Source organism: Segatella baroniae B14 (assembly GCF_022024235.1).
GTDB lineage: Bacteria > Bacteroidota > Bacteroidia > Bacteroidales > Bacteroidaceae > Prevotella > Prevotella bryantii.
This window is the reverse complement of the sequence record NZ_CP091799.1, coordinates 1,742,672-1,800,342: the sequence shown is the minus strand read 5'-3', so window position 1 is coordinate 1,800,342 and position 57,671 is coordinate 1,742,672. Positions and strand designations below refer to the sequence as shown.

Below are 57,671 nucleotides of genomic sequence, written 5' to 3'. Positions count from 1 at the left end.
TGCACCTATGGAATCATTGATTTTGTGATAAGAAAAAGAATTGTGTCTTCTGAATCGGTCTAATTGTGTCTGGATGAGTGGCGCTTCGTTCAGATTCTTACCTTCTTCTTCATCCTCGTCTACCCACAATTCTGGAAACATTTCAGCAATTTTGTTAGGCATAAGTCCACTAAAAATCGCATTTCTTGCATATTGTGTAGCAGTAGGAAGAATGCTCATATATACATCTTCTTCAATGTCGTACAGATCACCTATTTCTTTAGCAAGCATTTTCCATTGATCGAAACGAAAATTGTCTATTACAATGAAAAATACTTTTTCATTATTATCTAATAATGGGAATAATTTTTTCTTGAAAATCTCTGGACTTATTATAGGCCGTTCGGCTTCTTTATCCTTCATGGTCTTGGGGTTAACCCAGTATAGATAGTTTTTGGATATGTATTTAGCAAATCCGATATTGGCTTCTTCTTTTTGCATTTTCAGCATATCGGTCATTTCGCTATCTGTACTACTGAGTTCGAGTTCCCATTTCACAAGAGTTTTATATAGGTTAATCCAGTCTTGTGCAGTTCTGCATTCGCTGATCTGCATCATGATATTCTGGTAGTTTTGCTGATATTCGCTCTGTGTTACTTCAGTAACGATTTCCTTTCGGTGGATATTTTTTTTCAGACTGAGCAAAATTTGACTAGGATTGACAGGCTTAATCAGATAATCTGCTATTTTAGATCCGATTGCCTGATCCATGATGTGTTCTTCCTCGCTTTTAGTGACCATAACAATAGGGGTCGTAGGTTGAATATCCTTTATCTTTTGGAGCGTTTCTAGTCCACTGATACCAGGCATCATCTCATCCAGCATTATAAGATCATAGTTCTGCTGTTTGCATAGGTCAATTGCGTCGCTGCCGTTACTTGCTGTTACAACTTCGTATCCTTTCTTCTCAAGGAATATAATATGTGCCTTTAGAAGTTCGATTTCGTCGTCTACCCACAATAATAATCCATTGCTCATAATTAAAATCCTTCTAAATCATAATATTCATCTTCCAAATCGAAGGTTTGCTTTTGAGGTTGGCGTTTGTCCTTCGTCTTGGAACTGTTGCTTTTTGTATTACTAAATCCATCATTGAAATATATGCCTGTATTTGTCTTTTTGGAAATAGATTCCTTTTTGACCGAAGACTTTTGGGATGGTATATTTTTGCTAACTTTGCTATTGCCATTGACAATTGTCTTCTTTGTTGTTTCTTTTTCAATGACTGTTTTGGTAGGAATGGTAACTCCTAAAGTCTTTGGTGATGCAGGTACAGGAGTTGCTGTTTTTTCTTCTTTAATTTCTACAACAGTTGTATGAGAAGAAGGAGAAGAAGTATTTTTTTCTTTTTCCTGAATAATAGTACCTTCTAGTTTAGGTTCTATATCCAAACCATTGTCAATGAAAATACCGTCATTAAGCATATTATTCATTTCTTCTTGTGTCGGTGTTGTACTGCTATTTTCTTTGTCAGTGATAATTTCTTCTGGCTCAGTCAATAGGCGGAATGTACGTATCTTAAGTGTTGCAAAATGCTTCTTGTAGAATTTATCATAATCACTATAAGACAAATATTTCCCAATTATCTCAAGGTTTGTATTGCTAATGATTAACGTGTTAGCATTTTTTTCAATACTCCTGACAATATTTTCCTGATCTGCTAATTGTCGAGCATATTGCATTGCTTCGTCATAATTCCTAAATCCTTGGATGCGCATGCGATGTATGCCGTCAACATCGTCGATGGCTATATCGAAATTGCGGACAAGGAAATTGGTGAAATTGAACTTCGCAACTTCAAATAATAATTTGTTTTCATGTAGTGAATCTGGATTATACATGATGATGAAATTAAACTCCGTATTTCGTTCAGCCGTAAATTTTTGATTTTTAATAGTATTACTATCATTAAGAATATCTGCACGCTGATTCCATACCACATTCAAATCAAATTTGGCTCCATGTAGTTTTCTTCCGTCGTTAACTCCATTCAAAATCATACCAGCCATTTCTGCCAGTCTGCTGTTAGCGAATTTATCGACGATAGTTTTCATATCAGAAATACAACCTTTGGTATCACCACTATTGAGTTTGCTCATACCACCGATAAATAGAAATTTATCTCTATTAGCACCAGTAGGGAAGCGATATTCAGAAATACTTGTATTGGCTTTAACTTCTTGATATCGATCTGCTTTAAATGCTTCGTATGTAGCAGCGTATAGAGAGTCTTCTATTTGTTCACCAAATTTTGCATTTTCTATATAATATGGGTCAGTAAGGAGAGTCGTCCATTGACTTTGTGGATAGTCATCTTTTAATTTTTCGATATAAGTATTAGCTCTATTAGCTTGTCCTTCACGTGAATATAACAAAAATAAATGATAATAAACATCATCGAGGTGTTCATAATCTGAATAATTGTCAGTAATACGTCTAAGTGCTTTTTCGCTAAGTGTAAGATTGTCTAATTTATCTTTAAAGATTATGCCACAGTGGTATAATGCATCTTGAAGAATCTTATTACTTGCTGTAATTTGTTCTTCTGTAAATGGAATATCTTTGAGATAATATTCGCGCTTATGTGGATTGTTCTGTGCGCTATCGCTTATATTTTCCAGCGAATCAAGTCTATTCTGTTCTGCAAAAAGAGAATCTCTCTGTTCATCAGATAATTGTTCCTGATTCTCTTCACCCATAGCAACAACGGTTTTATTGGAGCGTTGCCAGTTATCCACGTTTTCCCGTTTGCCCCATGATCTTTCAAAGGAAACTTTTCCCTGTGATACCGTTAAAGGATTGTAGAAATACCAAATTCCGTTTTGTTGGGTGTTAGATAATTGTTGAGGCTGCTGTTTATTTGTATTTGCTGTATGAAAGCCATTCTTGCTGTTATTAATTGTAATTTGTGCTTCTGCTTCTTTATTTTTTTGTTCTTTTTCTTTTTTCTTGTAATTAGCTATTAATTTATCAATAATAGCATATCTTTCTTTATCGCTCATACGAGCTAAACGCTGTAGAGAGTCTTGTAATTCCACAGCGTCACTATAAGGAACCAATTCTTCAAGAATCTTGTCGCGATCTTCAAGAGTCTTATAATCTTTTCGGTCTTTATCGAGAAGACCTATAGCAGTACTATAACATCGATGTGCATCTCCGTATTTTTCCTTATCCCAGTATAAATTGCCAAGATGTAGCAGTAATACACCTTTTTCTACACCATTACGAGTTGCTTTTTCATATCCTTCTTCGTAGGCTTTTATAGCTTGCATAGTGTCTTTTTGTGTTAAATAGATATTTCCAATGGCATAGTATACTTGGTCAAGATATTCTTTATTGTTATCAGATGCAGCCATACGTCTGAGTCTTGAAATCATTTTCTTGGCTTGCCCTCCAGCCATAACTTCAGTCATAGCAATGCGTGCATTGAATGCCAGTTCGTATGGTGGATTGAGTCTTTGTACATGCTTAAATGCAGTATAAGCTTCTTGATAATGACCTAAAGAAGCCTCAATTTGTCCAAGTAAAAACCATTCACGAGCTTTTTGCTTGCGTCTCATTTCGTGCTTGATAACCTTTTTCAGAAAAGGTATTGCTTTATCGAAATTATGGGTATGTAAATAGTAATCGGCATACGTGTAGTCCCATTCTTTTTGTGCGCGCCAATGGATGGAGTCTCTTTCTATATTTTTCATGACATCTTCTGCATCATACAAAAATCCCTGTTGTATGAAGCATTTGGCCAACCAGGCACGTGCCTTTCCATAAATGGCAGGTTGTGTCTCGTATAATCGACTCATATAGGAAAAGGTTGATACAGCTTCGTCAAACTGTCCGGAATGAAACTGAGACCGTCCCATTAATAACCACGCTTTCCAAAGAAATGGGTTAAATTCTTTGCGATTAAGCCACTCTATATCTTTTGCTGTTTTTCGTCTGCTTTTATCCCAAATTGGTTTACGTTTTATACTATGTTGTTGGATAGCTTTTTCACATTTTTCAATAGCTCTATCAAAGTTAGACTTGCCAATAGCTATACTGTTCTTGTTTCCAACAGTATACAGTGGAATTATTTCAGTATAGTTGTCTCGATTGCCGTTTTCTTTTTCAAGGGAAGCGTCAATATAGGCTAGCGAACCATTGTAATAGGTGTTGTATTTGGCATTAAGAGAATGCCACCATCTATTTTTAGCTGTATTCTTTTGGGTAGAACAGCTCACAATGGCTACAAGAATAGACATTATTAATAGTAGTTTAATATGTGAAATCCTAATTTTCAAATTCTAATGCTTTTATGATATTTTTGATGAATTAATCTTTCGATTTTCATCATGATGTACATGATGATGCTTACAAAGATTATGGACGCTCCAGAAGGAACATTTAACTGGTAACTGATGCCAAGTCCCATAAGGCAGTCTATCCATCCGATAATGATGCTGAGTAGAATCATCTTTTTATAAGAGTATGTATAAAGATTTGCTGTCATCTGTGGTATAGTCAGCAGACTTATAGCTAAAACGATACCCACCATTCGTAGTGTTGACACAATGGTCATCGCGATGAGAGCCATCATGAGATATTCGATGAAAGTTACAGGTAGGTGTTGTGAACGAGCAAAAGTACGATCGAATGCAATACTTTGTATAGGTCTTAAAAAGAAAGTAAAAAGTAAGGTTACCACAGCTGCCAATATACCTAGAAGTATGAGGTCGCAACTTTCTATCGTTAATATGTTGCCAAATAGAAACGATGAAAGATCAGGCATAAATCCTGGAGTAAGAAAGCAGCATATAATTCCGATACTCATGCCAAGTGTCCAAAAAAGAGCAATTGCAGAATCTTCTCGTACACCTCCTTTTCGGGAAATCCACTGAACACCAAAGGCGCTCATGATAGAGAAAAACATGGCACTCCAAATCGGACTGATTCCCAAAATGACACCAATGCCTATTCCACCAAAAGAGGCATGAGTAATACCACCACTAATGAATACCAATCTGCGGGTAACGATATAGGTACCAATGAATCCGCAGAGTATGCTGGCTAGTAGAGAACCGATTAGAGCATTCTGGAAAAATGTATATTCAAATATACTCATGTTTTTTGTCGTTTTTATCGTTTGTAGAGTTTGCCTCTTCTATAAGTGCAATTAACTCATCTTTCAGAGGATTTGGAAAATTAATCTCTCGTAATATCAAACTTCTGTTCCACGCTTTTACTTCTTCTGGTCTCATGGTGTACATAATGTCTGAAAATAGCTCGACTTCTTCATTTGTATAGCTATCAGATGCTTTATGTTTGAACTGATCAAGTTCTTCGTCATCGAAATATTCTATTTCTTTGGTCGCAGCTTCCATGACGCATTCTTGTTCGCATTTAGGGTCAGAACCACTGCAGGTAGCGCAGTTGGCTGTTGAGGGAGCTATAGTAATTTGACTTTCTCCTTTCCTGTTTGATATATAGCCGAACAAGGCTGCAATAATACCTAGAAAAGCTAGTGAACCGATTAATACCCACATTGTGTTAATTTTGTTTGATTAAAAAATTTGCCTGTCGTAGATCATCCCAAAAGTGTGGGTATGATTTGCTGACTACTTGTGGATTATTCATCAACAGATCCTTATGAACAAAGCAAGTTGGTGCAAAAGCCATAGCCATACGATGGTCTTCATAAGTATCTATCGGTGCCATGGACGCTTCACATCTATCGCCATTCCAAATTAAAGTATCATCGTGCTCATCATGCAGTATAAAACCAAGTTTTCTTAGTTCTATTTTGAGAGCTTCTATACGATCGGTTTCTTTAATTTTCAGACTTGCTAATCCTGTAAAATGGAATTTTATACCCAATTCGCAGCAAGTTACAACTACGGTCTGTGCTAAATCTGGACATTTTGTAAAATCGTATGTAAACGACTCTAAATGGTATGGAGTTTTGGTTAGTGTAACTGTTGTTGTTGCATCAGTACCTGATTCTTCAAAAACAGTGCGTACTCCTAACTTAGCAAAGATATCCTGAATTACAGAATCGCCTTGGAGTGAATTCCTGAACAGCCCGGTAAGATGTATTTTAGCCTGGTCATCTTTGCAAAGAGCCATAATTTCGTACCAATATGAACTGCCACTCCAGTCATTTTCAACAAGATACGCTTTGTTAATATATGGTTTTGGTGATACTTTGATAATATTCTCGCTTTCCCATTGTGCTTCTGCTCCAAAATATGCCATAATTTTAAGTGTCATGTTTATATAAGGTCGAGACACAATTTCACCAGAAAGTTCAAGTTCCAATCCTTGTTTAAGAATTGGTCCAATCATCAATAGAGCTGAAATATATTGAGAACTTATATTTCCTGGAATTTGCAAATGTCCTCCGGTAAGTTGTTTCCCTGTGATGTGAAGTGGTGGAAATCCATCTTCTTTTATATACGAAATATTGGCGCCAAGTGACTTTAATGCATCAACAAGTATTTTGATAGGACGATGTTGCATTCTTTCGGTTCCTGTAATAGTATGTGAACCAAGAGTAGATGACAGAAAAGCTGTCATGAAACGCATGGCAGTTCCGGCTGCTTTGATATCGATAATGTCAGGGCTATTTTTTAAAGCAGCTATGATGACCTCCGTATCATCACAGTCTGAAAGATTTTTGGGGAGAATCCCGCCGTGTGATAGTGCGTATATGATGAGTGCACGATTGCTAATACTTTTACTGGCTGGCAATTCTATAGTTGCATCTATTTGTAGGGGTGCATTTATTGTGTATGATTTCATCGAAGTTCAATTATTTTGTTATCTTGCTACATGAATAGGCAGATCGAATATCTCGTTGTTGGTAGCTCTTGTTACTGATACTGCGTTAGAATTCTTTTTCGGGCCAGGAATTAGTGGGCTATAGTATAATACATTTCTAATTCGATCTCTTTGTTCCTGAGTAAAGAGATCGCTGTGGCTAAAAGAATAATCCATGAGATTGTGTGATTGGAACGTAGAGTCTTGGTTGGTTCTATTCACTAATTCATAAAAATTATCAATAGTCAACCCTTCAATATTCAAGTTTTGTTTGTTATATTCGTTCATTTCCAATACTCTTTCTGTCAGTTGGGCTGTGTATGTTACACGATTGTATGAAGGTGTGTCTTTACAATAATCTGTATCTTCTTCCTTGTCTACAAGTTTATCATCTCCATCATCTGCAAATACATGATGTAATCCTAGATAATGTCCTAATTCATGTGCAAGAGTTACACTTATGTCAACTGTACTAGAGTTGATGTTCCAATTTGGGTTACGCTTATTCTGTGTATACCTCCAAGAGTCAGAGGACTTTTGGGCATATTTACTATTGATGGATGAGCAATAGGCAAATTTTATATTGTCTTTTGTCACTTGGCCATCTTTAACAGATAATCCTTCCAGTTTGTGTTCTGTTGTTGTATATGGCAAATGAGAGATACCTAAAGTCGTGGTAGACTTGGTTGTATCTGTCTTGAAAGGGTAGACCATAATATTGATATAGTCGTTAGGTTCCCAGATTAGGGATTTATATTTACCCGTCGAATTTTTCATGAACTCTGACGGTGAAATAGAATCGCTATTCCAGTGAATATATTCTATACCTGCATTTTTTAGCAGTTCTCCTTGTTCATTATGGGTAGCCATGACAAAGTCAATGCCAAGGTCCACACTTTGGGGATTATATATATTACCTTTGTACAAATCGTTTACATTCTTCAGAATTGTAGTAAAGCGTTCTGGAGGTAAGCTGTCTTTTTCTGCTTCATTCGTATATAGAATATGAAATATTATAGGTAGCTGATATCGATAGCTGTCTGTAATATTATTAGCAGATATGGTATCCTGATCTTGATGACTTTGTCCATCTTTGTTTCCAGTTGTATTATCTGAATCTATGGTATAAATACTATCATCAAGCTCTTCTGTAGTATTTTTTGAGCACGAAGAACAAATTATAAGCAGTGTAATGATGGAGAGAAAAAAATGATATTTCATACCTCTTTATTATTATATAATGCAAAAATACAATTTTTTTTGGTTAAAGGAGCAAAGAAACTACTGAAAATTCATTAACTCCACATCTTGTAGTCATAAAGAAATTTAACAAAAAAAATAACTTATACTGGCTTTTGTTCTTTTTTGATATGTGGATGTAATATTGATGCATAGAATACTGTTAAAATGATAATCGTCGAACAGTTGCTGACCAATTAATTAAAAATGCACTGGAATCAGATACTAAAGTACAAATATTCTTTTAAATCAGCATTTACATACTTTTTGATCATTTTTTACATCCTGTTGATTAAGCTTTCAGCCCCAAAATGCTAGATTTTGTTGGCCAGTGGAATGCGAATTTTGTATTTACTCGTAAAATTTCAGCTATTTACAGAAAGATTTTAGTAAGTTTTTGGTTGGAAAATATATTGTAGAAACTACGGGGAATTAATCAATGTTAATCTGAGAGGCCTAATTATTTTCATTTTGATACATTTGATGGTTTTATAGTTATAAGTTTGAATAAAAATGAGAGTAAAATGTTATAGTTTTGTGTTAGGTATAAAAAGTTTACAAAAAGATGGCTTTAAACTGTAAGTAATTATTTCTACCTTTTAAAATGATTTGTTCGATATTTAGATAGAATTTTGTCTAAAATGATTTTGAGACACTGTTTTTAGCTATATATGTAACTTTGAAATTTACAAATAGTAACTATTTACCCCTAAAAATAGATATTTTAAATTAAAAGTACATTTAAAAATAACAGCTTAGATATGGTTGAAAAAAATGTATAAAATAGTGTTAAAGAAATAACGAAATTTGAGAAATATACACTATATTTGCAATAGAAATAAAAACAATATCTGATTAAGAACCTAAAAACTATATGATTATGAAACGTGTATTATTACTTTCAGTTTTGGCAATGCTCACTATAGCAAGTTTTGCTCGTAAGCATGTTGAAAATGCAACAGTAGTTGCAGATACAATATATTATGCAGAGAATATGATTAATGTTGCTCACGCAGATCAAGCTAGTTATTATAGATTGCTGATGACAACAGGTAAAGGTCTTAAAAAGCAGGATGTATTCCAGGATTTCTATATGAATGGTAATCTTCGTGCAGAAGGTGGATATAGCTTTATAGATTTAGCTAATGACAAGAATACCGTATTCAATGGTGAAGTTACCACATATTATAAGAATGGTAAAGAGAAATGGCACGGTATGTATGTAAATGGTCAGCGTCATGGATACTTTACATTACAGCTTCGTGATGGTGGTGTTGCTGTTGTACGATTTGTTAATGGAAAGTCTGCTTATGATTATTTCACTATCACTAGAAGTGATGGTACTGTCGAGAAACATTCAATGGACGAGATAAAATCTCTCTTATAAATACGATAAATTTTGTTCATAACCACTAGAGATTCAATAATAAAGGTGTGCCATTAGGCACACCTTTTCCTGTTTTATAAGTGTAGTTGATTTAAAGTTCAATTGTAAGTTCTACGGGACAGTGATCGCTGCCCATGATATCTGTGTGTATTTTAGCATCTAAAACTTTTTCTTTAATCCTATCAGAAACAAGGAAATAGTCAATGCGCCATCCAGCATTTTTCTCTCTAGCACGAAATCTGTACGACCACCATGAGTATGTTATTTGCTCTGGATATTTGAATCTGAAGGTATCTGTGAAGCCATTTGAAAGGAGTTGTGTCATCTTTTCTCTTTCTTCATCAGTGAATCCTGCACTCTTGTGATTGGTTTTAGGATTCTTGATATCGATTTCTTGATGGGCCACATTCATATCACCACAGACGATTATTGGTTTCCTCTTATCAAGTTTATGAAGATAAGTTTGAAAGTCCTTTTCCCAAATCATTCTGTAGTTGAGGCGTTTTAACTCATTTTGTGAGTTTGGTGTGTAAACCGTTACTAGAAAGAAGTTATCATATTCTAAAGTGATAACTCTGCCTTCATGATTATGATCGTCTATGTCAATGCCATAAGTTACGTTTAGCGGTTTCGTCTTTGCGTAAATTGCAGTTCCGGAATATCCTTTTTTATCTGCATAATTCCAAAAAGATTCATAGCCGTCAAACTGCAAATCTAATTGCCCTTCTTGCATCTTTGTTTCTTGGATACAGAAAAAATCGGCATCAAAGGATTTAAAAGTTTCTTTAAATCCTTTAGTTACACAGGCTCTTAATCCGTTAACATTCCACGATATTAATTTCATACTATTGGCTTGGATTCTTAGATTCTCTTAGACTCTCCACGAAGAAGATTCATAAATTCTTCTCGGGTTTTTGCTTGTTCAAAAGCACCACTGAATGCACTTGTTGTAGTAATAGAATTTTGTTTTTCAACGCCTCGCATCTGCATGCACATATGTTTGGCTTCTATTACAACCATAACACCTTGTGGGTGAAGGGTATTCTGGATACAGTCTTTAATTTGTTGGGTTAGGCGTTCTTGAACTTGTAGACGATGACTGAAGATATCAACGACTCTTGCTACTTTGCTTAATCCTGTGATGTATTTGTTAGGAATGTAAGCTACGTGTACCTTGCCATAGAATGGGAGGATATGGTGTTCACACATTGAGAAGAAATCAATATCTTTTACGATAACCATCTGATTATACTTTTCTTCTTCAAAGAGTGCATCTGTTAGAACTTTATGAGGATCTTGCGTATATCCTCTAGTTAGTATCTGCATTGCTTTAGCAACACGCATCGGAGTTTTTGCTAATCCTTCTCTATCTGGATTTTCACCTAAAAGCTTTAATACTTCTTTATAGTGATTTGCGAGTTCGTCTAATCCCTCGCGAAATTCTGTTTCTGGATTCATTGTTATTGTTTACTTTATTTATTGATTCGAATCTTTAGTATTGAACTGTGATTTTACCTTTTACGATACTTGCTGAGCTGTAGCCTAATTTTTTGATAGCTTTAAGCATTCGATTTGCTTCCGCAAAACTTTTGTAATTGCCAACTCGGCAAATCCATCTTGGAGAGTAAAAGTGCACGTATACCGGTTGATCCGGAAAATTCATTTTGATATTACTTCCTATTTGTTCGGCTTTTTGCCTGTCATTTCTTGTATTTCCTCCAGCGAAAGCCTGTACACGGTATCCCGTTATTTTATGGCTTCTAGCCATAATTTTCTTTCTCATATCAACAGTCGGGATAGAAAAATCATCATCTAGCGAGTCGGCTTTCTTGTTGTTATTCTGATGATTCTCTTTGTTGATAATGGTTTGGGGCGTTTCTTTATTCTCTTTTATAGGGTTGACCGATTCCTGGGATTGATGTTCCTTAGTAGAATGTTGTGGTTCTACAATCTGTTTCTTTTTTTCTGTGTTTGATATCTTATCAGACACAGTCTTTGAACTTGTTTGCAGTAGTGTTTTTTGATTGTTGTTGCCATTCACTAAGTCGTTTATCTCTTGGCTTTGAGTAACCGTAACTGTTCCTTGACCTTGGGTCTTCTTTTGAAGATGGTCCATGAATGTCTGAGCTGAAATAGAAACAGCTGATGTCATGGCTATAAACAATATGATTACGAATTTTTTCATACTTTGTGAATGTTTTATGAGCAAATAAATGACCTTCAGGCTAACCAGTAGAGATAGCCTGAAGGTATATGGGTATTATTTCCAAGCGTCGATGATACCCTTGAAGTCAGCGCATTTCAAAGAAGCACCACCAATCAAACCACCATCGATATCTGGTTTAGCGAACAACTCTGGTGCATTGCTAGCTTTGCATGAGCCACCATAGAGTATAGAAGTGTTCTCTGCAGCTTCCTTGCCATAAACCTCAGCTACGCAGCTGCGGATGTATGCGTGAATCTCTTCTGCTTGCTCTGCAGTAGCGGTTTTACCTGTACCGATAGCCCAAATTGGTTCGTAAGCGATTACGATGTTCTTCCACTGTTCTGCTGTGAGGTGGAATACGCTACCTGCGAGTTCAGCCTTGCAAACAGCTTCCTGCTCGTTTGCCTCACGTTGTGCAAGACTCTCACCGATGCAGAAGATAACCTTCAAGCCATTAGCCAAAGCGAGGTCTACTTTCTCCTTCAAAATTTCTGGAGTTTCATTGTAGTATTCACGGCGCTCTGAGTGCCCAAGGATAACGTATTCTGCACCGGTACTTTTTACCATAGCAGCACTAACCTCACCTGTGAATGCACCCTTTTCTTTGTTAGCACAGTTTTCAGCACTTACAGCTACAACGCTATCTTTCAACAACTCGCTTACAGAAGCAAGGTGAATGAATGGAGTTCCGATGATTACCTCACAGTTTGGCTTTTCTGCAGCCAAAGCTTCTTTAAGTTCAGTAGCAAGAGCTACACCTTCCTGCAGGTTCATGTTCATTTTCCAGTTACCTGCTACGATTTTCTTTCTCATTTTTTTTGTTTTAAAAGTTGATATATCTTGTTAGAATTCTCTTTCTGTTTTATCCATTTTGACCAAGCCCATAGCCTGTCTGCTAATGTCAAAAGAAATAATGGTAAAATAAACCATATTATAATCGTTAGTATCTTTGTAGGAATGTTATCTTTTTTTAGTTTTCCAATATCAGAATGTGACAGAGGCTTGCTGAGTTGCTCCTTATTTGGTAAATCGTTGTGACTCCATTTTTTTATGATCGTTCCATTTTTTATCAGCATGAGTCCAGGATTACTTCTAATCATTGTTTTTAGTGTAGTTTCATCTGCTGTGTAGAAAGGATATTCTGCACCTGTAATATTTCTCCATTTTTCAATGGCCAAACTATCACTAGCAGTAAGTCCGATAAATGCAATGTTGTGATCTTGAGCATATTCATAGATTAACTCGATATCTCCAAAATTAGAATCACTAGCTTGTTCTACATGTGGTGAGATGAGTATAAAAGTATATCCTTTGTTATGAAGTATTTGCGTAGAGATATCTTCTCCTGTTTTATGATCTTGTATAAAAAAATCATGAATAGGGGGAATATATCCTTCTTCTGTTTGTGTGGTCTTACTATCAACAAAAGTCCACGTAGAGTCTGGGTAATGATCTAGGGTAAACTCTTTTTGGATTCCATTCTTTTCCATAATGAATATAGTCTCAAATTGTGGCTGCTTAGCACCAGCAGGTATTTGCATGCCTTCTATTATATTAGCGCCAACATGATAAGGCCTAAAATCAATTATTGGTAATTTGTATAGACAATAAGAACTTGATATGAAGATGAAAAGAATGGTGTAGTTGATGACAATCCATTGATTTGATTTGGAAATGAATCTGATCATCTGCCTTGGCCATTTATAAACAATGATGGCACAGACTAATAATATGATATTTTTTAGTAGTGTTTGTCCGTTGGTGAGTTTGATAGCATCTCCAAAGCAACCACAATCTTTTATTGGATTAGCCCATACCAACCATATGGTTAATAATGTCATGATGACCATAAATGCCAAACAGACGCGTGAAATAAGTTTGCGGCGAATGGCAAAGAGAAGAAATACACCGATGCAAAACTCAAGGTTAGATATAGCAACCGAAGCTAGCAAAGTAATCCAATCGGGAATAGTACCCTGTAAATTGATGGCAGCCAAATAGTCGTCAATCTTATATTGGGTTCCTATAGGATCAATAGCTTTTACGTATCCTGAGAAAATAAAGGTAATGGCTATGATTATTCTACATAGAAAAACAATAGAGGTCAGAACTCTATCCTTTGCAGATGGGCTTGACTTTATTTTATTGTTTGTATTTTCTATAGCCATTTATCTATTTTTATTATATTTTACTTTAGTTTTATTGCGCCAAAAACAGCATAGTTGATAATGTCCATGTAGTTAGCGTCAATACCTTCTGAGACAAGAGTTGCTCCTTGTATATTTTCAATCTCTTTAACTCGTTCGATTTTGGTTAAAATAAAGTCGGTGTAGCTTGTTGTGCGCATAGAGCGCCAAGCTTCGTTATAATCATGATTTTTTTTCAGCATTAGTTCCAACGCTTCTTGAGCATGTTTGTCATAAAGAGCTATAGCCTGCTTTGGTGTCATGTCAATTTGGTCGGCAAATCCATTTTCGAGTTGAATGAGTCCAACGATTCCATAGTTGATAAGGGCTATAAATTCTGGGCGAATGCCTTCGCCGACAAGCGATTCTCGCTGAATTTCTAGTGATCTTATACGCTTGGCCTTAATGAAAAGTTGGTCGGTCAGTGAAGATGGTCTGAGAATTCTCCAAGAAGCACCGTAGTCATGTAATTTCTTTTCGAAAAGAGTGCGGCATTCTTGCATGATTTCTCTAAATTGTTGTTCTGTATTTGATATTTCAGACATAATCTTTTTATATAATTTGCTGCAAAGATACATATAATAAATGAGAAATGAAAATGAAAAATGAAAAATGAAAATTTCCATTTTTCATTTATAATCATTAACTTTGCAAATTCAAATAAAAAATATGAGAAATCTTTCAAATGCCGATTTGGCAAAAATACTCGATAAAGACATTTTCCACAAGATATCATATGCTGCAGATAGCTTGCAACTTGAGTGTTATGTTGTTGGAGGTTATGTACGTGATTTGTTTCTAGAGCGCCCTTCCAATGATATAGATGTGGTAGTTGTTGGTAGTGGTATAGCTGTAGCGGAGAAGCTACGTCAAGAATTAGGTAAAAAAGCGCATATTTCAGTTTTTAAAAATTTCGGTACAGCCCAAGTGAAGTACAAGGGTATGGAAGTGGAATTTGTTGGAGCTAGAAAAGAAAGCTATAGTCATGATTCTCGTAAACCTATTGTTGAAAATGGAACTTTAGATGATGATCAGAATCGTCGCGACTTTACAATTAATGCTTTAGCTGTATGTTTGAACAAAGAGCGTTTTGGCGAGTTGGTAGATCCTTTTGATGGGCTTCTTGATATGGAGGATGGTATTATCGCTACACCATTAGATCCTGATGTCACTTTTTCTGATGATCCGCTTCGAATGATGCGTTGTATTCGTTTTGCAACTCAATTAAATTTTCAAATAGAAGATGTTACTTATGAAGCTCTATCTAGAAATGCAGATCGATTGAAAATTATAAGTGCAGAACGTATCGCAGATGAGTTGAACAAAATTATGCTTTCTCCACATCCTAGTGTGGGGCTTTATTATTTGCATGAAACAGGTCTTCTTAAATTGATTATTCCTGAGCTGGATATCATGGATGTCGTAGAAATACGTAATGGAAGAGGGCATAAAAATAATTTTGACCATACACTTGAAGTGTTGGAAAATGTTTGTAAAGCTCAACTCGCTAAAAATGAAGTAGAACCGAAAATTGTATCTATTAATACGAAACTTTGGTTGAGATGGGCTGCTTTGTTCCATGATATAGGAAAACCAAAAAGTAAGCGTTGGGATAATGTTGCAGGATGGACATTTCATAATCATAACTTTTTGGGTGCGAAGATGATACCTTCAATTTTCCGTCGTATGAAATTGCCTATGGGAGCAGAAATGAAATACGTTCAGAAAATGGTCGAGCTACATATGCGTCCGATTGTTATTGCTGATGAAGAAGTTACTGATAGTGCAGTACGGCGTCTTCTCAATGATGCTGGCGATGATATTGATGATCTCATGATGTTGTGTGAAGCTGATATAACAAGTAAAAATGCAATTAGAAAGCAGCATTTTTTAGATAATTTCCGTGTTGTGAGAGAAAAATTAGCAGAGTTGAAGGAGAAAGATTATAAGCGACTTTTGCAGCCGGTAATTGATGGTAATGAAATCATGGAAATGTTCCATTTAGTACCATCTCGTGAGGTTGGTACTCTTAAACAGACCTTAAAAGATGCTGTTCTTGACAATAAAGTAGCAAATGAAAGAGAACCTCTTCTACTGTTACTTCGGGATAAAGCAAAACAGATGGGATTACTCTAATTCCATCTGTTACACGAATAGTTCGGTTGATTTTTTAAAATATTCTCGTCAAACAATTTGATTCTTGGTAGCAATAAAGTGCTTTTAACGTTATCCATACGTTAAAATATGTGTTCTTTTTTTCTTTTTTGTGTTAAAGGATGTGTATTTCGTTTTTAACATATTGATAATTATAGTAACTTTGCTGTGAAAAAACTAATAGAGACATCTTAGTTTTCTATTTAGGATAAAATTTTTATTTTAGTAGTTAATATTAAAACTATAAATAGGTATGAAAATTAAAAGTTATTTATTCCTTGCAGCTGTTGTTGCTGTATTGTCATCTTGTGGTGGGCAAAGTCAGCAGTTGCCGGCAGATAATTCGTTTGCGGTACGCACTGCAGGCGTATCTAATGCTGATTTACAGACGACATATCCTGCTACAATCAAAGGTATTCAGGATGTTGAAGTTCGTCCAAAAGTATCTGGTTTCATAACTAAAGTTTATGTTCATGAGGGACAACGTGTTTCTGCGGGCCAAATATTATTTGAAATAGACAATGAAACATATCAGGCATCTGTACGTCAAGCGCAAGCTGCTGTAAATACCGCACGCTCACAGATGAATACTGCTAAGTTGACCTATGAAAACAATAAAAAATTGTTCGAAAAGAATGTAATTGGTCAGTATGAGCTTTCTACAGCTCAGAATTCTTACATGACAGCAAAGGCTAGTGTTGCTCAGGCTGAGGCATCTTTGGCTTCTGCTAAGGAAATGTTGGATTTCTGTTATGTTAAGAGCCCTGCATCTGGTGTTGTAGGTAGTTTACCTTATAAGGTCGGTGCTTTGGTTAGTTCTTCAAGCCAAGAAGCATTAACAACGATATCTGACGTAAGTACAGTTGAGGTTTTCTTCTCTATGTCAGAAAGTGAGATACTCAATCTTACAAAGACGGCAGGAAATGTACAAGGTGCAATATCTTCTTTTCCATCAGTAAAACTTCAGTTGGCTGACGGTACCGTGTATAATCAGCCAGGTAAAGTTGTTAAGATGAGCGGTGTTATTGATGCTACTACAGGTTCTATTTCTTTGATAGCTCATTTTGCTAATCCAAATCGTTTATTGAAGAGTGGTGGTGCTGGTAAGATTATTATTCCTAATATCAAGGGCAGTCAAAATCAGATTATCATTCCTCAAGAAGCTACAGTAGAAGTTCAGGATAAATTCTTTGTCTATGTGGTAACTAAGGATAGCAAAGTGAAATATACAGAGATTACTGTAAATCCTCAGAATGATGGTAAGAATTATATTGTTACCAGTGGCTTGCATGTGGGTGATCGTTTCGTAAGCAAGGGTATTACGAAATTGAATGATGGTATGGCTATTAAGCCTATTACGGAAGCTCAGTATCAGAAACAACTTGATGAGGCTGCAGAGTTAGCCAAAAAACAAGGAACTGCTAAGGGCTTTATTGAAGCTATGACAAAATAATTAAGGTATTAGAACAAAATTATGACATTTACAAACTTCATAAAACGACCGGTACTATCGACGGTGATTTCTATCTTCTTCGTCTTATTGGGTACCATCGGATTGATATCTCTGCCTATAGAGCAATATCCTGATATCGCTCCTCCAACCATTGTTGTTCAGACTACCTATACAGGTGCGGATGCTAAAACCGTAATGAACTCTGTTATTACTCCTTTGGAAGAGAGTATTAATGGTGTGGAGCACATGACTTATATGACGTCTACAGCTACCAATGCTGGTTCTGCAATGATTACTGTTTACTTTGAACAGGGTTCAGATCCAAATATGGCTGCTGTCAATGTTCAAAACCGTGTATCTCAGGCACAGGCCTTACTGCCTTCCGAAGTTACTCAGGTAGGTGTTACCGTCTCTAAACGTCAGAGTTCTAACGTTATTATGTATTCTTTGACAACAGAAGACGGTCGCTATGATGGTAAGTTTCTTACCAACTACAATAATATTAATATTGTACCACTGATTAAACGTATCTCTGGTGTAGGTGATGTGCAGACTCCTTCTACGCAGAATTATTCAATGCGTATTTGGCTGAAGCCTGATAAAATGAAGGAATATGGTCTGATACCTTCAGATATTACTGCAGCTTTAGCTGAACAGAATATTGAAGCTGCTCCTGGTTCTTTTGGTGAACAGAGTGATATGGCTTACGAGTACACTCTTCGTTACAAGGGCCGTTTATCAACAGTACCAGAGTATGAGAATATAATCTTGAATAGTAAGACTACAGGTGAGACTCTTTATTTGAAAGATGTAGCAAAAATAGAACTTGGTGGTCTTCAATATAATGTATTCTTGAAGAATAATGGACAGCCAGCTGTGCTTGGTATGGTTCAGCAGATTGCTGGTTCCAATGCTACACAGATTGCTAATGATGTAAAAGCAGCTTTGGCAGATGCTCAGAAATCTATGCCTCCTGGCATGGAAGTTACTTTTGAGCAGGATGTTACTGAATTCTTGTTTGCTTCTATCGAAGAGGTTGTTATGACCTTGTTCATTACTTTGGGCTTGGTATTCTTGGTAGTATATATTTTCTTGCAGGATTTCCGTAGTACTTTGATTCCAATGATTGCCGTTCCTGTGGCATTGATGGGTACATTCTTGTTCTTGTGGATATTTGGTTTCTCTATCAACTTATTGGTGTTGTCTGCTATGTTGCTTGCTATTGCCATTGTTGTGGATGATGCTATCGTTGTTGTTGAGGCTGTTCATGCTAAACTTGATCAGGGATATCAGAGTGCGTTGACTGCATCTATCGATGCAATGAATGAAATTAGCGGTGCTATTATCTCTATTACATTGGTAATGTCTGCTGTGTTTGTCCCTGTATCATTTATTAGTGGTACTAGTGGTACATTCTATCGTGAGTTTGGTGTTACCATGGCTATTTCTATCGTAATCTCTGCTATCAATGCATTGACTTTGTCTCCTGCACTTTGTGCGATATTGCTGAAGCCGCATGCCAATGATAAAGAGCATGGTAAAACAAGTTTTTTGGATCGTTTCCATGCTGGTTTCAACCGTTCTTTTGAGAATCTGACAAATAAGTATAAGAAGGGTGTTGAACGTGTTATTAATCATAGTTTAATAACTGTTGTTTCTGTTGTTGTCGGTATTGTGGCTTTGGTCGTTTTGATGAGAACTACTCGTACAGGTCTTGTTCCTGATGAAGATACAGGTACATTGTTCGTGATGGTTTCTGCAGCTCCAGGAACTAGTCAGGAGCGTACGCAGGAAATTGCCGACCAGATTGATAAGATGTTTGCTAATAACCCTGCTATTCAACGTCGTGAACAGATTGTAGGTTATAACTTTATTGCAGGACAGGGATCCGATCAGGCAACCTTTATTTTGAAATTGAAACCTTTTGAAGAACGTTCTAACGGTTTCTTTGATAAGATTAAGGCTATAGTTTCGGGTGACCCTATGCGTGCTGTAGTTAACCCATTGGAAAATACTAGTGTATTGGGTATGATCTACAAGCAGGCTGCTATGATTAAAGATGCACAGATCTTGGCATTTGGTCCACCTATGATTCCTGGTTTCTCTATGAGTAATGGTGTTACGATGACTTTGCAGGATAAGACTGGTGGTGATTTGAATAAATTCTTTAATATCACTAAATCTTATTTAGCAGAATTGAATAAGCGTCCAGAGATAAAGACTGCTATGACAACTTACAACGCCAACTATCCACAGTATATGGTTGATGTAGATGTTGCAAAATGTAAGCAGGCTGGAACTTCTCCTTCTGCAGTGCTCTCTACTATGCAAGGTTATTATGGTGGTCTTTATGCATCTAACTTTAATGCCTATGGTAAACTCTTCCGTGTAATGATTCAGGGTGATGTTGAGTCACGTATGCGACCAGATGGCTTGAGTAATATTTATGTAAGAACTGCTAGTGGTATGTCGCCAGTAAGCGAGTTTGCTACTTTGCGTCGTGTTTATGGTCCTTCTAATATTTCACGATTTAACTTGTTTACTTCTATCAACTTGAATATTACACCACAAGATGGTTATTCTACAGGTCAGGCTCTTCAGGCTTGTGAGGAGGTGGCTGCAGATAATCTTCCTACTGGTTATGGCTATGAATATTCAGGCTTGACCCGTTCAGAGGCTGAAAGTTCTAATACTACAGGCTTGATTTTTGCTCTCTGTTTGCTCTTTGTATATTTGATCTTGAGTGCTCAGTATGAGAGTTATATTTTGCCATTGTCAGTTATTCTCTCTATTCCATTTGGTTTGGCTGGTGCGTTTGCGTTTACTCAGATTTTCCAGCATACGAACGATATTTACATGCAGATATCTTTGATTATGTTGATCGGTTTGTTGGCAAAGAATGCAATTTTGATTGTACAGTTTGCTTTGGAACGTCGTAGAACCGGTATGGCTATCAAGTATTCTGCAATTCTTGGTGCTGCAGCTCGTCTCCGTCCAATTTTGATGACCTCATTGGCTATGATCGTTGGTTTGTTGCCTTTGATGTTCGCTTCTGGTGTAGGTAAGTATGGTAACCAGACTTTGGGAGCTGCTGCTGTTGGTGGTATGTTGATTGGTACCGCAGTCCAACTATTTGTAGTACCTTCATTGTTTGCTATCTTCCAGTGGTTGCAGGAAAAACTTACTCCATTGAAATTTGATGATGAGGAAAATCCTGACGCTGAAGCTGAGTTGGCTCAGTATGCGCATTGTAAGAAGCTCGAAACTTACGTTAATCAATTTGATCAAGATGAAAATAAATAATATAGTAGTTATAGGTCTTGCTGCGCTCACTCTGAGTAGCTGCAAGACTCTGTATGGCAAATATGAACGTCCTGATGTTAACACGAAAGGATTAGTACGCGATACTGCATCTATTGCTGATACGTTAGCCGTTGCTGATACGACGAGTTTTGCCAATTTGCCTTGGCGTAGTGTGTTTACTGATCCTCATTTGCAAGAATTGATAGAGAAGGGACTCAAAAATAATCCAGATCTCTTAAATGCTGCATTAAATGTAGATATGGCTCAAGCTCAACTAAAAGCAGCTAAGTTGTCTTTTTTGCCTTCTTTTACTTTTACTCCTAATGGAACACTGGCAGGAGTGCAGGATGTGTCAGGTATAACCAAAACTTATACTTTGCCTATTAATGCTAGCTGGAATGTTGATTTGTGGGGCAAACTTTTGTCTTCTAAGCGAGCTGCACAGGTAGCGCTTCTGCAGAGTAAAGATTATCAAGTATCTGTACAAACTAATTTGATTGCCAACATTGCTAATATGTATTATACACTCCTGATGTTGGATAAGCAAGTTGAGATTGTAAACGATATGGAAAAGTTGACAAAGGATACTTGGGAAATATATAAATTACAGAAGGATGCCATATTAGGAATTCGTTCTACAGCTGTTCAAAGTGCTGAGGCTAACTATTATTCTGTTTTGACACAGAAAGAGGATTTATTGCGCCAGATTCGTACTACCGAGAATTCATTATCGTTAGTATTGGGAGAGTCTGGACATGCTATAGCTCGAGGTGATATAGATCAGCAGAATCTGCCAACCTCATTCTCTACTGGAGTGGGTATTCAATTGTTGAATAACCGTGCGGATGTTCATGCTGCAGAAATGAATTTGGCATCTTGCTTCTATGCGATAGAGACAGCTCGTGCCAGTTTCTATCCTGCATTAACGATTTCTGCCACAGGTGCTTTTTCCAATAGCTTGGGTAATGCTATTGTTAATCCGGGTAAGCTGCTTTGGAATGCTATAGCATCTTTAGCTCAACCGATTTTCCAGAATGGTAAGCTTACAGCCGCACTTCGTGTATCTGAAGCTCAGTATAAACAGGCTTATAATACGTGGCAAAATTCTGTTTTGAGTGCAGGCAATGAAGTTAGCAATGCTCTTGTTCTTTATAATACTTCTGCCAAAAAGAGTAAGCTTGAAGAGAAGCAGATTGCTGCTTTGAAGAAAAATGTAGAGGATACTAGAGAATTGATGGCAAGTGCTGGTAGTAATTATCTTCAGGTTATTACAGCTGAGTCTTCACTCCTTAATGCACAGTTATCAAAGATTAGTGATGACTTCAGTAAAATGCAAGCTATTGTTAACTTATATTATGCTCTTGGTGGTGGTGCCAAGTAATAATCCTTAAAGAAATAACTATGGCAAATGAAATAAGTGAGAAGGCTTATGTTTCTCCAAAAGCCAAAATTGGGAATAATTGTAAGATATTTCCATTCGCCTATATTGAGGACGATGTAGAAATAGGAGATAATTGTATTATTTTCCCATTTGTGAGTATCTTGAATGGTACAAAAATGGGTAGCGGTAATAAAATTCATCAGGGAGCAGTTCTTGGTGCTCTTCCTCAAGATTTTGATTTTTGTGGTGAGAAAACGGAGTTGGTAGTTGGTAATAATAATATTATTCGTGAAAATGTTGTTATTAATCGTGCTACCCATGCTGGTGGTCAGACTGTAATTGGTGATGATAACTTCTTAATGGAGGGAGCCCATATTTCTCATGATACTAAAATTGGTAACAAGTGCGTTTTGGGCTATGGTACCAAGATTGCTGGATCTTGTGAAATTCACGATGGTGTTATCTTTTCTTCTTCTGTTATCGAAAATGCTAATACTCGTGTTGGTAAATTAGCAATGATTCAAGCTGGTACAACTTTCTCTAAAGATGTTCCTCCTTATGTTGTTGTTGGTGGAAAACCGGTTACTTATGGTGGACCTAATAATACGATGATGACCGTAGCAGATGTATCACCAAAGGTTCAGAAACATATTGCTAATGCTTACCGTCTAGTTTTTCATGGACAGAACAGTGTATTCGATTCTGTTCTTCAGATCGAATCACAGATACCTGATAGCTCTGAAATTCGATATATTGTAGAATTTATTAAAGGCACAAAAGCTGGTATTGTCTCTAAAAAGTAAGACATACCATAGCAATTTACTCTATATAACAATAAAAAGGATTTATCATAATGATAAATCCTTTTTATTGTTATATAGAGTGATACATATTTAATAGGAAGCAGTGCAAGTTATACCAAGTTTTTCTACCATTAGTTTTATATGGTCTAACTCTTCATGTGTGGCTTTAATAAGGTCTTTATCAGGAGTTTCTCGGTCTATGGTATATACCATTACTTCTTTTGGTTTAATCTCTTGTATTGCTTTCAGCCAAGGCTTGGTATATTTTTCCCCGGTATTATCCATATTCTTGTTGCCACTTTTGCCTTTTAGAAACATGGTCTGTATGATGACATGTCCATTGAAAGCTTTTAGATTTTCAATAATCGTATTGACATCGTATGGTTTTCCTGTTGGTCTATCTAATGCATTGATGTATTCAGGATCGATAGTGTCCAACTTTAATATATTATTATCAACTTGTAGAAGTGCCTGGTGTACTTTAGGATTGTTAATAAAAGTACTGTTGCTTAAAACGCTAACTTTGGCTTGAGGACAATAGTCATTTCTTAGTTTGATGGTGTCATTTATGATTTCTGCAAATTGTGGATGTCCAGTTGGCTCTCCGTTCCCCGCGAAAGTTAATACGTCAGGATGAACCCCTGTAGTATGCATTTCTTTTAGTTTTTGTTCCAAAGCATCAGCTACCTGCTCACGGGTAGGGCGTTTGTGATGTGGAATATGATCTTTGTTGAATCCGCATTCACAATAAATACAGTCGAAAGTGCAGACTTTTCCATCGTCTGGCATGAGGTTAATGCCTAATGAAATGCCTAATCTGCGGCTATGAATAGGACCAAATATAGGAGATGGATATAATACCGTGCTCATTATATACAGAATTTAAAATCTAATAATATCGTTTAGTCAGCAAAGGTACAAATTTCTACTAAAAGATAGAGTTGCTTTTTTTATTTTCGCGTTAATACAAGTTAAAGCCTCGTTTAATCATTTATTTTTTTGTTACTTTGCAACAAATTTGGTGTGCTGTACCAATATCAGAATAAATCTGTTTTGGTCCGGTATTTATTTAGAACAAATATTTGGTATAAATATCTCTTAATAATGGGAAATAAACGTAAGAAAGCCGGCAGTCGATCAAGATTGCAGGTGGCTACTTTGTGTATTAGTACAGCAATGGTACTTGTTTTGTTAGGAATGGTTGTTTTTTCAGTCTTAACAGCGAAGAACCTCTCAAATTATGTTCGTGAGAATCTTGTTGTAACAATCATGCTTGATCAAGATATGACTTCCTCTGAAGCTCAGCAGATTTGTAATAAGCTGAAAAGTCGTCCTTATATTAATCATTTGACTTATATAAGTAAAGAAACGGCTTTGAAAGAGGGAACCCAAGAGTTAGGAGTAAATCCTTCTGAATTTGCAGGTGTAAATCCTTTTCTTTCTTCCATAGACATTACCTTATTGGCCGATTATGCTAATAGTGATTCTTTGAAATGGATATCTCGTGAACTTCAGGCTTATCCTAAAGTAAATGAAGTGGATTTTCAGAAAGATTTGGTAGATCAGGTTAACCATAATATTGTAAAAATTAGTATTGTCCTTTTAGTGTTAGCTGTATTGCTGACCTTTGTTTCTTTCTCATTAATCAGTAATACTGTAAAGTTGAGTATTTATGAGCGTCGTTTTGCTATCCATATAATGAAACTGGTTGGTGCATCATGGAGCTTCATTCGTAAACCTTTTATCAAAAGGGCGATTTTAATTGGTATTTTGGCTGCTTTAATCGCCTGTGTCGTGCTTGGAGGGTGTGTATATCTTCTTTATCGTTTTGAGCCGGATGTGTTACTTGTGGTTACTTGGAAGGAAATGGCTATCACTGGAGCATCTGTCTTTTTGTTTGGTATAATTATCACAGCCTTTTGTTCAACAATTTCTGTTAATAAGTTCTTGAAAATGAAAGCTAGTGCTCTTTATAAAATTTAATTTAAAAAATTATATACTATGGATAAGAAAAATTTGGCATTCGACAAAGTCAATTTCATATTATTGGCAGTTGGTATGTTAATCGTTATTTTGGGTTTTATTCTGATGAGTGGTGCTGGTTCTACAGAAACATCATTCAATACTGATATTTTTAGTGCTACTCGCGTGAAAGTTGCACCTGTAGTTTGTTTCTTTGGCTTTATATCTATGGTATATGCCATTGTTCGTAAACCAAAAGATACAAGCAATAAGGAGGCATAATGGATTTAATTCAAACGATAATTATCTCTATAGTTGAGGGATTGACAGAGTTTTTACCTGTATCTTCAACAGGTCATATGATTATTACTCAGAATCTGCTAGGTGTACAATCTGGTGATCCGTTTGTTCATGCTTTTACTTTTATTATACAGTTTGGTGCCATCCTTTCTGTAGTTTGCCTTTATTGGAAACATTTCTTTCAAATGAGAAATAAGCATGAATTTAATGAGAAAATGAAATTTTATGGCTTGCTGATTATTGGTGTGCTACCTGCGGTCATAGTCGGTTTGGTTGCTAAAAAAAGTGGATTACTCGATTGGTTGCTCGATTCTGTACATGTAGTAGCAATAACCTTGGTGTTAGGAGGTATTTTCATGCTTTTCTGTGACCGTATATTTGATAAGGGTAAGGATGATAACGAAATAACGACAAAACGTGCCTTTTTTATTGGATGTTTTCAGTGCTTATCTGTTATTCCGGGTATGAGTCGAAGTATGTCAACAATAGTTGGTGGTATGCAGCAGAAACTCACTCGTAAAAATGCCGCTGAATTCTCTTTCTTTCTTGCTGTTCCTACGATGGCTGGAGCTACTTTACTAGATTTGATAGAGATGTTCGGTGAAGATACCCAATGGGCTACTTCTGAAAATATTATGTTATTGATCGTAGGGTGTGTCGTGGCTTTCTTTGTAGCTCTCTTTGCTATGAAGTGGTTTGTTTCATTCCTAGCTAAATATGGTTTCAAATGGTTTGGGTGGTACCGAATTTTGGTAGGTTCCATCATTTTGCTTCTTTTGGCAACAGGTCATTCACTTGTAATGGTAGACTAAATGAATTTTTTTCAAGGAGAAATTTTAGCAATAGACAAGCCTTATCGCATCTCAAGTTTTGGCGCTTTGGCGCATGTTCGTTATCTGTTGTCTCGTAAGTTAGGTCGTAAAATAAAAATAGGACATGCAGGAACTTTAGACCCATTAGCAACAGGTATACTTATTCTTTGTACGGGTAAAGCAACTAAGAAAATTGAGAGTTTGCAATATCATACCAAAGAATATGTAGCAGGCTTGCAATTGGGAGCAACAACGGCGAGTTACGATAAGGAACATACAGTAAATTATACTTACCCAACACACCATATCACTCGAGAATTGGTGTTGCAAACTATTCAGCAATTTATAGGGGATATTCAGCAGGTTCCTCCCACCTATAGTGCAGTCAAAGTTGGTGGAGAACGTTCTTATGCATTGCGAAGAGCAGGCGAAGAAGTAAAGTTGCAGCCAAAAACGGTTCATATTGAGGAAATTGAATTATTGGACTTTGATCCCACAACGATGCAGATGACTATTCGGGTAGTATGTGGAAAAGGTACTTATATTCGTTCTTTGGCGAGAGATCTTGGAAGGGCTTTAGGAAGTGGAGCCTTCCTTACATCTTTGAGAAGAACTCGAGTAGGAAAAGTTACTATTCAGGATTGTGTGAATTATGACCATTTTGCAGAGTGGCTTGATACAATCGAAATAGATTTTGAAAATAATTAAGAACTAAAAATCCAGAAAGGAAATTTATATATTATGAAACTATCACAATTTAAATTCAAATTACCTCAGGATCAAATTGCTTTGTATCCTCATCAAGTAGAGAAGACTATAAAAACATCTTCTGGCGAGAAAACGTTTACTGTTACTCGTCGTGATGAGTGTAAGTTAATGGTACTTCATAAGAAATCAGAGACAATTGATATTTTTAAGAAAGATAGCAACGGTAATGATATTCAAGGTGAGTATCTTGATTTTCGCAATGTTCTTGACTATTTTGATGATGGTGATACTTTTGTGCTAAATGATACGAAGGTCTTTCCTGCACGTTTGTATGGAACTAAGGAGAAAACGGATGCTAAAATAGAGGTATTCCTTCTCCGTGAATTGAATGAGGAAATGCGTCTTTGGGATGTTCTCGTAGAGCCAGCACGAAAAATTCGTATCGGTAACAAACTTTTCTTTGACGACTCAGGATCTATGGTGGCTGAGGTTATTGACAATACCACAAGCCGTGGTCGTACGTTACGTTTCTTATATGATAGCCCACATGAGGAATTTAAGCAGAATTTGTATGCTTTAGGTGAAGCTCCACTTCCTCGTTATGTTATTGATAGTCGTGAGGATCATCATGCTACAGTTGATGATTTGGACGATTTTCAGTGTGTTTTTGCCAAGAATGAGGGTGCTGTTACAGCTCCAGCAACAGGTCTGCATTTCAGCCGTGAGTTGATGAAGCGTATGGAAATCAAAGGCATTAATACTGCGTTTATTACTTTGCATTGTGGGCTTGGAAACTTTCATGATATTGAAGTTGAGGATTTAACCAAGCATAAGATGGATTCTGAGCAGATGATTATTGGTCGTGAAGCTTGTGATTTGGTTAATGATACTAAGAAAGCTGGACATCGCGTTTGTGCTGTTGGTACAAGTGTTGTAAAAGCTACAGAAACTGCTGTTGGTACAGATGGTTTCTTAAAGGAGTACGATGGCTGGACTAATAAGTTTATTTTCCCACCTTATGATTTTGGTCTAGCTGACTCTATGCTTGCTAATTTTTATCATCCAGAGTCAACCTTGCTCATGGAGACTGCAGCCTTTGGTGGTTATGATTTGGTCATGGAGGCTTATCATAAAGCGCTTGAAAATGGTTATAAGTTTGGCTGTTATGGTGATGCTATGCTTATTTTGAACGATTAATATGCATACCGTCTATCTTAGCCTTGGTGCAAATATCGGTAACAGAAAGCGCACGATACGTGAAGCAATTGAAAAAATAGAGGAGATGGTTGGTGTCGTTGTACGCCAATCAACTCTTTATGAAACAAAGCCATGGGGCTTTGAGTCTCCTAATGATTTTATTAATGCTTGTATTTGTGTTGAAACTGGATTGTTACCTCATCAATTGTTGCTGACTACTCAGAATATAGAGAAAGAATTGGGTAGAATAGGAAAGTCAGTAAATCAAGAATATCATGATCGTGTTATAGATATTGATATTCTGCTTTATGATGATTTAAGTATAGATGAACCAGATTTAAAGATTCCTCATCCTTTAATGAATGAACGGGATTTTGTAATGAAACCCTTACAAGAAATACTGAAATAAAAAAAGGTTTGGATTATTTTGTAATCCAAACCTTTTATTTTTCTTGACTTCGCAAAAATTACTTACGGAGACCGAGAGCCTTAATGATAGCACGATAACGCTCGATATCGTTTTTCTTCAAGTAGTTAAGGAGAGCACGACGCTTACCTACCAACTTTGTCAAAGCACGAGTAGTAACGAAGTCCTTGTGGTGCTCCTTAACGTGCTCTGTCAAGTGCTTGATACGGAAAGTAAACAATGCAATCTGGCTTTCTGCTGAACCTGTGTTCTTGCTGTCTTTACCGAACTCTGCGAAGATTTCTTCCTTTTTTGTCTTGTCTAAATACATGATTTGTTTGATTAATATAAAATGGTGCAATTACATCCTTCGTACGCCATATCTACCTTAATCACAGCGGGTAAGCGGACTTGAATGCATCGGATTTTCCGAAATTGCGGTGCAAAGTTACAACTTTTTGTAGTATCGAGCAAATATTTCCAATAATTTTTGTACTTTTGCACTTGAAATAAGCATATTAAGGTAAAAGAAATGCAAGACATTAGAAACATTGCAGTTATTGCACACGTCGACCACGGAAAGACTACTTTGGTTGACAAGATGATGATCGCCGGTAATCTGTTCCGTGACGGCCAGGATAACAGTGGCGAAGTTTTGGACTCCAATGATTTGGAGCGTGAACGAGGTATAACCATTCTCTCAAAAAACGTTTCTATTAACTGGAAGGGTACAAAAATTAATATTCTTGATACTCCGGGTCACTCAGACTTTGGTGGTGAAGTAGAGCGTGTGCTCAATATGGCTGATGGTTGTCTTTTGCTCGTTGATGCCTTCGAAGGCCCAATGCCACAGACACGTTTCGTTCTTCAGAAGGCTCTTCAGCTTGGCTTGAAGCCTATTGTTGTTGTAAATAAGGTTGATAAGCCTAATTGTCGTCCTGAGGAAGTGTATGAGATGGTATTCGATTTGATGTGCGATTTGAATGCTACAGAAGAACAACTTGACTTCCCGGTTGTTTATGGTTCTGCGAAAAACGGTTGGATGAGTGAAGACTGGAAAACACCAACTGATAATATAGACTATCTTTTGGATAAAATCGTTGAGATTGTTCCAGCTCCTAAATATTTGGAAGGTACTCCACAGATGTTGATTACGTCTTTGGATTATTCTAACTATACAGGTCGTATTGCAGTAGGTCGTGTTCATCGTGGTACTCTTAAGGAAAACCAGAATATTACTGTATGCCACCGTGATGGTAGTATGGAAAAAACAAAGATTAAGGAACTACATACTTTTGAGGGTATGGGCCATAAGAAGACTGATGAAGTTTCTTCTGGTGATATCTGTGCTGTAATCGGTTTGGAGCACTTTGAAATCGGAGATACTATTGCCGATTTCGAAAATCCAGAACCTTTACCAACTATAGCTGTAGATGAGCCTACTATGAGTATGTTGTTTACTATCAACGATTCTCCTTTCTTTGGTCGTGAAGGTAAGTTCTGTACTTCTCGCCAGATTACTGATCGTTTGAACAAGGAATTGGAAAAGAATATTGCTCTTCGTGTTCGTGAAGTTGAAGGATATACAGATCGTTGGATTGTTAGTGGTCGTGGTGTACTTCATCTTTCTGTGTTAGTTGAAACCATGCGTCGTGAGGGTTACGAACTTCAGGTAGGTCAGCCACAGGTAATCTACAAAGAGATTGATGGTGTGAAGTGCGAACCTATAGAGGAGTTGACAATTAATGTACCTCAGGATTATTCTAGTAAAATGGTTGATATGGTAACTCGTCGTAAGGGTGAATTGACTGGAATGGATACTGAGGGCGATCGTGTTAATATTACATTTGATATTCCATCACGTGGTATTATTGGTCTGCGAACCAATGTGTTGACTGCTTCTCAAGGTGAGGCTATTATGGCACATCGTTATAAAGAGTATCAGCCATACAAGGGTGAGATTGTTCGTCGTTCAAATGGTTCTATGGTTGCTATGGAGACTGGTACAGCTTTTGCTTATTCTATTGATAAGTTGCAAGATCGTGGTAAGTTCTTCATAGATCCAGGAGAAGAAGTTTATGCTGGTGAGGTCGTTGGTGAGCATATTCACGAAAATGATTTGGTTATTAATGTAACTAAGGCTAAGCAGTTAACTAACGTTCGTGCTTCTGGTTCTGATGATAAGGCTCGAGTAATACCTAAGACTGTAATGAGTCTCGAAGAGTGTCTTGAGTATATTAAGGAGGATGAGTTCGTAGAGGTTACTCCAAAGAGTATGCGTATGCGTAAGGCTATTCTTGACCACTTGGAGCGTAAGCGTTCTAACAAGGATTAAGATTTTGATAAAATATAAAAAGGATGCAATTTTGATTGCATCCTTTTTTATATTTTCGAATTTGTTTATTTTGGATAAACTCTTTCCAAGACCTCCTTTGGTATTTTTCGATATCCATTTAGTTATAGATAAGTAGTGTCAAATGTCTTATGATGCTAAAAGCTTTACCAAATTTTGCTGTAGGTCTACAGTTAGATTACTTGTTTGTAATATTACTCCGTAATAGTATCTAGGAAGTTTCTTGTTACATCAAATGAGCCTTCGGCCATTTTGTCCCAAAAATCAAAATACATCTGTGCTTTATGGTCTTTTAAAGGCACATCGCTTATGATGCGGAAACTAATGAAAGGAATGTTATAAATATGGCAAGTCTGTGCAATAGAACAACTCTCCATATCAACAGCTGTAGCCATAGGGAATTTGTCGAGTATCGACAGCATCTTTTCTCGAGAATCTACAAACCATTCTCCGCTGACAATCAGTCCTGGTACAACTTTTTCTTTACTATTAATCCGTGTAGCAATGTTTACAAGTTGCTGAGGAGATTGGAACTGCGCAGGCATGCCCAGTATTTGTCCGAATTCACACTCGCTGCCACAATAGGCATCATGGTAGACACATGAAGTCGAAACGACGACATCACCTACTTGGAGTGAAGTATCTACTCCTCCAGCACAACCTGAAGAAATAATGAGATCTGGCTGGTAGTTGTTAATCATCTCTACCGCTCCAATCGTAGAGTTAACTTTTCCGATACCACATTTTTGCAGAATGATATCATGATTACCGATTTTACCAATAAAGAAATCTTTTTTGTGATGGGTTTCTTTTTTGGCATTAGTGAATAAAGATTGCAACTGTGCTAATTCTTTATCCATGGCTACAATAATACCTATTTTCATAATCCGTTCTTTTATTTTTTGCAAATATACTAAAAAGATGACAGATGATACGGTAGAGTTGCTATATTTTTTGTACTTTTGCCATAAATACAAACGTTTATATTAAATAATGAAAGCATTTAAGAAATATCTGCTAGACATACTAGCAGTAGTTATTTTTGCTGTAATTTCTTTTGTCTATTTTATGCCTGCAGATATGGATGGTCGTATCCTCTACAGACATGATTCTTCTGCCGGTGTAGGAGCTGGACGGGAAATTAGTCAGTACCGTGAACAAACTGGCGAAACATCACGTTGGACCAATTCTGTATTTGGAGGTATGCCGACTTACCAATTGGCACCTTCTTATAAGAGTACTACCGTTTTAAATGAGGCTGTTTCTGCATATCACCTATGGTTGCCCGAGAATGTATGGTATGTGTTTGCCTACTTGCTTGGCTTTTATATTCTCTTAAGGGCATTTGATTTTAGGCGTTCGTTAGCTGCTTTGGGTGCTATCATTTGGGCTTTCTCCAGTTACTTCTTCATTATTATTGCCGCAGGACACATCTGGAAAGTGATGGCATTAGCTTATTTGCCACCGATGATTGCAGGTATCGTATTGTCTTTCCGTGGAAAATATTTATGGGGACTTGTTTTGACAGGTCTCTTTGGTGGATTCGAGATTCTCGCTAACCACGTTCAGATGACCTATTATTATCTCTTCATAATATTCTTTATGGTGTTGGCCTATTTAGCTGAAGCTATCAAGAATAAAACTATGCTAAATTTCTGGAAAGGTGCAGCTGCTTGTGCAGTCGGTGCCGCTATAGCCATTAGTCTTAACCTCTCTAATCTTTATCATACATGGGAATATGGTCAGGAATCTATGCGTGGTAAGAGTGAACTGGTTAAGAAAAACTCTGCAAATCAGACGGAAAGTGGTCTAGATCGTGATTATATTACACAATGGAGTTATGGCATAGATGAAACTTGGACACTTTTGATTCCAAATACCAAAGGTGGCGCTTCAATGCCTTTAAGTCAGAATGAAATCGCAATGAAAAAGGCTGATCCTCAGTTTATGCAGGTTTATCAGCAGATTGGTCAGTATTGGGGTGAGCAGCCTGGTACTTCAGGTCCTGTTTATGTAGGCGCTTTTGTCATGTTACTTTTTGTGCTTGGGCTCTTCATTGTTAAGGGACCTATGAAATGGGCCTTGTTGGCAGCTACCATACTTTCTATATTGTTATCTTGGGGACGAAATTTTATGGGATTTACCGATTTCTTCCTTGATTATGTTCCTATGTATGCTAAGTTTAGAACGGTTGCTTCTATTTTGGTTATAGCCGAATTTACTATTCCTTTATTGGCAATGATGGCACTCAAGAAGATTGTAGATGAGCCTGAAATCCTGACGACCAAAATGAAATGGGTATGGATTAGTTTCGGTCTTACTGCGGGCTTCTGTGCTTTGTTTGCATTGATGCCAGGAGTATTCTTTTCAGATTTTATTTCTTCTTCAGAATTAAAAGCATTACAGCAGATACCCGCTGAATATCTGAACCCTCTGATGTCTAATCTGATTAGTATGCGTCAGGCTATGTTTACATCAGATTGTTGGCGTTCGTTCGTTATCATTCTTATCGGTATGGTGTTCTTAATGCTTTACAAGTATAAGAAAATCGGCGATGTTTACATGATTGTCGGTTTAGCTGTACTTTGCCTTATTGATATGTGGCAAATTAATAAGCGCTATCTTTATGATGATATGTTTGTAGAGAAGAGTCAGCGCGAGGCTCCTCAACCGATGACAGAAACTGATAAGCAGATTTTACGTGATAAATCATTAGATTATCGTGTACTTAATTTGGCTTCGAATACATTTAATGAGAATGAAACTTCTTATTATCATAAGAGCATAGGTGGTTATCATGCGGCTAAACTTCGTCGCTATCAAGAGATGATAGATGCGTATATTTCGCCAGAGATGCAGAAATTGATGTCTGCTGTTTCTAAGTCAAATGGCGATATGACAAAAGTGAATGGGGATAGCATATTCCCAGTCCTCAATATGTTGAACGCCAAATATTTTATTCTTCCGCTTCAGGATGGCAAGACTGTTCCTTTACAAAATCCTTATGTATATGGAAATGGATGGTTTGTTGATCATGTTGACTTTGTAGATAATGCAAATGAAGAAATTGCAGCGTTGGGTAAGTTAAACCTCCGTCATCAAGCTGTAGCAGATAAGAAATTCCAGGAACAACTTGGACAAAGTACGGTTCAAGACCAGACTTCTATCGTGAAGTTGACATCTTATAAACCTAATCAACTGGAATATCAGGTAAAATCAGGCAAGGGTGGTATTGTCGTATTTTCTGAGATTTATTATCCAGGTTGGACTGCTACTGTAGATGGATCTCCTGTTGAATTAGGACGAGTTAACTATATACTTCGTGCCTTGAAGGTTAAAGCAGGTAGCCATAAGATAGTGCTCAGTTTCTTCCCTAAATCAGTGACAGAAACAGAGACTATTGCTTATGTGGCCTATATTGTTCTAATCTTAATTATAGGTTTAGGAGTTTATATAGAGTGGAAAAGGAAAAATAGCTAAGTAATATGTAGTTATAATAATCAACACTCGGCAGTTATGACTGATTGTATCGTCTTCGTATTTGGCGGGGACGATACAAAAGTTTTATTGTAAAGGTGTGAGTTTGATTCGCATTAGGGATGTTGATTTTAAAGATGCTTTGTGTTTATGGAATTCCAGACAAAAGTAGATATACAATCTTCTTCTTGGAAAATTTCACCGTGTGAAAAGATGCTTTTTCTGGGGAGTTGTTTTGCTGATAATATAGGTAATCGATTTCGAGAAGAGCAGTTTCGGGCTATCGTCAATCCCTTTGGAGTGATGTATAATCCTGCTAGTATTCTTCATTCTGTTCAAGAGCTGTTAGATAGTTCACATGAAATAGAGGGAGTGGAGAGCTATGAAGATAGAATTCCTCAGGTTGCTATATTTACCTTAGGTACTAATCATGTCTATATCCTTAAGGAAACTCGTGAAATTGTAGATAATTGTAAGAAACGCCCCCAGCATCTATTTGTAGAGAGAGCATTGTCTGTCAGTGAATGTTATCAGTATTTAGATGAAGCAGTATCGTTGTTGCGAAGCGCCAATCCTGAGATTAAAATAATCCTAACTGTAAGTCCGATACGTTATCGAAAATATGGCTATCATGGAAGTCAACTTTCCAAGGCTACTTTACAGTTAGCTGCAGACCAACTTGTACAACATTATGTTAGCGAAGAAAATGATAATTCCGTTTGTTATTTTCCTGCTTATGAAATCGTTAATGATGAACTACGCGATTATCGTTTTTATAAGCCCGATATGTTGCACCCTTCAGAGCAAACCGTAGAATACATCTATGAGAGGTTTGCTGAGGCCTATTTTAGTGAGGATACTCGAAAATTTCTAGCAGAGTGGAAGCCTATAAAAGAAGCCTTGGGGCATAAGCCGTTTCATCCAGAATCTGAAGAATATAAGAAATTCATGGATAAAACAATGTTAAAAGTATCCATGCTTTCAAAAAAATATCCGAAATTTGCATATCAGAAAATAATTAAGTGAAATGATATATACTATTGAAAAAGTAACCACACTTATAGGTGCGCGTCGCTATGGAGACAGAGACTGTAATGTCGGTTTTATTTTGACAGATAGCCGTTCACTCTGTTTTCCTGAAGAAACTCTTTTCTTTGCTCTAAAGTCAGAGCGAAATGATGGACATAATTATATAGCCGAGTTGTATCGTCGTGGAGTCAGAAATTTTGTTGTATCTGATGTTCCGAATAATTTTGCCTCAGATTATCCAGATGCTAATTTCTTGCGTGTTGTTAATACGCTTGAGGCTTTACAACGATTAGCAGAGCGTCATCGTGATGAATTCAATATCCCTATTGTGGGTATAACGGGTAGTAATGGTAAGACCATCGTTAAAGAATGGCTATATCAGTTGCTTTCTGATGATATGTATGTTACACGTAGTCCTCGTAGTTATAACTCTCAGATAGGAGTGCCTTTATCAGTTTGGTTACTTAATAAGCAAACTGAGATTGGTATATTTGAGGCTGGTATCAGTGAGCCTGGAGAAATGCTTGCGCTTCGTGACATCATCCAGCCAACAATTGCAGTCTTAACGAATTTGGGGTCTGCTCATCAGGAAAATTTTAAGTCAAAAGAGGCGAAATGCCGTGAAAAACTGATCCTTTTTCATGATGCTAAAACTATCGTCTATAATATGGACGATGAAATTATAAATGATACAGTAGAGTCTTATAACTATTCGGGAGAAAAAATAACATGGTCTTTCAAGAATCCGAAAGCTACTATGTTTATTAAATCGGTAGAAAAAAGAAAAAATGATACTGTCATAAATTATAATTTTAAAGACAAAGAAGGAAAATATATACTGCCATTTATCGATGAAGCTTCTATTTCTAATTCGATAATTTGTGCAATAGTTACGCTTTGTTTGGGTGTCAGCACTGATGTTCTCTCTCGCCGTATGGCTAAACTTGAACCTGTCGCTATGCGATTGGAGGTAAAAGTGGGGCAGCATGGTTGTACACTGATTAATGATAGCTATAATTCAGATGTGAATTCGCTGGATATCGCTCTTGATTTTATGAATCGTCGTCCTGATCATAAGGGAAGACGTCATACATTGATATTGAGTGACATCTTCCAAAGTGGTGAAAAACCAGAAAACTTGTATCGTGATGTTTCGGATTTGGCCTATAAGCGTGGTGTTGTCAAATTTATTGGTGTAGGACCCGAATTGAAAGCACATGCTGATCAGATACAGATTCCTGAAAAATTCTTCTTTTCTTCTGTAGAACAGTTGATAAATAGCGAAGTATTTCGTTCTTTGCGTGATGAGGTTATTCTGATTAAGGGGGCACGTCAATTTGGTTTTGACCAGATTACCGAACTTCTTGTCCAGAAAGTGCATGAGACTATCCTTGAGGTAAATCTAAATGCGGTAGTGAAGAATCTTAACTGGTATCGTTCTTTTATGAAACCAGAGACCAAATTGGTCTGTATGATAAAAGCGAATGCTTATGGTGCAGGTTCTGTAGAGATTGCAAAAACTTTACAAGATCATCGTGTTGATTATCTGGCTGTGGCAGTAGCCGATGAAGGTGTAACGTTACGACGTAATGGTATTACAAGTAATATCATGATTATGAATCCGGAAATGACGGCTTTCAAGACTATGTTTGACTATGAACTAGAGCCAGAAGTATATTCTTTCCGTTTGCTTGAAGCATTGATAAAAGCTGCGGAAAAAGAAGGAATTACCGATTTCCCAGTTCATATCAAATTAGATACAGGTATGCATCGTTTAGGTTTTGATCCGATAAACGATATGGATAAACTTATAGATCGGTTAAAACATCAGAATGCAGTCATACCAAGAAGTGTATTCTCTCACTTTGTCGGTTCAGACAGTGATGATTTTGATGATTTCTCAGCTAACCAATTCGCTTTGTTTGATGCGGGGAGTAAGAAATTGCAGGCAGCATTCGATCATAAGATACTCCGTCATATAGATAATTCTGCAGGTATAGAGCACTTCCCTGAGCGCCAGTTGGATATGTGCCGTTTGGGGTTAGGCTTGTATGGTATCAATAGTCGTAATAATGAAATTATCAACAACGTGAGCACGTTGAAGACCACCATTCTTCAGATGCGACATATCCCAGTTGGTGATACGGTGGGTTATAGTCGAAAAGGAACTATAGAACATGACAGTGTTATTGCAGCAATTCCTATCGGATATGCAGATGGACTGAACCGACACTTAGGTAATCGTCATTGCTATTGTCTTGTTAATGGGCAAAAAGCTGAATATGTGGGCAACATATGTATGGATGTTGCCATGATTGATGTTACGGGGATAGACTGTAAAGAGGGTGATACCGTAGAAATTTTTGGTGATCATCTACCAGTAACCGTCTTGTCAGATGTTCTTGATACGATTCCTTACGAGGTACTGACTAATATTAGCGACCGCGTTAAGAGAATTTATTTCCAAGACTAAAATTTCTTATTAAAAATAAAAAGCTAAGTAAAAAGCTAAAAAAGTAGAGGCACGTATGCTTTTTGCCCGTTACTATTTTAGCTTTTTACTTTTTTTTTGTATCTTTGCAGACAATCTAATCTTTAAAAATCTATTGAGATAAAATCAAAACTTAAGCAAAATTATGGAACAAGTGTTTAGCTATATCATCAGCTTAGGTGCTAGTGTAATGATGCCAATCATTTTTACAATCATCGGCTTGTGTATAGGTATGAAATTCGGAAAGGCATTACTTTCTGGCCTTTATGTAGGTGTCGGTTTTGTTGGCCTAGGTGTGGTTACGGCGTTACTGACAAATAATTTTGGTGATCCACTTAGTGCAATTTCTCAAATTTATCATCTTCAGTTGAATGTTTTTGATATGGGATGGCCTGCAGCAGCTTCTGTTGCGTATAATACAGCCGTTGGTGCCTTGATTATTCCAATTTGCCTTGGTGTTAACTTTTTGATGTTGATTACAAAGACAACTCGTACTGTCAATATCGATTTATGGAACTATTGGCATTTTGCTTTCATCGGTGCAGTTGCTTACTTTGTAATGGATGAAAGTCTTGCATGGGGGTATTTTGCAGCGATTATATGTTATATCGTAACATTGGTATTTGCTGATATTACAGCAGACAAGTTCCAAGGCTATTATGATAATCTTGATGGAATTTCTATTCCACAGCCTTTTGTTCAGAGTTTTGTTCCTTTTACATGGGTTATCAATTGGGTGCTAGATAAAATACCTGGATTTAGTAAACTCGATATAGATGCTGCAGGTTTAAAGAAGAAGTTTGGTGTCTTGGGTGAGCCATTAGTACTTGGTGTTATTGTCGGAATTCTGATTGGTATAGTTGCCAAACTTGATATAAAGAAGATACTCTTCTTGGGTATAACTATGGGTGCTGTTATGGAATTGATACCTCGTGTTACTAAACTCTTCATCGATGGTTTGATGCCTATCTCAGAGAAGACAAAGGAAATTGTTGGTAAGAAGTTTAATGGCAAAAGAGTAAATATCGGTATGAGCCCAGCTTTGGTTATCGGTCATCCAACAACATTAGTTGCTACACTGCTCCTTATTCCAACTTATCTCATTATCGCAGTTGTCTTACCAGGCAACCAGTTCTTGCCATTGGCTTCATTAGCAGGCTTGTTCTATCTTTTCCCTATGATTTTGCCTTATACCAAGGGTAATGTTGTCAAGACGTATGTTATTGGTTTGGTAGCACTTGCTGTAGGGTTGTATTTCGTAACCAATATGGCTCCAGATTTTACTAAAGCTGCAGCAGCTGTTTATGCTGCTACTGGTGATCAGGCAGCTAAAGTTCCAGAAGGTTTCTCTGCAGGAAGTATGGACTTTGCTAGCTCTTTGTTTGGTTATGTTATCTATGCTTTCACTAAATATCTATCATGGATAGGTGCAGGCGCACTTGTCGTTGTTACTGCAGCATTAATGTGTTATAATCGTATGCAGATTATAAAAGATGAAAAAGCTGCTGCTCAAACTATTAGAAACAAATAATCACGCTAAAATATGAAAAAAATAGTATTATCAATTGCTTTGTGCTTAGCTGCTAGTCTTGTATCTGCACAAGATTTCAAAGGCTATGAGGTTAAAGCTGAAAATGCTTATACTAATTATAATGTACGTTGGGCTACCGGTCCAGAAGATGCTAAGCATTATACTACAGATCGTTTACGTAAGGAATATCTTATTGAGAAAGTCTTTGCTCCAGGTGAAGTCAACTGGACTTATACATTCTATGATCGTTTCCTTATTGGTGGGGCGGAGCCAACAACAACTCCATTGAAGTTGACATCTATTGCTCCTCTTTATGTTGATGAAAGTAAAGGAACCAGTGGTCGTACACTGCTTGATAATCGTGAATTGGGTATTATCAATATTGGTGGTAATGGTATTGTTACTGTTGATGGAAAGAAATATGAATTAGGCTTCCAGGAGGCTCTTTATGTTGGTAAGGGCGCAAAGGAAATTATTGTAGCCAGCAAAAATGCAGCTGAGCCTGCTAAGTTCTATTTGAATTCAGCTTGTGCACATGTAACTTATCCTACAAAGAAGGTAACGTTGAAGGAAGCAAAAAATATTAAAGCTGGAAGTTTGAAGGAAAGTAATGATCGTGTAATCCATCAGATGATTATTGATGGTGTTGCAGGTGTTCGTACTTGTCAGTTACAGATGGGTATTACAGAATTGAAGGAAGGTAGCGTGTGGAATACCATGCCTGCACATACACATACTCGAAGAATGGAAGCTTATATGTATTACAAGGTACCACAGGGCCAGAAAATTCTCCACGTCATGGGAGAGCCACAGGAAACTCGCCCTATGTGGATGAATAATGAACAGGCTGTTATTTCTCCACAGTGGAGCATTCACTGTGCAGCAGGTACAAGCAATTACACCTTTATCTGGGGTATGTGTGGTGAAAACTTGGTTTACACTGATATGCAGGTAGTAGGTATCCCTAACCTCAAATAATTAATTTACTTAAACAAAATCAAAAAGTAATGAGTTCAATACAAACAAGTAAAATGACCAACTTTCGTTGGGTTATTTGTGCACTGTTGTTCTTGGCAACAACTGTGAACTACATGGATCGTCAGGTTCTATCATTAACATGGAAAGACTTTATAGCTCCAGAGTTCCACTGGACAGATGATGACTATGGTACGATTACCGGTTGGTTCTCTATCTTTTATGCTATAGCTAATCTTTTTGCAGGAAAATTTATTGACTGGATGGGTACCAAGAAGGGTTACCTCATAGCTATTTTCGTGTGGTCAACTGGTGCGGTTATGCATGCAGGTTGTGGATGGGTAGCTATGCAGATTGAAGGCTATTCTTCTATTGAGGCACTACGTTTAGTACAGCGTGGCAGTGATGCTGCAGTGGCTATTGCTACGGTTAGTGTATGGCTTTTCCTTTCTTGTCGTTTAATTCTTGCACTTGGTGAAGCTGGTAACTTTCCAGCAGCTATTAAGGTAACTGCAGAGTATTTCCCAAAGAAAGACCGTGCTTTCTCTACCTCTATTTTTAATAGTGGTGCTTCTATTGGTGCATTGGCAGCTCCTGCTACCATTCCATTGTTGGCTCGCGCTATGGGTTGGGAAATGGCTTTCGTCATCATTGGTGTATTAGGATATGTCTGGATGGGGCTTTGGATATGGTTGTATGATAAACCTAATAAGAGTCAGTATGTTAATCAGGCAGAGTTGAACTATATCGAGCAGGATTCTGATATAGCTGAGGTTCAGGATAAGCAGGAACCAAAAGAAGAAAAAACTATCGGTTTCTTGGATTGTTTCACTTATCGTCAGACTTGGTCATTCATTGTTGGTAAGTTTATGACCGATGGTGTATGGTGGTTCTTCCTCTTCTGGGCTCCAGCTTACTTCTCAGATCAGTATGGTTATACCTCAGACTCAACCATGGCTATTGCTTTGATCTTTACCCTTTACGCTATTACAACAATCTTGAGTATTGGTGGTGGTTATTTGCCAACTTATTTTGTTGATAAGAAAGGTATGAATCCATATATCGGTCGTATGCGTGCCATGTTGATTTTCGCTTGTTTCCCATTGCTGGGATTGTTTGCACAGCCAGCAGGTGAAATTAGTCCATGGTGTCCTGCTATTATTATTGGTCTCCTTGGTGCTGGTCATCAGGCATGGTCTGCTAATTTATACTCTACCATTGGCGATATGTTCCCTAAGTCAACTATTGCTACTATTACAGGTATTGGTGCTATGGCTGGTGGTTTAGGTTCTTTCTTGATAAATAAGGGCTCTGGTATGCTCTTTACTTATGCAGAAGGTCAGGGCTCAGCATTCAGCTTTTTGGGTTTTGAAGGCAAGCCAGCCGGTTATATGATTGTATTCTGTATTTGTGCTGTTGCTTACCTTATTGGTTGGATTATTATGAAAATTTTGGTTCCTAAGTATAAACCAATTATTGTAGAAGATTAATAGATTTATTAATATAGTATATAAAAAAGCCTGGTGAAATTATTCATCAGGCTTTTTTTATATGGTGTACTTTCTTGTGTTATTATTCTAGAAATCCTTGATTTTTAAGAGCTTTTATCATGCCTTCAGACATGGTTTCATTATCCTTTTTAGTATATCGTATATCAGTGAAAATTTGAGCTAGTGTCTCTTTTTTGTTAATCTCAACAAAATGCTTATTCTCTTCGAGGTTTTCTTTTTCTTCGTAGAAGTCATTAATTTTGTCTGCGTTGTAATCCTCGAATTGCTCTTGATGAATAATAGCGCGTAATGGTAAACGGTCACTAAGTGTTGGATTTTCATCGGGCCATCCTAAAGTGATCGTTGCTACAGGGAAAACAAGCTTAGGAAGCTTAAGAGTGTCTATAATGAGTTGTGGCATATAGACTGTTGTACCTAAAAAGCATGTACCGAGACCTGCTTCTTCTGCAAGATTACAAAAAGTCTGGGTATAGAGTAGAGCATCTGTAGTGGCGTTCATAAAACTTAAAAAATTACTATATCCAGGTACGGCTTTTCGATTTTCTGCCCATATAGAAGTACGACGGAAGTCTGCACATATTGTTAATACAACAGCAGCATTTTTCACCATAGGTTGGTTGAAATGTGCTGGTGCAAGAGCTTCTTTTCCTTCTTTACTACGAGTTATGACAACGCTGTAAAGTTGGAGATTACCCATAGTAGGTGTTCTTTCTGCTTCCTTAAGTAGTTTATTTAATAGTTCATTACTAACTTCTCGTGAGGAGTATTTTCTAATTGTCTTTCTTGTTGTTATAGATTCCATGTTGATATTTTTACTTATTTACAACAAAGGTAATTTTTTTTTTTTATTCATGCGCACATTTAACGAAAAGCTTCGTAAATAAAATGTAAAAGCTTATAAAATAGTATTGTATAATTGAGATAATAGCATTTCTTTCTATCTAATTAAAATAATAGTAACTCTAGTTTATAACTACTATGAGTACTTTCAAAATAGAGTATAGCTAACAAATCGGTGCACTGAATTTTGTCACAGCTCAAATTGTCGAACGGCTGCGGAGTGTTGATATATGTCAAATAAAATATCAAAAAATACATCCTACAGAAATCTTCATCTAGCTTGAAATCTTCAATTTTTAGACAGACTATTTTGTATCTTGCTTAACCCTTAACCTTCTCTTCCTGCTAAAACCATAGCTATTGATGGGTAAATACATACTTTGAACTGATAACTACTATGGTTTTATAGTATAAATCCTATGCTTTTGAACCGTAAAAACTATGCTTTTACCAAGCAACTAATCAACGAAAATGAAGAGAAATCGAAGTTGGTGCAAACTAACTGATAATGAGGAAGAAACGAAATGATTTGCATAAAAATGCCCTGTTCGTAAAGGGCAGTAATATGCAGATTTAAGCAGTAGTTCAGTTACCAAAACGTTACCCGATTTTACCATAGGTAACAATGGAGTAATATTCGGTAACTGAATTATTTTCACTCGTGTGGCTGTTGCTTCGGTCGGCAGTTTTCTGCATAAGTGAGGAACGCTTTGAAATTGGTAATTTTGCCACAAAACATCAAAGCGTATGAAAACAGAGAAAATGAAGGTGTTGCTCTACCTTAAAAAGAGCGGTCTTGACAAGTCGGGGAAGGCTCCGATTATGGGACGCATTACCATCGGGCATTCCATCGCTCAGTTCAGTTGCAAGCTTTCATGTAATCCCGATTTATGGAATCCCCGTGAGAGCAGGATGGACGGAAAGAGTCGTGAGGCGGTGGAAGTGAACGGCAGGTTGGAAAACCTATTGCTGTCCGTTCAGTCTGCTTATCAGTCCTTGCTCTCCAAAGGTTGCCCGTTTGACGCGACCGATATAAAGGAGCAGTTTCAGGGCAGCGTGCAGACACGGTGCATGCTCATCGAAAGGCTGGACATTCTCATCAAGGAAAAGGAAAATCATGTAGGTATAGACATCAAGGCAGGAGCTATACACGGCTACCACTCCACCCGCATACATTTACAGAAGTTCATTCAACGGAAGTACAAGGTTTCGGACTTGGCATTCTCGCAACTTACAGAGAATTTTATCCATGAGTTCCGGCAGTATTTCTTAGGTGAGTGCGGTTTTCAGGAAAGCACGTTCTATAATGTAGCCACGCATTTGAAGACCGTATGCAGGCTGGCTTACCGTGAGGGATTGGCTGACACACTACTGTTTGACAAAGCCAAAATCAGCAAGGGGGACAAGAAACTGCCAAAGGCTCTTGACCGGGCAGCATTGGATAAGTTAAAAGAACTCTGCTTTGATGATTTGGAGGAGGATTTGGAAACGGCAAGGGATATATTCCTCTTTGCCTGTTATACAGGTGCAGCCTATTGCGACTTGATGGAACTGAACAGATCCCATTTTGTCCGTGATGATGAAGGCAGTCTGTGGCTGAAGTTCAACCGCCAGAAGACAGGTGTGCTATGCCGTATCAAGCTGCTGCCCGAAGCCGTTAGGCTAATAGCGAAGTACCGTAGCGATGAAAGGGAAACGCTGCTTCCCTATATCAAGTACAAGAGTTATCAGACCTGTCTGAAATCCCTTCGGCTTCGTGCAGGTATATCCTTTCCCTTTACCACGCATACTGCAAGGCACACTTTCGCAACGCTCATCACACTTGAACAGGGCGTACCCATCGAGACGGTGAGCAAGATGCTGGGACATTCCAACATAAGCATGACGGAACGCTACGCAAAGGTAACACCACAGAAACTCTTTGAGGAATTCGACCGTTTCCTCTCTTTCACCGAAGATTTACGTTTAACCATATAAATCACAACCATTATGAGAAGTACATTCAAGATACTGTTCTATATCAACAGACAGAAGACAAAGGCAGACGGAAGGACAGCCATTCTCTGCCGTATTACCATAGACGGAAAAAGCGCAGCCATTACCACAGGCGAAGAGTGTAAGCCCTCCGAGTGGAACACCAAGCAGGGCTTGACGACTGACAGAAAGACCAATCAAAGACTCCATGAGTTCAGGGAACTTGTGGAAAAGACCTATCGGGATATACTGACAAGGGATGGAGTGGTAAGTGCCGAACTCATCAAGAACCACCTGCAGGGCATTGCCACCAATCCGACAACGCTCCTTGCCATGAGCAAGGCAGAACTGCAAGCAGTCAAGGAAAGTGTTGGCAGATCAAGGGCAGAGGGAACTTATCTGAACCTGTTCTATTCTGACAGAAATCTCCGTGAATTTGTAGAAAACAAAGGAGTGCAGGATATATCCATCGGAACAATTACAGAGGACTTGTTCGAGGAATACCGTTTCTTTCTCAAAAAGCGTGGACTGAAAGCATCCACCATCAACAGCAACCTCTGCTGGCTGAGCCGACTGATGTTCCGCGCGGTCAGCAAGAGGATTATCCGCTGCAATCCGTTTGAGAATGCCAAGTATGAGAAGGAGGAAAAGAAGATACGTTTTCTGCAAAAGAGCGATGTAATGAAACTTATGGCAATGAGGATGAACGACAAGGAAACAGAGTTGGCAAGACTGATGTTTGTCTTTTCCTGCTTCACAGGCTTGGCTATCTCAGATATGGAGAATTTGGAATACAAGCATATCCAAACGGCAGCGGTTGGACAGATGTATATAAGAAAGGAACGTCAGAAGACCAAGGTTGAGTTCATCGTGCCGTTACATCCCATAGCGGAAGCTATCATCAGTCATTGCCAGAAAGAGCAGGAAAGAAGTGAGGTACAGCAGACGGTGAAAGAAAAAGATGACCACCTTGTCTTTCACCGTAATTGCAGCCGTAGTGTCATGGATACCAAACTGAGCATCGTGGGAAAGGCTTGCGGTATCCGCCAAAGACTTTCCTTCCACATGGCAAGACATACATTCGGCACGATGAGCCTAAGCGCAGGAATACCTATTGAAAGCATCGCCAAGATGATGGGGCACGCCTCCATATCAAGCACTCAAGTTTATGCGCAGGTGACGGACAAAAAGATATCAGAGGATATGGACAGGCTCATTGCTAAGCAATCGGCAAAAGAAAAGGACACTTCGGAGAGAGGGGCTTGTGAACTTTCGGATATATCAACCTGTAAAATTGAGGAAACGGCATGAAAACAAAAGATAACGCAAAAGCAGTAACAAACGCTGCCTATCATCGCAGTTACTTTGATTGGGGCAGGAATATGCAGGTAGTCCGCAAAGGATACGGAGAGATAGCCATGACGGAGGGAGAACTCGCAAGGTTCTTCGGGGTAACATGGAAAAAGCTCAATCATAGACTTCAAATAATAATGAAATCTTCCAACTTGCATCCCGATGAGAGGGGTGCTGGGGAGGAGGATATTTATGCAAACGGACAACTAAAAGGTTATGCACCGCTCTATCCAATTCCAATCATCATTGCCCTGTCCTTTCAGCTGGATAGCACGGAAGCACATTTGTTCAGAGAGTATATCTGTGAGAGATTGCAGAAATCTGCATCCGTGATAACGCCGATATTTCTGCTTGGTAATACGAATAACTAATGATTATGTCTTATATTTCCTTTTTCTTTCACTGATTATATCTTACTACATTACTACAATAAGGGATAATACATTGAAAGAAAAAGGATTATGCCGTAGTAGGTAGTTGTTTATGTGCGTTATTATGATATGACTACATACTACGTGACTTATAAACTGCTATCTTTTTAGAGATAGCAGTTTATTTATAATGATTTTCTATAGTATATATATGCGTTTGTTTTTGTAATCTAAAACGAAAGATTTTCCCCATAGAAATTCGGCATTTATGGTAGGATACTTCTCTTCACTTATTATAAAATTCAGTTTGAAATTATTTTCGCCAATTTTAAGTTCAACGTCCTCGCATACATTTGTCTTTTCACGAACCAAGGCTTGAGCAATATCTCCACGTTCTAATTCGATTGTTTTGGTTGGAGAAACTCCAAAGTGTTTTGGTAAAAAATTTCTTCTACTACCAGAATCAAATAGTATACGGGTATTTTTTCCTGCAACTTTTCCCTTCAAAAAGATACTATTCAAAAACGCATCGGAATAGTCCTCGTGGTTTTTCCATTTAAGCGTGCCTTGTATATTCTTCATAGAACTTTCGCACCGAGTCATAATCATTTCTTTTAAATTAAAACACCAAAGCTCTTTTTTTAGAATATCCCCTCCAATAATGAATTTAGGAGCATGATGTTTCAATTTACTTACCAAATCCACAACAAAGCATCTTGTCGTGGGATACGAAACACCACCAATTGAAAGACTATCTAAATTCAAACTAATAGACTTTAGCGATTTTCCTAATGCACTTTCAATTATTGCATTACTTTCCTTTAATAAAATATTACACGAGTCAACTGCAAAAGTAGAATCAATCATACAAACAGATGCGCCTGTGTCTATTAAGGCTGAAACATTCCGAGAAACGCCTTTGTGTGATAATGTTACATTTGTGTACATCATATCCCCTTTTAGAGTTAATGTACTTTGGGCATACAAATTAAGCGTGAACGACACGAACATACTGCAAATAAAAAGGAAACGATATTTCATAGCTATAAAGTAATTGGTTTATGACATTATTGTGATGATTATTTCGAGAATATAAATCTCTGTTGCAAAATTAGCAAATTTTACCCTAAAAACGATATTTATTACTTTTAATTTTTGAGAATAAAATGATATTTACTATCAACCTATTCCTTGTATTTTTCATTCAGCAATTTCTCCAAGTCCGAAGCCTTATAGAGTATCTTCCCCGCAAACTGCGTGTAGGGAATAATTCTCCTGTCCCGATAGTCCTGCAAGGTGCGAGGGCTGATATACAGCCGCTCACACACCTCCTTGCCTGTGAGGAAATGCTCACCGCCAAACAGCGGTTTGTGTGTCTGTGCCACTTCCCTAATTCTCTTGCTTACTCCGCTGATAGCGGACAGCACCACCTGCATATCGTCCGCATCCATGTTCAAGTCTCTTACCTGTTCCATAATCTTCGTGTTTATTTGTTGATTTTAGTTTTATCCGTTTTTGTTTTCTCTGATTTGGTTTCCAATAATCGCTCCACATCCTCACGCTTGTAGTAGCACTTATGCCCGATTTGGGCAAAGGGCAACACACCCGTATCACGATAATGCTGCAAGGTACGCTTGCTGATGTTAAGCAGCTGACACACATCACCATTGTGCAGCCAATCAGTGTGCCTGCTCTGTTCTCCGAATGCCTTGTGGCAGATTTCGGCAAGGCTGAGAATCTCGTTCCTCAGCTTTGCCCAATTTGAATCTGTAATGATAAAATATCCCATAGTTTTATTATTGTTTTGTTTGTACTTTCTTTTCTTGTCTTGCGCTTCACCGCACGTTTCTGCCTGCAAAAGTAGGGAGTGTTTGTCATACTTCAAAGCATGAGGGAACAGCAGGGAAATACAGGGAAAAACAAGGAAATGACAAAAGGATTGTCGCTTTCTTTGCCTCCTCACTCCATTTATCATATCCGTTTTAGCCGATGCAATACAATGCAGATTGCTGCAAATAAGCACCTGCCTTTCTTACATCCTTTACGCACTTGGCCTCTTGTTTAAGGTTTAAATCCATGCTTTCCGACTGTTTCCTGCCAGAAATCCGTGAGAAATCCATTGCCAATGTGCGCAACATTATGCAAGCACTCCCTGAATGCTTGAAACTTTCACATTCTCTTGATAACTTCACTCTTGGAAACCAAACCAAGCATGTAATGAAAAAGAATGCAGATAAAGGAAAATCGGAGGGCGGATACAATACGCCCAAACAGAGAAAAGCCTCCTCCAAGAACTCGGAGATAGAAGCCTATCTCTCCACGCACTATGAGTTCAGATACAACACGGTGTTGGGGCGAACCGAATACCGAAGCAAGAACGATGCTCACTTCTCAAAAGTGGGTCGCTATGAAATTAACTCACTCCGCAGGGAACTTGACAACGACATCGGGCTTATCACATCCTCCGATTTATGTATATAAAATGAGGAAGATTCTCCCTTGTCCTTTGCCAAGTTATTGCAGTATCCAAATGTTGTAGGCGTATGTAGTAGGTTGGTAGTATGACTTGGTACTACAAAAATATATTGTAAATCAATTACTTAACTTAAAATAGTATGTAGTAAGAAGAAAGATGAAAAAGTTTGGAGGGGAAAGACTTCAGGAAAGAGATTTTCTTTCAATAATCATTCAACTACCCATCCAAACATCATTCAAACACACCATTGTCATTCAAGCAAAAATTATTCAATCAGTTCAATTAAAACATATCACAATGAAAGAAGAAGATTTATCCGCAATCAAGCGATACTCTATCGTAGAGTATCTTGAAAGGAAAGGCATCAAGCCTGTACGCAGGACACCAGCCTATGCCCTGTACCGCTCACCGCTTCGTGCAGAAACACATCCGAGTTTCAAGGTGGACACAGAGAAGAACCTTTGGATAGACTATGCCGAAGGCAGGGGCGGAAGTATCATCGACCTCTGTATGCGTTTGGAGGGCTGCACGCTCTTGGAAGCCATCCGCCGTTTGGGGCAGAACGCTCCCGATAATACATCATATAGTTCTCACAAAGACTTCTCACAAAACAATCTCCAACCAACGATGGCTGCAAACGAGACAAGGAAACTGATAAGTATATCAGACACCCTACCGCAACATTTGCAGGAGTATCTTACAAAGGTACGCTGCATTGATTTGGAGAAGGCAAAGCCTTTCCTCAAATGTATCAGCTATGAGGTAAGGGGCAGGCGCTATCAAGCCATCGGCTTTGCCAATCAATCAGGAGGGTATGAACTTCGGGATAATGGTTTGTTCAAGGGAACGATAGCTCCGAAGGATATTACTCTGATATTTACGGACAAACAGACAGAACACGCAATAGACAAGCCACTGCCTGTATGTGTGTTTGAAGGATTTATGGATTTCCTTTCTTTTCTTTCAATGAAAGAGGAGATAGCCAGCCACTGCCTTGTGATGAACTCCGTAAGCAATGTGGCAAGGACTGTTCGCTATCTGAACGACCGACACCTGCCCCATATCCGTGCCTTCCTTGATAATGATGAAGCAGGACGGAGGGCAACCAATGATTTCGTCAAGGCAGGTTTCAAGGTGGAGGATATGTCCATACATTACAAAGGCTTCAAAGACCTCAACGAGTTTCATGTCTGCCGTATGCGTAAACAGGAGCAGCAGAAAGTGCAGGAACGGACACGGATGACGGTTACGGAGCAAAAGGAAAGTAAGAAATCAAAACAAGTCAAACATAAAATGAGATAATAATATGGACAAGAAAAAAGTCAGTAACGAGGGAATGGAGAATACCATCCACTCCACCAAGCAATATTTAGGACTCAACCAAATTGAAGGTCTGTCTGAACATCTTATAGCCGAACATCGGGCAAGGAAAGCAAGACTTATTCAAGAGTCTAACGAACAGTACCCAGAGAACACTACGCACTCTGAACCTGCGCAGCATACAGAGAACGCAACCGTTCAAAGACGCATCAGTGCCAAGATGAGAAAGAAAACACTCGAAGCCTACAAGCAAGCCTATCTTGTGCCGACTAAGTTAAACAATCGCAAGGCGGTCTATCTGAGCAGGGAAACACAGGAACGTGCCGACTTCATTGTGCGTAGATTAGGCGACAGGGGCAGCAACCTTTCAAGCTTTGTTGAGAACATTGTGCGTCAGCATCTGGAGGAATATGGTGAAGACATAGAGAAATGGAGGAAGCTGTAAACAACAGAAAAACGGTCGAGGGCAATCAAGTCAAAGGCTATCCCTTTCACTCAAAATCCTTGACCGTTTTAGGATTGTACCAACAACAGATTTTTATTGAATACATTGAACGGTGGGGACACCATGAACGCAGTTAGACATGGAATGCACGGCATTCGTTTTTAGGCTATAAAACGTTTTAAGCGTAAATGATTTGTTCGGTAGCATTGCAAGACGTCAGTTTGTACCCACAAACTGCCCTTGCTCCCCTCGTCAGACTATCGGGGAGATAAGACCGTAATCACTCCGTTCTCATCGGTCAGTATTTAGGAATTAAGGTAATAAATCATCTACAATGATAAACTTTCAAGGAAACTTATATGAACAGATATAAAGGAAAAGCTGCCCGATGGCAGCAACAGGATAAAGAAGAACAGCGGATGAACAAAACGGAGTTCATCAAGGTAAGATGTACCAGTGAAGAGAAGAAACGTATCAAATCAAGGGCGGAAAGCACGGGACGGAAATTCTCCGATTATTGTCGGGAAATACTCCTTAACGGAGAAGTAACAGCCGTTCCCAAGATGACAGACAATGAGAGGGAAGCCATTGCCATTCTCCAACATACAGGAAGGTTCTATGGGCAGATTTCCAATCTCATCAAGCTCAAGGACGAGGATTGGCTACATATCACCAAGAACCTTTCGCTATGTGCCAAAGAGGCATTTAAGCGGTTTTACGACCCGCATTTTCGGGTGGATGATGAAATATATAAGGTCTTAAATCTAACAAGAAATGATATGTAAATGCAAGGCGATAGCGCACGGAAGCACAGCTTTGGACTATATTTTCAGGGAAGGCAAACTCGGTAGTCGGCTTGCATTCCACAATCTTTGCAGCAGAGATCCAAAGACTATCTATGAGGAAATGAAAGTGGTCAGTAACTACAACAGCCGTTGCAGGAACAAGTTTCTCCGTATCGAAATTGGCATCGCACCGCAGGACGAGAAAAAGCTGTCTGTGTCCGAATATATGTGGATAGCACATTTGTTTGCCAAGCGAATGGGACTTGACAACCACCAATGGGTGGCAGTAACGCACAAGGACACCGATAATAGACACATTCACATAATTGCTAACCGTATCAGTCTGTATGGAGAAGTCTATGATACCACCTTTGTGAGCAATAGGGCTGCAAGGGTGGCAGAGGAAATCAGCAGGGAGAAAGGCTTGACCATTGCAAAAGAGGTCAAGGCAGAAAGGAAACACCAAAAGGAAAAAGCCAGCCCTACAAGAGAGCAAACAAAGCAGCAGGTGCAGAAGATTTGCTACACCTTGCTTGACAAGTACAAAGGAACAGGCGTCACGGGGTATTCCATGTTCCTTTATGAATTGAACAAAAACGACATTACCATAGAGCGTATGAAGAACAAGCAGGGCAAGGTATATGGCTTGAAGTTCTCATACGCAGGGCAATCCTTCAAGGCTTCCGAAATCGGCAGGGAGTTCGGCTACCATTCCTTGCAGAAGAACTTTGAAACAACCAACAAGGAAGAATCAAGGAAACCACATCTAACAGTACAAGAGCCTACAGAAAAGAAAGAACAATCTGATACAGGCTACCAACTTGTACCTCCAAGCCGCTCCTCTATCTCACGAGACAATGATACCTCACAAGTGCAGAATCCCATTGGTGCAGTGGCAGACACCATCGTTAGCGCAGCCGATGAAGCGGTGGAAGGGTTAGGCGATTTAATTACACCAAGTACACAAGGCAATGACTTAACCGAAGCTGCATGGCAGCGCAAACTCAGATACCAAGCTAACAGAAAGAAGAAACGTGGAAGGGGAATATAAACATAGCAGCATACAAAAAGTGCAGAATAAAGAATATCTCATCAAAAACGCTTGTTATTCGGTAACAAAGTATTATCTTTGCAAACGGAATAACAAGCGTTCTTTGTTAGGCAGAAAACAGCGAAGCCAAGTAGCTCGCTCGTTTCTAAATCGTTACCTATTTAGTTTTACCAGCATGGTAACTTCTTTATTTTCAATGAGTTGTATTTTATGAATTATCTTCAAGGGCGAGTTTCAAATTGATAAAGATAAAAAATACGTAACATGTTGATATTTTGCTAGTTATAAAATGCTTCAAAATTTGCATATTTAAGCCTTTCTAGTATACTAACTTCAAATACGCAAACTACAAATCGGTTTCTGTCAATTAAATTCAAAAATGTAATAATGTATGCAGATATTGTTCTTCTTGTCGTAAGTGCGACAGAAGGGAGTATTGAAGATAAATTTTATCGAGCATAGTTTGTAGTGAAGATGAGTAAAATGAATTTTTTTTGGGGGGAACTTTTTTTAAAAATGGAGAAGGAAAGTTTTCCAAAAAGAAAATATTATAGCTTTTTTTAAACGAAAAGATTTTCGAAATTAGATTTATTCGAGTATATTTGCATCACATAAATCTTTTATATCTTACATTTGCATTTTTATTAAATAATGGAGGAACAAAAAATGTATACCTTCGATGAAGCATTCGAAGAGTCCTTGAAGTATTTCGATGGAGATCAGCTTGCAGCTCGTGTATGGGTAAACAAATATGCAATGAAAGACAGTTTCGGGCATATTTATGAAAAGTCACCATTAGAGATGCATTGGAGAATTGCCAACGAGGTGGCTCGTATCGAGAAAAAGTATAAAAATCCTTTAAGTGCCCAGGAAATTTTTGATCTTTTGGATCATTTTAGATATATTGTTCCAGCTGGAAGTCCGATGACGGGTATCGGTAATACTCATCAAGTAGCAAGTTTGAGTAACTGTTTTGTTATTGGTCTTGATGGTGATGCTGATTCTTATGGCGCTATCATGCGTATAGATGAAGAACAGGTTCAGTTGATGAAACGACGTGGTGGAGTGGGACATGATTTGAGTCATATTCGTCCTGCAGGTTCTCCTGTGAATAATTCAGCATTAACCAGTACCGGTATAGTTCCTTTTATGGAGCGCTATAGTAATTCTACTCGTGAGGTGGCACAAGATGGTCGTCGTGGTGCGCTTATGTTGTCTGTAAGTATCAAGCATCCTGATAGCGAAGCTTTTATTGATGCAAAGATGACAGAAGGTAAGGTGACAGGTGCAAATGTTTCGGTTAAAATCGATGATGAATTTATGCGGTGTGCCATAGAAGATGAACCTTATAGACAGCAGTGGCCTATTCATGATGTAAATCCTTCTGTTGTAAAGCAGATTTCTGCGCGTAAATTATGGGATAAGATCGTACATAATGCATGGAAAAGTGCAGAACCAGGAATCTTGTTTTGGGATACGATCCTTCGTGAGAGTATACCAGATTGTTATGCAGATTTAGGTTTTCGTACAGTAAGCACCAATCCTTGTGGTGAGATACCATTGTGTCCATACGATAGTTGTCGCCTGCTCAGTATTAATCTTTATTCATATGTAGAGAATCCTTTTACTCCACAGGCTTCATTTAATTATGACTTGTTTAAAAAACACGTTCAGTTGGCTCAACGTATTATGGATGATATCGTTGACCTTGAAATGGAGAAAATCGATTTGATTATGAATAAAATCGATAAGGATCCTCAACTGGAAGAAGTGAAGGGTGCAGAATATCATCTTTGGGAGAAAATAAAGCGTAAAAGCAGTCTAGGACGCCGTACGGGTGTAGGTATTACTGCAGAAGGTGATATGATAGCTGCTATGGGGTTGCGATATGGTACACAAGAGGCTACAGATTTCTCTGTATCAGTACATAAGACTTTAGCTCTTAATGCCTACAGAAGTTCTGTTAATTTGGCTGAGGAACGTGGTGCTTTTGAAATATATGATGCAAATCGTGAAGCCAAGAATCCTTTTATACTACGAATTAAAGAAGCCGATCCTGCATTATATGCTGATATGGTGAAATATGGTCGTCGTAATATAGCATGTCTGACGATAGCCCCTACTGGTACAACCTCGATTATGACACAGACTACCAGTGGTATAGAACCCGTATTTATGCCTGTTTATAAACGTCGTCGTAAGGTAAATCCTACTGATAAAGATGTACATGTTGATTTTGTAGATGAAGTAGGTGACAGCTTTGAAGAGTATATCGTATATCACAAGAAGTTTGTTGAGTGGATGAAAATCAATGGCTTTGATGTTAACAAGCGCTATAGTCAAGATGAAATCAATGAGTTAGTGGCTAAATCTCCTTATTATAAGGCTACAGCGAATGATGTCGATTGGCTTATGAAGGTGAAAATGCAAGGTGCTATTCAGAAATGGGTAGACCATTCTATCTCTGTAACGGTTAATCTTCCTAACGATGTAGATGAGTCTTTGGTAAATCGCTTATATGTAGAGGCCTGGAAAAGCGGTTGTAAAGGATGTACGATTTACCGTGATGGTTCTCGTTCAGGTGTAATGATTTCTGCCTCAAAGTCAGAGAAAAAAGAAGCAGAAAAACAGGGCACAGCAGATCCAAAAGAGCAGGAAAAGGATGATGTGGAAAACAAACAGCCTGAAGTAGTAGAAGTTAGGCCAAAAGAACTCGATTGTGATGTGGTAAGATTCCAGAATAATAAGGAAAAATGGGTAGCTTTTGTGGGATTACTTGATGGATATCCTTATGAAATCTTTACGGGGCTTCAGGATGATGAGGAAGGAATCTCTTTGCCAAAGGGTGTAACTAAGGGTAAGATTATTAAACAAACGAATGAAGATGGTTCCCATCGTTATGATTTCCAGTTTAAGAATAAGCGTGGTTACAAGACAACTGTAGAGGGATTGAGTGAAAAATTTAATCCTGAGTATTGGAATTACGCTAAGCTCATTAGTGGAGTATTACGTTACCGTATGCCAATTGATCATGTATTGAAACTTGTATCTTCGTTATCATTGAAAGATCAGAGTATCAATACTTGGAAAAATGGTGTAGAACGTGCTTTGAAAAAGTATATAGAAAACGGAACCAAGGCCAAGGGTAAAAAGTGTCCTGTTTGTGGACATGAAAATCTGGTCTACCAAGAAGGCTGTTTAATATGTACAAATTGTGGAGCTAGTCGTTGTGGATGATGAAGGTAAAAGAATGCTATATAAATATAACGAACCTGCGGTTTCATGCCTATCATGGCGTGTTACCGCAGGAGCGTTTAACGGGTAATGACTATTTATTAACATTGCATATCAGTTATGATTTTTCAGAGGCTTTAATATCTGATGATGTTAGGCATACTTTAAATTATGCAGAAGTATACCAAATTGTTTCAGAGGAAATGAAGCATAGCTGTAATCTGCTTGAGAAAGTAGCGGGCAATATAGGAAGCCATCTGATTCAAGCATTCCCATTAATTCAAGCAATCGATTTGCAGATTACTAAGGTTAATCCTCCTATGGGGGCTGACTGTAAAGGTGCAGGTGTAGAAGTTCACTTAATAAATGATAAATCCGGAGTCTGATTTTGTGTTATTTGCTAAATAATGATTACTTTTGTACGAATTCATTCATGATATGCATAAGAAATTACTGTTAACGATAGCAATACTTTTGTGTTTTGCAGTCTCTGTTGTAGCTGCAGATCAGAAATTCACGCTTGTTATTGATGCCGGACATGGTGGGCATGATGCTGGCGCTATAGGAGCAATCTCTAAAGAAAAGAACATCAATCTGAGTGTGGCTTTAGCTTTTGGCCAATATGTAGAGCAGAATTGTCCAGATGTAAAGGTTATTTATACACGTAGAACTGATGTCTTTATACCTTTGAAAGAGCGTGCAAGTATTGCAAATAGAAATAATGCAGATTTGTTTATTTCTGTTCATACCAATGCTCTTCCAGGTGGTAAGATAGCCAGAGGCTTTGAAACTTATACGCTTGGTATGCACCGTGCTAAAGATAATCTAGACGTCGCCATGCGTGAGAATGGAGTAATTTCAATGGAGCAAGGCTATAAGCAGACTTATCAAGGTTTTGACCCTCGTTCGTCTGAAAGTTATATCATGTTTGAATTCATTCAAGATAAAAACATGCAGAAGAGCGTAGATCTTGCCCGTTATATTCAGAATAGTGTGTGTACTCATGTAAGTGTACCTAACAAGGGTGTACATCAAGCAGGATTTTTGGTATTAAGAGAAACCTCGATGCCTAGTTGTCTTATTGAACTTGGTTTTATCACTACTCCTGATGAGGAGTCTGCATTGAATACATCTTCCTATGTAGATTCTCTTGCAAAACAAATTTATAACGGTTTCAAGCAGTATAAGGAGCAGTATTATACAGGATTGACTGTACCTTACCGTGCGACTAAAAAAGCAAAAGTCGAGATGCCTAAACTTGTACCAAGTAGCTATCAAGAGAATAATTCCAATGATGCTCCCAAAACGATTCGGAAAGTGGTTAAGCCAGCGCCGGTGGTATCAGAAAAGCAAAATGCTGTACAACCATCAGAGGTGCCTATATTTAAGGTGCAGATTTTAACGAGTAGCAGAGAATTGCGTAAGGGCGATGCTCACTTTAAAGGGGAAACAGATATCAACTCTTTCAAAGAAGATAATTTGATAAAATATACGGTTGGTTCTTCATCTAATTATAATGAAATCTATAAATTGAGAAAGTCATTGTTAGAAAAGTTCCCTAACGCATTTATCATTGCTATGAAAGGTGGTGATAAGGTAGATGTAAATGCTGCCATAAAAGAATTTTTAAAAAACAAAAAAAAGTAGTCTGATATGAAGTTTTTTACCAATGAAGTGAAGATTGCGCTCGTTGCTATTGCGGGTGTTGTAATCTTGTTTTTTGGCATCAATTTTCTGAAAGGAAAGAATTTGTTTGCTAATGCAAATACCTATTATATTACTTTTGATAATATTATGGGTTTAGGTGCATCTACTCCTATTTATGCCGATGGCTTTAAAGTCGGTACTGTAAAAAACATTGTTTTTGACTATGGTGAGCTTGGTCCAATTAAAATTGAAATAGAATTGAATCAAGCTATGAGAGTGCCTGTTGGTACCACTGCAGAAATCGACAAAGATTTAATGGGGAATACTCAGATCAATTTGTTGATTGCTGATAATAAGTCGAAATGGCTGTCTCCTGGAGATATTATTTCTGGTAAAGTTGCTGAGGGAGTGATGACTAAGGCTGCTGGACTTATTCCTGAAGTAGAGAAGATGATGCCTAAGGTAGATTCTATTCTT

47 protein-coding genes and 2 pseudogenes (2 of these 49 running past the window's edge) are annotated in these 57,671 nt (G+C 37.9%); 31 read left to right on the top strand and 18 right to left on the bottom strand.

From position 1 onward, the window contains the following. The 6 genes in view from L6469_RS07540 to L6469_RS07515 are tightly spaced (at most 35 nt apart) and all read right to left on the bottom strand, a layout consistent with a single transcriptional unit that may run on beyond the window. Positions 1-1,017: the 5' portion of a bifunctional response regulator/alkaline phosphatase family protein gene (locus L6469_RS07540; protein ID WP_006282127.1), read on the bottom strand. 552 nt of this gene lie to the left of the window's left edge; the window shows 1,017 of its 1,569 coding nt (coding positions 1-1,017); its start codon is at positions 1,015-1,017; its stop codon lies off the left edge, out of view. Positions 1,018-1,019: 2 nt separating this feature from the next. Beyond that, positions 1,020-4,280: a tetratricopeptide repeat protein gene (locus L6469_RS07535; protein WP_006282126.1), complete on the bottom strand. Its 3,261-nt coding sequence runs from the start codon at positions 4,278-4,280 to the stop codon at positions 1,020-1,022. A gap of 35 nt (positions 4,281-4,315) precedes the next feature. Further along, complete coding sequence (locus L6469_RS07530) at positions 4,316-5,140, bottom strand: metal ABC transporter permease (RefSeq protein ID WP_006282125.1); 825 nt, start codon at positions 5,138-5,140, stop codon at positions 4,316-4,318. After that, a complete protein-coding gene (locus tag L6469_RS07525; RefSeq protein ID WP_006282124.1) occupies positions 5,127-5,561 on the bottom strand; it encodes a hypothetical protein in 435 nt (144 codons plus the stop codon). The genes L6469_RS07530 and L6469_RS07525 overlap by 14 nt, the downstream gene beginning before the upstream one ends. Positions 5,562-5,565: 4 nt before the next feature. Further along, positions 5,566-6,816, bottom strand: coding sequence for a 3-phosphoshikimate 1-carboxyvinyltransferase (locus L6469_RS07520; RefSeq protein WP_006282123.1), 1,251 nt, complete (start codon positions 6,814-6,816; stop codon positions 5,566-5,568). Positions 6,817-6,834: 18 nt separating this feature from the next. After that, positions 6,835-8,055, bottom strand: a complete 1,221-nt coding sequence (locus L6469_RS07515) for a zinc-dependent metalloproteinase lipoprotein (protein WP_006282122.1) — start codon at positions 8,053-8,055, stop codon at positions 6,835-6,837. An 898-nt stretch (positions 8,056-8,953) separates the two neighbouring features. Between L6469_RS07515 and L6469_RS07510 the strand changes: the two genes are divergently transcribed. After that, positions 8,954-9,460 carry a toxin-antitoxin system YwqK family antitoxin gene (locus tag L6469_RS07510; protein WP_027453321.1) on the top strand — a complete coding sequence of 169 codons (507 nt, stop codon included), beginning with the start codon at positions 8,954-8,956 and terminating at the stop codon, positions 9,458-9,460. 91 nt (positions 9,461-9,551) lie between these two features. On the opposite strand, the gene L6469_RS07505 is transcribed toward L6469_RS07510, so the two are convergent. The 5 genes and pseudogenes from L6469_RS07505 to L6469_RS07485 all read right to left on the bottom strand — a co-directional run bounded on the left by L6469_RS07505 (position 9,552) and on the right by L6469_RS07485 (position 14,397). Further along, the gene (locus tag L6469_RS07505; protein WP_006282120.1) at positions 9,552-10,304 is read right to left on the bottom strand and encodes an exodeoxyribonuclease III; all 753 of its coding nucleotides are present in this window, start codon (positions 10,302-10,304) and stop codon (positions 9,552-9,554) included. Positions 10,305-10,321: 17 nt separating this feature from the next. Next, positions 10,322-10,918: a GTP cyclohydrolase I FolE gene (gene folE / locus L6469_RS07500; RefSeq protein ID WP_006282119.1), complete on the bottom strand. Its 597-nt coding sequence runs from the start codon at positions 10,916-10,918 to the stop codon at positions 10,322-10,324. A gap of 34 nt (positions 10,919-10,952) precedes the next feature. After that, positions 10,953-11,645, bottom strand: a complete 693-nt coding sequence (locus L6469_RS07495) for an SPOR domain-containing protein (protein ID WP_006282118.1) — start codon at positions 11,643-11,645, stop codon at positions 10,953-10,955. Positions 11,646-11,720: 75 nt separating this feature from the next. Next, a pseudogene (locus tag L6469_RS07490) lies at positions 11,721-13,834 on the bottom strand (BT_3928 family protein). 20 nt (positions 13,835-13,854) lie between these two features. Continuing rightward, positions 13,855-14,397 (bottom strand): DUF1599 domain-containing protein, encoded by a 543-nt coding sequence (locus tag L6469_RS07485; protein ID WP_173651754.1) that lies wholly within the window; start codon positions 14,395-14,397, stop codon positions 13,855-13,857. Between the two features lie 124 nt (positions 14,398-14,521). On the opposite strand from L6469_RS07485, the gene L6469_RS07480 reads away from it, so the two are divergent. From L6469_RS07480 to lpxA, 5 genes are all read left to right on the top strand, one after another. Beyond that, positions 14,522-15,988, top strand: a complete 1,467-nt coding sequence (locus tag L6469_RS07480; RefSeq protein WP_006282114.1) for a CCA tRNA nucleotidyltransferase — start codon at positions 14,522-14,524, stop codon at positions 15,986-15,988. 271 nt (positions 15,989-16,259) lie between these two features. Then, complete coding sequence (locus tag L6469_RS07475) at positions 16,260-17,459, top strand: efflux RND transporter periplasmic adaptor subunit (protein ID WP_006282113.1); 1,200 nt, start codon at positions 16,260-16,262, stop codon at positions 17,457-17,459. Between the two features lie 21 nt (positions 17,460-17,480). Next, on the top strand, positions 17,481-20,762 hold the full coding sequence (locus tag L6469_RS07470; RefSeq protein ID WP_006282112.1) for an efflux RND transporter permease subunit: 3,282 nt from the start codon (positions 17,481-17,483) through the stop codon (positions 20,760-20,762). Further along, on the top strand, positions 20,749-22,143 hold the full coding sequence (locus L6469_RS07465; protein WP_006282111.1) for an efflux transporter outer membrane subunit: 1,395 nt from the start codon (positions 20,749-20,751) through the stop codon (positions 22,141-22,143). The genes L6469_RS07470 and L6469_RS07465 overlap by 14 nt, the downstream gene beginning before the upstream one ends. 20 nt (positions 22,144-22,163) lie before the next feature. Beyond that, positions 22,164-22,946, top strand: coding sequence for an acyl-ACP--UDP-N-acetylglucosamine O-acyltransferase (lpxA, locus tag L6469_RS07460; protein WP_006282109.1), 783 nt, complete (start codon positions 22,164-22,166; stop codon positions 22,944-22,946). A gap of 90 nt (positions 22,947-23,036) precedes the next feature. Here lpxA and L6469_RS07455 read toward each other — a convergent pair whose 3' ends face one another. Further along, positions 23,037-23,816, bottom strand: a complete 780-nt coding sequence (locus tag L6469_RS07455) for a radical SAM protein (protein WP_006282108.1) — start codon at positions 23,814-23,816, stop codon at positions 23,037-23,039. 234 nt (positions 23,817-24,050) lie between these two features. Between L6469_RS07455 and L6469_RS07450 the strand changes: the two genes are divergently transcribed. From L6469_RS07450 to folK, 6 genes are read left to right on the top strand one after another with little or no spacing between them, the layout of a single operon-like run. Further along, positions 24,051-24,929: a cell division protein FtsX gene (locus L6469_RS07450; RefSeq protein WP_006282107.1), complete on the top strand. Its 879-nt coding sequence runs from the start codon at positions 24,051-24,053 to the stop codon at positions 24,927-24,929. Between the two features lie 18 nt (positions 24,930-24,947). After that, on the top strand, positions 24,948-25,190 hold the full coding sequence (locus L6469_RS07445; protein WP_006282106.1) for a DUF3098 domain-containing protein: 243 nt from the start codon (positions 24,948-24,950) through the stop codon (positions 25,188-25,190). Beyond that, positions 25,190-26,020, top strand: coding sequence for an undecaprenyl-diphosphate phosphatase (locus tag L6469_RS07440; RefSeq protein ID WP_006282105.1), 831 nt, complete (start codon positions 25,190-25,192; stop codon positions 26,018-26,020). Before L6469_RS07445 ends, L6469_RS07440 begins: the two co-directional genes overlap by 1 nt. Next, positions 26,021-26,728, top strand: coding sequence for a tRNA pseudouridine(55) synthase TruB (truB, locus tag L6469_RS07435; protein ID WP_006282104.1), 708 nt, complete (start codon positions 26,021-26,023; stop codon positions 26,726-26,728). Between the two features lie 33 nt (positions 26,729-26,761). Next, positions 26,762-27,925, top strand: coding sequence for a tRNA preQ1(34) S-adenosylmethionine ribosyltransferase-isomerase QueA (queA, locus tag L6469_RS07430; RefSeq protein WP_006282103.1), 1,164 nt, complete (start codon positions 26,762-26,764; stop codon positions 27,923-27,925). A 1-nt stretch (position 27,926) separates the two neighbouring features. Further along, entirely contained in the window at positions 27,927-28,334 is a 408-nt protein-coding gene (gene folK, locus L6469_RS07425) for a 2-amino-4-hydroxy-6-hydroxymethyldihydropteridine diphosphokinase (protein WP_006282102.1), read from the top strand. Positions 28,335-28,392: 58 nt separating this feature from the next. On the opposite strand, the gene rpsO is transcribed toward folK, so the two are convergent. Beyond that, the gene (gene rpsO / locus L6469_RS07420; protein WP_006282101.1) at positions 28,393-28,662 is read right to left on the bottom strand and encodes a 30S ribosomal protein S15; all 270 of its coding nucleotides are present in this window, start codon (positions 28,660-28,662) and stop codon (positions 28,393-28,395) included. Positions 28,663-28,863: 201 nt separating this feature from the next. On the opposite strand from rpsO, the gene typA reads away from it, so the two are divergent. Continuing rightward, positions 28,864-30,666, top strand: coding sequence for a translational GTPase TypA (typA, locus tag L6469_RS07415; RefSeq protein ID WP_027453313.1), 1,803 nt, complete (start codon positions 28,864-28,866; stop codon positions 30,664-30,666). A gap of 212 nt (positions 30,667-30,878) precedes the next feature. Here typA and L6469_RS07410 read toward each other — a convergent pair whose 3' ends face one another. After that, positions 30,879-31,568 (bottom strand): 5'-methylthioadenosine/adenosylhomocysteine nucleosidase, encoded by a 690-nt coding sequence (locus tag L6469_RS07410; protein ID WP_006282098.1) that lies wholly within the window; start codon positions 31,566-31,568, stop codon positions 30,879-30,881. A gap of 109 nt (positions 31,569-31,677) precedes the next feature. Between L6469_RS07410 and L6469_RS07405 the strand changes: the two genes are divergently transcribed. From L6469_RS07405 to L6469_RS07380, 6 genes are all read left to right on the top strand, one after another. Next, positions 31,678-34,164, top strand: coding sequence for a YfhO family protein (locus tag L6469_RS07405; RefSeq protein ID WP_006282097.1), 2,487 nt, complete (start codon positions 31,678-31,680; stop codon positions 34,162-34,164). 147 nt (positions 34,165-34,311) lie between these two features. Then, on the top strand, positions 34,312-35,187 hold the full coding sequence (locus L6469_RS07400) for a GSCFA domain-containing protein (RefSeq protein ID WP_006282096.1): 876 nt from the start codon (positions 34,312-34,314) through the stop codon (positions 35,185-35,187). Position 35,188: 1 nt separating this feature from the next. Then, positions 35,189-37,663 (top strand): bifunctional UDP-N-acetylmuramoyl-tripeptide:D-alanyl-D-alanine ligase/alanine racemase, encoded by a 2,475-nt coding sequence (locus L6469_RS07395; RefSeq protein ID WP_006282095.1) that lies wholly within the window; start codon positions 35,189-35,191, stop codon positions 37,661-37,663. A 163-nt stretch (positions 37,664-37,826) separates the two neighbouring features. Beyond that, positions 37,827-39,212 (top strand): PTS galactitol transporter subunit IIC, encoded by a 1,386-nt coding sequence (locus L6469_RS07390; RefSeq protein WP_006282094.1) that lies wholly within the window; start codon positions 37,827-37,829, stop codon positions 39,210-39,212. 12 nt (positions 39,213-39,224) lie between these two features. Further along, positions 39,225-40,190 carry a 5-dehydro-4-deoxy-D-glucuronate isomerase gene (gene kduI / locus L6469_RS07385; RefSeq protein ID WP_006282093.1) on the top strand — a complete coding sequence of 322 codons (966 nt, stop codon included), beginning with the start codon at positions 39,225-39,227 and terminating at the stop codon, positions 40,188-40,190. 29 nt (positions 40,191-40,219) lie between these two features. Continuing rightward, entirely contained in the window at positions 40,220-41,677 is a 1,458-nt protein-coding gene (locus L6469_RS07380) for an MFS transporter (protein ID WP_027453308.1), read from the top strand. A gap of 82 nt (positions 41,678-41,759) precedes the next feature. On the opposite strand, the gene L6469_RS07375 is transcribed toward L6469_RS07380, so the two are convergent. After that, on the bottom strand, positions 41,760-42,500 hold the full coding sequence (locus L6469_RS07375) for a nitroreductase family protein (protein ID WP_006282091.1): 741 nt from the start codon (positions 42,498-42,500) through the stop codon (positions 41,760-41,762). Positions 42,501-43,285: 785 nt separating this feature from the next. On the opposite strand from L6469_RS07375, the gene L6469_RS07370 reads away from it, so the two are divergent. The 3 genes from L6469_RS07370 to L6469_RS07360 are packed head-to-tail and all read left to right on the top strand — an operon-like array spanning position 43,286 to position 46,236. After that, entirely contained in the window at positions 43,286-44,515 is a 1,230-nt protein-coding gene (locus L6469_RS07370; protein ID WP_039870192.1) for a site-specific integrase, read from the top strand. Between the two features lie 12 nt (positions 44,516-44,527). Next, positions 44,528-45,823, top strand: a complete 1,296-nt coding sequence (locus tag L6469_RS07365) for a site-specific integrase (protein WP_006282089.1) — start codon at positions 44,528-44,530, stop codon at positions 45,821-45,823. Beyond that, positions 45,820-46,236, top strand: coding sequence for a hypothetical protein (locus L6469_RS07360; protein ID WP_039870190.1), 417 nt, complete (start codon positions 45,820-45,822; stop codon positions 46,234-46,236). Before L6469_RS07365 ends, L6469_RS07360 begins: the two co-directional genes overlap by 4 nt. 198 nt (positions 46,237-46,434) lie before the next feature. Here the strand turns inward: L6469_RS07360 and L6469_RS07355 are convergent, their stop codons facing one another. From L6469_RS07355 to L6469_RS14745, 3 genes are all read right to left on the bottom strand, one after another. Then, a complete protein-coding gene (locus L6469_RS07355) occupies positions 46,435-47,187 on the bottom strand; it encodes a retropepsin-like aspartic protease (protein WP_162091552.1) in 753 nt (250 codons plus the stop codon). 233 nt (positions 47,188-47,420) lie between these two features. Beyond that, positions 47,421-47,711, bottom strand: coding sequence for a helix-turn-helix domain-containing protein (locus L6469_RS07350; protein WP_006282087.1), 291 nt, complete (start codon positions 47,709-47,711; stop codon positions 47,421-47,423). An 11-nt stretch (positions 47,712-47,722) separates the two neighbouring features. Further along, positions 47,723-48,025, bottom strand: coding sequence for a helix-turn-helix domain-containing protein (locus L6469_RS14745; RefSeq protein WP_039870209.1), 303 nt, complete (start codon positions 48,023-48,025; stop codon positions 47,723-47,725). A gap of 428 nt (positions 48,026-48,453) precedes the next feature. On the opposite strand from L6469_RS14745, the pseudogene L6469_RS07340 reads away from it, so the two are divergent. The 9 genes and pseudogenes from L6469_RS07340 to L6469_RS07300 form a co-directional block, all read left to right on the top strand. Next, positions 48,454-48,705: pseudogene (locus L6469_RS07340) on the top strand (virulence protein); the annotation flags it as partial. Positions 48,706-49,009: 304 nt separating this feature from the next. Continuing rightward, positions 49,010-50,014, top strand: coding sequence for a toprim domain-containing protein (locus tag L6469_RS07335; protein WP_006282084.1), 1,005 nt, complete (start codon positions 49,010-49,012; stop codon positions 50,012-50,014). Positions 50,015-50,018: 4 nt separating this feature from the next. Then, entirely contained in the window at positions 50,019-50,477 is a 459-nt protein-coding gene (locus L6469_RS07330) for a DUF3408 domain-containing protein (RefSeq protein WP_006282083.1), read from the top strand. A gap of 359 nt (positions 50,478-50,836) precedes the next feature. Continuing rightward, on the top strand, positions 50,837-51,262 hold the full coding sequence (locus L6469_RS07325; RefSeq protein ID WP_039870188.1) for a plasmid mobilization protein: 426 nt from the start codon (positions 50,837-50,839) through the stop codon (positions 51,260-51,262). After that, positions 51,252-52,313 (top strand): relaxase/mobilization nuclease domain-containing protein, encoded by a 1,062-nt coding sequence (locus L6469_RS07320; RefSeq protein WP_039870186.1) that lies wholly within the window; start codon positions 51,252-51,254, stop codon positions 52,311-52,313. The genes L6469_RS07325 and L6469_RS07320 overlap by 11 nt, the downstream gene beginning before the upstream one ends. A gap of 651 nt (positions 52,314-52,964) precedes the next feature. Then, positions 52,965-55,550, top strand: a complete 2,586-nt coding sequence (locus tag L6469_RS07315) for an adenosylcobalamin-dependent ribonucleoside-diphosphate reductase (RefSeq protein WP_006282081.1) — start codon at positions 52,965-52,967, stop codon at positions 55,548-55,550. Further along, positions 55,550-55,933, top strand: a complete 384-nt coding sequence (folB, locus tag L6469_RS07310) for a dihydroneopterin aldolase (RefSeq protein WP_006282080.1) — start codon at positions 55,550-55,552, stop codon at positions 55,931-55,933. The genes L6469_RS07315 and folB overlap by 1 nt, the downstream gene beginning before the upstream one ends. A 52-nt stretch (positions 55,934-55,985) precedes the next feature. Further along, complete coding sequence (locus L6469_RS07305) at positions 55,986-57,194, top strand: N-acetylmuramoyl-L-alanine amidase family protein (RefSeq protein WP_006282079.1); 1,209 nt, start codon at positions 55,986-55,988, stop codon at positions 57,192-57,194. 6 nt (positions 57,195-57,200) lie between these two features. Continuing rightward, positions 57,201-57,671, top strand: partial view of an MlaD family protein gene (locus L6469_RS07300; RefSeq protein ID WP_006282078.1) — the 5' portion only. It continues 432 nt past the right edge of the window; 471 of the gene's 903 nt are visible here — the first part of the coding sequence; the start codon lies at positions 57,201-57,203; its stop codon lies off the right edge, out of view.

What these genes read in the sequence shown, in the direction of transcription:
- lpxA (WP_006282109.1), top strand. Translation starts at nt 22,164, where the DNA reads ATGGCAAATGAAATAAGTGAGAAGGCTTATGTTTCTCCAAAAGCCAAA.
- L6469_RS14745 (WP_039870209.1), bottom strand. Translation starts at nt 48,025, where the DNA reads ATGGGATATTTTATCATTACAGATTCAAATTGGGCAAAGCTGAGGAAC.
- L6469_RS07470 (WP_006282112.1), top strand. Translation starts at nt 17,481, where the DNA reads ATGACATTTACAAACTTCATAAAACGACCGGTACTATCGACGGTGATT.
- L6469_RS07365 (WP_006282089.1), top strand. Translation starts at nt 44,528, where the DNA reads ATGAGAAGTACATTCAAGATACTGTTCTATATCAACAGACAGAAGACA.
- L6469_RS07445 (WP_006282106.1), top strand. Translation starts at nt 24,948, where the DNA reads ATGGATAAGAAAAATTTGGCATTCGACAAAGTCAATTTCATATTATTG.
- kduI (WP_006282093.1), top strand. Translation starts at nt 39,225, where the DNA reads ATGAAAAAAATAGTATTATCAATTGCTTTGTGCTTAGCTGCTAGTCTT.
- L6469_RS07530 (WP_006282125.1), bottom strand. Translation starts at nt 5,140, where the DNA reads ATGAGTATATTTGAATATACATTTTTCCAGAATGCTCTAATCGGTTCT.
- L6469_RS07505 (WP_006282120.1), bottom strand. Translation starts at nt 10,304, where the DNA reads ATGAAATTAATATCGTGGAATGTTAACGGATTAAGAGCCTGTGTAACT.
- L6469_RS07380 (WP_027453308.1), top strand. Translation starts at nt 40,220, where the DNA reads ATGAGTTCAATACAAACAAGTAAAATGACCAACTTTCGTTGGGTTATT.
- L6469_RS07455 (WP_006282108.1), bottom strand. Translation starts at nt 23,816, where the DNA reads ATGAGCACGGTATTATATCCATCTCCTATATTTGGTCCTATTCATAGC.
- L6469_RS07375 (WP_006282091.1), bottom strand. Translation starts at nt 42,500, where the DNA reads ATGGAATCTATAACAACAAGAAAGACAATTAGAAAATACTCCTCACGA.
- L6469_RS07465 (WP_006282111.1), top strand. Translation starts at nt 20,749, where the DNA reads ATGAAAATAAATAATATAGTAGTTATAGGTCTTGCTGCGCTCACTCTG.
- L6469_RS07305 (WP_006282079.1), top strand. Translation starts at nt 55,986, where the DNA reads ATGCATAAGAAATTACTGTTAACGATAGCAATACTTTTGTGTTTTGCA.
- L6469_RS07360 (WP_039870190.1), top strand. Translation starts at nt 45,820, where the DNA reads ATGAAAACAAAAGATAACGCAAAAGCAGTAACAAACGCTGCCTATCAT.
- L6469_RS07390 (WP_006282094.1), top strand. Translation starts at nt 37,827, where the DNA reads ATGGAACAAGTGTTTAGCTATATCATCAGCTTAGGTGCTAGTGTAATG.
- L6469_RS07475 (WP_006282113.1), top strand. Translation starts at nt 16,260, where the DNA reads ATGAAAATTAAAAGTTATTTATTCCTTGCAGCTGTTGTTGCTGTATTG.
- folB (WP_006282080.1), top strand. Translation starts at nt 55,550, where the DNA reads ATGAAGGTAAAAGAATGCTATATAAATATAACGAACCTGCGGTTTCAT.
- L6469_RS07315 (WP_006282081.1), top strand. Translation starts at nt 52,965, where the DNA reads ATGGAGGAACAAAAAATGTATACCTTCGATGAAGCATTCGAAGAGTCC.
- folK (WP_006282102.1), top strand. Translation starts at nt 27,927, where the DNA reads ATGCATACCGTCTATCTTAGCCTTGGTGCAAATATCGGTAACAGAAAG.
- L6469_RS07320 (WP_039870186.1), top strand. Translation starts at nt 51,252, where the DNA reads ATGATATGTAAATGCAAGGCGATAGCGCACGGAAGCACAGCTTTGGAC.
- L6469_RS07355 (WP_162091552.1), bottom strand. Translation starts at nt 47,187, where the DNA reads ATGATGTACACAAATGTAACATTATCACACAAAGGCGTTTCTCGGAAT.
- truB (WP_006282104.1), top strand. Translation starts at nt 26,021, where the DNA reads ATGAATTTTTTTCAAGGAGAAATTTTAGCAATAGACAAGCCTTATCGC.
- L6469_RS07395 (WP_006282095.1), top strand. Translation starts at nt 35,189, where the DNA reads ATGATATATACTATTGAAAAAGTAACCACACTTATAGGTGCGCGTCGC.
- L6469_RS07520 (WP_006282123.1), bottom strand. Translation starts at nt 6,816, where the DNA reads ATGAAATCATACACAATAAATGCACCCCTACAAATAGATGCAACTATA.
- typA (WP_027453313.1), top strand. Translation starts at nt 28,864, where the DNA reads ATGCAAGACATTAGAAACATTGCAGTTATTGCACACGTCGACCACGGA.
- L6469_RS07370 (WP_039870192.1), top strand. Translation starts at nt 43,286, where the DNA reads ATGAAAACAGAGAAAATGAAGGTGTTGCTCTACCTTAAAAAGAGCGGT.
- L6469_RS07535 (WP_006282126.1), bottom strand. Translation starts at nt 4,280, where the DNA reads ATGTCTATTCTTGTAGCCATTGTGAGCTGTTCTACCCAAAAGAATACA.
- L6469_RS07510 (WP_027453321.1), top strand. Translation starts at nt 8,954, where the DNA reads ATGAAACGTGTATTATTACTTTCAGTTTTGGCAATGCTCACTATAGCA.
- L6469_RS07480 (WP_006282114.1), top strand. Translation starts at nt 14,522, where the DNA reads ATGAGAAATCTTTCAAATGCCGATTTGGCAAAAATACTCGATAAAGAC.
- L6469_RS07325 (WP_039870188.1), top strand. Translation starts at nt 50,837, where the DNA reads ATGAACAGATATAAAGGAAAAGCTGCCCGATGGCAGCAACAGGATAAA.
- L6469_RS07350 (WP_006282087.1), bottom strand. Translation starts at nt 47,711, where the DNA reads ATGGAACAGGTAAGAGACTTGAACATGGATGCGGACGATATGCAGGTG.
- L6469_RS07440 (WP_006282105.1), top strand. Translation starts at nt 25,190, where the DNA reads ATGGATTTAATTCAAACGATAATTATCTCTATAGTTGAGGGATTGACA.
- L6469_RS07335 (WP_006282084.1), top strand. Translation starts at nt 49,010, where the DNA reads ATGAAAGAAGAAGATTTATCCGCAATCAAGCGATACTCTATCGTAGAG.
- L6469_RS07485 (WP_173651754.1), bottom strand. Translation starts at nt 14,397, where the DNA reads ATGTCTGAAATATCAAATACAGAACAACAATTTAGAGAAATCATGCAA.
- L6469_RS07330 (WP_006282083.1), top strand. Translation starts at nt 50,019, where the DNA reads ATGGACAAGAAAAAAGTCAGTAACGAGGGAATGGAGAATACCATCCAC.
- rpsO (WP_006282101.1), bottom strand. Translation starts at nt 28,662, where the DNA reads ATGTATTTAGACAAGACAAAAAAGGAAGAAATCTTCGCAGAGTTCGGT.
- queA (WP_006282103.1), top strand. Translation starts at nt 26,762, where the DNA reads ATGAAACTATCACAATTTAAATTCAAATTACCTCAGGATCAAATTGCT.
- L6469_RS07405 (WP_006282097.1), top strand. Translation starts at nt 31,678, where the DNA reads ATGAAAGCATTTAAGAAATATCTGCTAGACATACTAGCAGTAGTTATT.
- L6469_RS07525 (WP_006282124.1), bottom strand. Translation starts at nt 5,561, where the DNA reads ATGTGGGTATTAATCGGTTCACTAGCTTTTCTAGGTATTATTGCAGCC.
- L6469_RS07400 (WP_006282096.1), top strand. Translation starts at nt 34,312, where the DNA reads ATGGAATTCCAGACAAAAGTAGATATACAATCTTCTTCTTGGAAAATT.
- L6469_RS07410 (WP_006282098.1), bottom strand. Translation starts at nt 31,568, where the DNA reads ATGAAAATAGGTATTATTGTAGCCATGGATAAAGAATTAGCACAGTTG.
- L6469_RS07450 (WP_006282107.1), top strand. Translation starts at nt 24,051, where the DNA reads ATGGGAAATAAACGTAAGAAAGCCGGCAGTCGATCAAGATTGCAGGTG.
- L6469_RS07495 (WP_006282118.1), bottom strand. Translation starts at nt 11,645, where the DNA reads ATGAAAAAATTCGTAATCATATTGTTTATAGCCATGACATCAGCTGTT.
- L6469_RS07515 (WP_006282122.1), bottom strand. Translation starts at nt 8,055, where the DNA reads ATGAAATATCATTTTTTTCTCTCCATCATTACACTGCTTATAATTTGT.
- folE (WP_006282119.1), bottom strand. Translation starts at nt 10,918, where the DNA reads ATGAATCCAGAAACAGAATTTCGCGAGGGATTAGACGAACTCGCAAAT.